This window comes from Candidatus Kinetoplastibacterium blastocrithidii (ex Strigomonas culicis) (assembly GCF_000319245.1).
GTDB classification, from domain to species: domain Bacteria; phylum Pseudomonadota; class Gammaproteobacteria; order Burkholderiales; family Burkholderiaceae_B; genus Kinetoplastidibacterium; species Kinetoplastidibacterium blastocrithidiae.
In genome coordinates, this window is record NC_019814.1 from 749,728 (window position 1) to 807,398 (window position 57,671).

39 protein-coding genes, 2 tRNA genes, 3 rRNA genes, 1 other RNA gene and 1 pseudogene (2 of these 46 only partly in view) are annotated in these 57,671 nt (G+C 33.2%); 16 read left to right on the top strand and 30 right to left on the bottom strand.

All coding sequences use genetic code 11. From position 1 onward, the window contains the following. Nucleotides 1-780, top strand: the 3' portion of a protein-coding gene (gene miaA, locus CKBE_RS03610) for a tRNA (adenosine(37)-N6)-dimethylallyltransferase MiaA (protein WP_015238231.1). 159 nt of this gene lie to the left of the window's left edge; the window shows 780 of its 939 coding nt (coding positions 160-939); its start codon lies off the left edge, out of view; its stop codon occupies nucleotides 778-780. Nucleotides 781-791: 11 nt separating this feature from the next. Here miaA and purM read toward each other — a convergent pair whose 3' ends face one another. Next, nucleotides 792-1,841, bottom strand: coding sequence for a phosphoribosylformylglycinamidine cyclo-ligase (gene purM / locus CKBE_RS03615; RefSeq protein ID WP_015238232.1), 1,050 nt, complete (start codon nucleotides 1,839-1,841; stop codon nucleotides 792-794). Between the two features lie 179 nt (nucleotides 1,842-2,020). Here purM and CKBE_RS03620 point away from each other — a divergent pair, with 179 nt between their 5' ends. From CKBE_RS03620 to CKBE_RS03650, 7 genes are all read left to right on the top strand, one after another. Continuing rightward, nucleotides 2,021-2,713, top strand: a complete 693-nt coding sequence (locus CKBE_RS03620) for an HdaA/DnaA family protein (RefSeq protein WP_015390059.1) — start codon at nucleotides 2,021-2,023, stop codon at nucleotides 2,711-2,713. A 6-nt stretch (nucleotides 2,714-2,719) separates the two neighbouring features. Continuing rightward, nucleotides 2,720-3,421, top strand: a complete 702-nt coding sequence (locus CKBE_RS03625) for an HAD family hydrolase (protein WP_015390060.1) — start codon at nucleotides 2,720-2,722, stop codon at nucleotides 3,419-3,421. Next, entirely contained in the window at nucleotides 3,421-4,713 is a 1,293-nt protein-coding gene (gene pcnB, locus CKBE_RS03630) for a polynucleotide adenylyltransferase PcnB (RefSeq protein ID WP_015390061.1), read from the top strand. Before CKBE_RS03625 ends, pcnB begins: the two co-directional genes overlap by 1 nt. Further along, on the top strand, nucleotides 4,700-5,194 hold the full coding sequence (gene folK, locus CKBE_RS03635) for a 2-amino-4-hydroxy-6-hydroxymethyldihydropteridine diphosphokinase (RefSeq protein WP_015390062.1): 495 nt from the start codon (nucleotides 4,700-4,702) through the stop codon (nucleotides 5,192-5,194). The genes pcnB and folK overlap by 14 nt, the downstream gene beginning before the upstream one ends. A gap of 11 nt (nucleotides 5,195-5,205) precedes the next feature. Beyond that, nucleotides 5,206-6,093: a glycine--tRNA ligase subunit alpha gene (gene glyQ, locus CKBE_RS03640; RefSeq protein ID WP_015238237.1), complete on the top strand. Its 888-nt coding sequence runs from the start codon at nucleotides 5,206-5,208 to the stop codon at nucleotides 6,091-6,093. 18 nt (nucleotides 6,094-6,111) lie between these two features. Continuing rightward, nucleotides 6,112-8,244: a glycine--tRNA ligase subunit beta gene (gene glyS / locus CKBE_RS03645; protein WP_015238238.1), complete on the top strand. Its 2,133-nt coding sequence runs from the start codon at nucleotides 6,112-6,114 to the stop codon at nucleotides 8,242-8,244. A 276-nt stretch (nucleotides 8,245-8,520) separates the two neighbouring features. Next, nucleotides 8,521-9,168, top strand: coding sequence for a lysophospholipid acyltransferase family protein (locus CKBE_RS03650; protein WP_015238239.1), 648 nt, complete (start codon nucleotides 8,521-8,523; stop codon nucleotides 9,166-9,168). Here the strand turns inward: CKBE_RS03650 and CKBE_RS04035 are convergent. After that, the gene (locus tag CKBE_RS04035; protein ID WP_425474710.1) at nucleotides 9,165-9,317 is read right to left on the bottom strand and encodes an SEC-C metal-binding domain-containing protein; all 153 of its coding nucleotides are present in this window, start codon (nucleotides 9,315-9,317) and stop codon (nucleotides 9,165-9,167) included. The genes CKBE_RS03650 and CKBE_RS04035 overlap by 4 nt on opposite strands. Continuing rightward, nucleotides 9,317-11,807, bottom strand: a pseudogene (gene secA / locus CKBE_RS03655) (preprotein translocase subunit SecA); the annotation flags it as partial. The pseudogene secA and the gene CKBE_RS04035, both read right to left, overlap by 1 nt. A gap of 195 nt (nucleotides 11,808-12,002) precedes the next feature. Here secA and CKBE_RS03660 point away from each other — a divergent pair. After that, complete coding sequence (locus CKBE_RS03660) at nucleotides 12,003-12,488, top strand: hypothetical protein (RefSeq protein ID WP_015238241.1); 486 nt, start codon at nucleotides 12,003-12,005, stop codon at nucleotides 12,486-12,488. Between the two features lie 50 nt (nucleotides 12,489-12,538). Here the strand turns inward: CKBE_RS03660 and lpxC are convergent, their stop codons facing one another. The 10 genes from lpxC to rnpB form a co-directional block, all read right to left on the bottom strand. Beyond that, nucleotides 12,539-13,429 carry a UDP-3-O-acyl-N-acetylglucosamine deacetylase gene (lpxC, locus tag CKBE_RS03665; RefSeq protein WP_015390066.1) on the bottom strand — a complete coding sequence of 297 codons (891 nt, stop codon included), beginning with the start codon at nucleotides 13,427-13,429 and terminating at the stop codon, nucleotides 12,539-12,541. 82 nt (nucleotides 13,430-13,511) lie between these two features. Next, nucleotides 13,512-14,684, bottom strand: a complete 1,173-nt coding sequence (gene ftsZ, locus CKBE_RS03670; RefSeq protein WP_015238243.1) for a cell division protein FtsZ — start codon at nucleotides 14,682-14,684, stop codon at nucleotides 13,512-13,514. Nucleotides 14,685-14,981: 297 nt separating this feature from the next. Continuing rightward, complete coding sequence (locus CKBE_RS03675; protein WP_192811413.1) at nucleotides 14,982-15,932, bottom strand: D-alanine--D-alanine ligase; 951 nt, start codon at nucleotides 15,930-15,932, stop codon at nucleotides 14,982-14,984. Next, nucleotides 15,929-17,338: a UDP-N-acetylmuramate--L-alanine ligase gene (gene murC, locus CKBE_RS03680; protein WP_015238245.1), complete on the bottom strand. Its 1,410-nt coding sequence runs from the start codon at nucleotides 17,336-17,338 to the stop codon at nucleotides 15,929-15,931. The genes CKBE_RS03675 and murC overlap by 4 nt, the downstream gene beginning before the upstream one ends. Further along, the gene (gene murG / locus CKBE_RS03685; RefSeq protein WP_015238246.1) at nucleotides 17,328-18,404 is read right to left on the bottom strand and encodes an undecaprenyldiphospho-muramoylpentapeptide beta-N-acetylglucosaminyltransferase; all 1,077 of its coding nucleotides are present in this window, start codon (nucleotides 18,402-18,404) and stop codon (nucleotides 17,328-17,330) included. The genes murC and murG overlap by 11 nt, the downstream gene beginning before the upstream one ends. Before the next feature lie 50 nt (nucleotides 18,405-18,454). Next, nucleotides 18,455-19,933: a UDP-N-acetylmuramoyl-L-alanine--D-glutamate ligase gene (gene murD, locus CKBE_RS03690; protein WP_015238247.1), complete on the bottom strand. Its 1,479-nt coding sequence runs from the start codon at nucleotides 19,931-19,933 to the stop codon at nucleotides 18,455-18,457. After that, nucleotides 19,921-21,078, bottom strand: coding sequence for a phospho-N-acetylmuramoyl-pentapeptide-transferase (gene mraY / locus CKBE_RS03695; RefSeq protein WP_041572278.1), 1,158 nt, complete (start codon nucleotides 21,076-21,078; stop codon nucleotides 19,921-19,923). The genes murD and mraY overlap by 13 nt, the downstream gene beginning before the upstream one ends. Nucleotides 21,079-21,080: 2 nt before the next feature. Beyond that, entirely contained in the window at nucleotides 21,081-23,900 is a 2,820-nt protein-coding gene (locus tag CKBE_RS03700) for a UDP-N-acetylmuramoyl-L-alanyl-D-glutamate--2,6-diaminopimelate ligase (RefSeq protein WP_015238249.1), read from the bottom strand. Nucleotides 23,901-23,980: 80 nt separating this feature from the next. Next, a complete protein-coding gene (gene rsmH, locus CKBE_RS03705; protein ID WP_015238250.1) occupies nucleotides 23,981-24,979 on the bottom strand; it encodes a 16S rRNA (cytosine(1402)-N(4))-methyltransferase RsmH in 999 nt (332 codons plus the stop codon). 69 nt (nucleotides 24,980-25,048) lie between these two features. Beyond that, an RNA gene (gene rnpB / locus CKBE_RS03950) (RNase P RNA component class A) lies at nucleotides 25,049-25,446 on the bottom strand. Between the two features lie 104 nt (nucleotides 25,447-25,550). Between rnpB and CKBE_RS03710 the strand changes: the two genes are divergently transcribed. Then, on the top strand, nucleotides 25,551-27,338 hold the full coding sequence (locus tag CKBE_RS03710) for an ABC-F family ATP-binding cassette domain-containing protein (protein WP_225968678.1): 1,788 nt from the start codon (nucleotides 25,551-25,553) through the stop codon (nucleotides 27,336-27,338). Nucleotides 27,339-27,360: 22 nt separating this feature from the next. Here the strand turns inward: CKBE_RS03710 and pyrC are convergent, their stop codons facing one another. From pyrC to CKBE_RS03745, 7 genes are all read right to left on the bottom strand, one after another. Next, entirely contained in the window at nucleotides 27,361-28,407 is a 1,047-nt protein-coding gene (pyrC, locus tag CKBE_RS03715; RefSeq protein WP_015238252.1) for a dihydroorotase, read from the bottom strand. A 47-nt stretch (nucleotides 28,408-28,454) separates the two neighbouring features. Further along, nucleotides 28,455-28,820, bottom strand: coding sequence for a DUF4870 family protein (locus CKBE_RS03720; RefSeq protein WP_015238253.1), 366 nt, complete (start codon nucleotides 28,818-28,820; stop codon nucleotides 28,455-28,457). A 276-nt stretch (nucleotides 28,821-29,096) separates the two neighbouring features. Further along, nucleotides 29,097-29,210, bottom strand: a 5S ribosomal RNA gene (gene rrf, locus CKBE_RS03725). Between the two features lie 151 nt (nucleotides 29,211-29,361). Continuing rightward, a 23S ribosomal RNA gene (locus tag CKBE_RS03730) occupies nucleotides 29,362-32,245 on the bottom strand. A gap of 224 nt (nucleotides 32,246-32,469) precedes the next feature. Then, nucleotides 32,470-32,545: transfer RNA gene (locus CKBE_RS03735), tRNA-Ala, on the bottom strand. Between the two features lie 31 nt (nucleotides 32,546-32,576). Further along, nucleotides 32,577-32,653, bottom strand: a tRNA-Ile gene (locus CKBE_RS03740). Nucleotides 32,654-32,783: 130 nt separating this feature from the next. Further along, nucleotides 32,784-34,314, bottom strand: a 16S ribosomal RNA gene (locus CKBE_RS03745). The 16S, 23S and 5S rRNA genes sit together here with 2 tRNA genes alongside, the layout of an rRNA operon. 392 nt (nucleotides 34,315-34,706) lie before the next feature. Here CKBE_RS03745 and CKBE_RS03750 point away from each other — a divergent pair. Next, nucleotides 34,707-36,173, top strand: a complete 1,467-nt coding sequence (locus CKBE_RS03750; RefSeq protein ID WP_015238254.1) for an Rne/Rng family ribonuclease — start codon at nucleotides 34,707-34,709, stop codon at nucleotides 36,171-36,173. A gap of 8 nt (nucleotides 36,174-36,181) precedes the next feature. Here the strand turns inward: CKBE_RS03750 and msbA are convergent, their stop codons facing one another. Both msbA and dnaE read right to left on the bottom strand, forming a co-directional pair. Further along, on the bottom strand, nucleotides 36,182-37,930 hold the full coding sequence (gene msbA, locus CKBE_RS03755) for a lipid A export permease/ATP-binding protein MsbA (RefSeq protein WP_015389984.1): 1,749 nt from the start codon (nucleotides 37,928-37,930) through the stop codon (nucleotides 36,182-36,184). Between the two features lie 434 nt (nucleotides 37,931-38,364). Continuing rightward, nucleotides 38,365-41,844, bottom strand: a complete 3,480-nt coding sequence (gene dnaE, locus CKBE_RS03760) for a DNA polymerase III subunit alpha (protein ID WP_015238256.1) — start codon at nucleotides 41,842-41,844, stop codon at nucleotides 38,365-38,367. A 204-nt stretch (nucleotides 41,845-42,048) separates the two neighbouring features. Here dnaE and argA point away from each other — a divergent pair, with 204 nt between their 5' ends. Both argA and CKBE_RS03770 read left to right on the top strand, forming a co-directional pair. After that, nucleotides 42,049-43,401: an amino-acid N-acetyltransferase gene (argA, locus tag CKBE_RS03765; protein ID WP_015389983.1), complete on the top strand. Its 1,353-nt coding sequence runs from the start codon at nucleotides 42,049-42,051 to the stop codon at nucleotides 43,399-43,401. Between the two features lie 51 nt (nucleotides 43,402-43,452). Next, complete coding sequence (locus CKBE_RS03770) at nucleotides 43,453-43,728, top strand: oxidative damage protection protein (protein ID WP_015238258.1); 276 nt, start codon at nucleotides 43,453-43,455, stop codon at nucleotides 43,726-43,728. 23 nt (nucleotides 43,729-43,751) lie between these two features. Here CKBE_RS03770 and rpiA read toward each other — a convergent pair whose 3' ends face one another. Then, nucleotides 43,752-44,444 (bottom strand): ribose-5-phosphate isomerase RpiA, encoded by a 693-nt coding sequence (gene rpiA, locus CKBE_RS03775; protein WP_015238259.1) that lies wholly within the window; start codon nucleotides 44,442-44,444, stop codon nucleotides 43,752-43,754. A 33-nt stretch (nucleotides 44,445-44,477) separates the two neighbouring features. After that, on the bottom strand, nucleotides 44,478-45,815 hold the full coding sequence (locus CKBE_RS03780) for a DNA recombination protein RmuC (RefSeq protein WP_015389982.1): 1,338 nt from the start codon (nucleotides 45,813-45,815) through the stop codon (nucleotides 44,478-44,480). Between the two features lie 663 nt (nucleotides 45,816-46,478). Here CKBE_RS03780 and dctP point away from each other — a divergent pair. Continuing rightward, the gene (gene dctP / locus CKBE_RS03785; RefSeq protein WP_015389981.1) at nucleotides 46,479-47,477 is read left to right on the top strand and encodes a TRAP transporter substrate-binding protein DctP; all 999 of its coding nucleotides are present in this window, start codon (nucleotides 46,479-46,481) and stop codon (nucleotides 47,475-47,477) included. Nucleotides 47,478-47,555: 78 nt separating this feature from the next. Here dctP and radA read toward each other — a convergent pair whose 3' ends face one another. Further along, nucleotides 47,556-48,899, bottom strand: a complete 1,344-nt coding sequence (gene radA, locus CKBE_RS03790; RefSeq protein ID WP_015238262.1) for a DNA repair protein RadA — start codon at nucleotides 48,897-48,899, stop codon at nucleotides 47,556-47,558. Between the two features lie 156 nt (nucleotides 48,900-49,055). Here radA and CKBE_RS03795 point away from each other — a divergent pair, with 156 nt between their 5' ends. Further along, nucleotides 49,056-49,928: a squalene/phytoene synthase family protein gene (locus CKBE_RS03795; protein WP_015238263.1), complete on the top strand. Its 873-nt coding sequence runs from the start codon at nucleotides 49,056-49,058 to the stop codon at nucleotides 49,926-49,928. A gap of 11 nt (nucleotides 49,929-49,939) precedes the next feature. Here CKBE_RS03795 and clpB read toward each other — a convergent pair whose 3' ends face one another. Further along, the gene (gene clpB / locus CKBE_RS03800; RefSeq protein WP_015238264.1) at nucleotides 49,940-52,525 is read right to left on the bottom strand and encodes an ATP-dependent chaperone ClpB; all 2,586 of its coding nucleotides are present in this window, start codon (nucleotides 52,523-52,525) and stop codon (nucleotides 49,940-49,942) included. Between the two features lie 61 nt (nucleotides 52,526-52,586). Continuing rightward, nucleotides 52,587-53,660, bottom strand: a complete 1,074-nt coding sequence (locus CKBE_RS03805) for a lytic murein transglycosylase (RefSeq protein ID WP_015238265.1) — start codon at nucleotides 53,658-53,660, stop codon at nucleotides 52,587-52,589. A gap of 384 nt (nucleotides 53,661-54,044) precedes the next feature. On the opposite strand from CKBE_RS03805, the gene queF reads away from it, so the two are divergent. Then, entirely contained in the window at nucleotides 54,045-54,863 is an 819-nt protein-coding gene (gene queF / locus CKBE_RS03810) for an NADPH-dependent 7-cyano-7-deazaguanine reductase QueF (RefSeq protein ID WP_015238266.1), read from the top strand. A 14-nt stretch (nucleotides 54,864-54,877) separates the two neighbouring features. Here queF and CKBE_RS03815 read toward each other — a convergent pair whose 3' ends face one another. The 3 genes from CKBE_RS03815 to uvrC all read right to left on the bottom strand — a co-directional run. Continuing rightward, nucleotides 54,878-56,122, bottom strand: coding sequence for an MFS transporter (locus tag CKBE_RS03815; RefSeq protein ID WP_015238267.1), 1,245 nt, complete (start codon nucleotides 56,120-56,122; stop codon nucleotides 54,878-54,880). Nucleotides 56,123-56,211: 89 nt separating this feature from the next. Beyond that, on the bottom strand, nucleotides 56,212-56,805 hold the full coding sequence (pgsA, locus tag CKBE_RS03820; protein ID WP_015238268.1) for a CDP-diacylglycerol--glycerol-3-phosphate 3-phosphatidyltransferase: 594 nt from the start codon (nucleotides 56,803-56,805) through the stop codon (nucleotides 56,212-56,214). A 39-nt stretch (nucleotides 56,806-56,844) separates the two neighbouring features. Further along, nucleotides 56,845-57,671, bottom strand: the 3' portion of a protein-coding gene (uvrC, locus tag CKBE_RS03825; protein ID WP_015238269.1) for an excinuclease ABC subunit UvrC. 994 nt of this gene lie beyond the right edge of the window; only the last 827 of its 1,821 coding nucleotides appear in the window; its start codon lies beyond the right edge, outside the window; the stop codon is at nucleotides 56,845-56,847.

The window sequence follows — 57,671 nt, forward strand, 5'->3', positions numbered from 1 at the left end:
AACAGGTCAATTACTACTCAACATCTGATTGACATAAGGGAACCTTATCAAACATATTCTGCTGCTGACTTCTGCCATGATGCGAACTTACTTATAAAAGAAATTATAGATAGGGGCAATATGCCTATGATAGTTGGTGGAACAATGATGTATTATAATTCATTGAGGTTTAACCTAGACTTATTGCCTACCGCTAATAAGGAAATAAGACAAGATATAGAATCAAAAGCAAATATAATCGGATGGTCAGAACTTCATAAATATTTATCACAAATAGACTCGGAAATAGCATCGAAAATTGCGCCTAACGACAAGCAAAGAATACAAAGAGCTATAGAAATATATACAATCACTGGTAAACCCATGTCCAGTTTGCTGAATATTCGAGAGAAAAATAAAAATCAAATAAGCCGATATATCACAATAAGCCTTGAGCCACCAGAAAGAGAATACCTGCATAAAAAAATAATAGAAAGATTCAATTCTATGATTGAAAATGGTCTAATTGAAGAGGTTTATTCTCTTTATTGTCGTAGAGACCTTGGTCCAGAACTACCCTCAATAAAATGTGTTGGTTATAAACAAATATGGGAATTCTTTGAGAAAAAAATATCTTTAAATTCTGCGATAGAGAAAAGTATAATAGCCACCAAAAAACTTGCAAAGAAACAAATGACCTGGCTTAGAGCCCAAAAAGAAAGAACAATCATAGATTGTTCTTCTAACAAAATACTTGGGAATGTATTGGACGGCATAAATACTATATTAAACCGTCCATAACACAATACTTTTTATAACACGTAAGTCTGAGGAAAACCACTTTTAGTTTCCACAACCTCCCCTATTCTACTAACTTTTTCTCCATAAGAGATTAATGTCTTCATGATAGAATCAGCTTCACTATTTGGAACCACGATAACCATTCCTATACCACAATTAAACACTCTATACATTTCTTCGTCAGATATGTTGCCATTTTTTTGTAGCCAATTAAACAAATTAGGCATGGTCCAAGAATCTCGAAATAATTTTGCAGATAATCCTGAATTTAGTACACGAGGGATATTATCCAATAATCCACCACCAGTAATATGTGCCAAGCCTTTTATAGAACTACCATATTCAGATATTAAAGATAAAACCTGTTTAACATAAATATGGGTTGGCGCCATAATAACCTCTGACAATGGTTGCCCATAGAAATCTTGATCCGGACTTGATCCAGTGTGCTCCAACACTTTTCTAATTAAAGAGTATCCGTTAGAGTGAGCTCCGCTAGATGCTAAACCAAGAATAGCATCTCCCTCATTTATAGACTCTCCATTTATTATTTTTGCTTTTTCAACAATGCCAACAGCAAAACCAGCTAGATCATATTCGCCAACAGGATACATGCCAGGCATTTCTGCTGTTTCTCCACCAATAAGAGCACATCCGGCTAACTCGCATCCCCTAGCAACACCATCTATAACTGAAGCTGCTATATCAACTGATAACTTACCACAAGCGAAATAGTCTAAAAAAAATAATGGCTCTGCTCCCTGCACCAATATGTCATTAACGCTCATGGCTACTAAGTCTATACCAACAGTATTATGACGATTCCATTCAAATGCCAAGCGTAACTTTGTTCCTACACCATCTGTACCGGAAACTAATACTGGCTCTTTAAAGTTTTTGGAGATCTCGAACAAAGCTCCGAATCCACCAATACCTTTAAGCACTTCCTTACGCTTGGTTCGCGCAGCTAAAGGTTTTATTCTATTAACTAAGCTTTCCCCTGCATCGATATTTACACCAGAATCCAAATAATTAAGAGATTTAATGTTTGAAGTAATCATATATAATTTAGGTTGAGTTAAATAAAGGTAAAGTTTCTATTTTTAGATTTTACGTTGAATCCACTAAAACTACAAATTTTTCAATCATATTAATTTATTCGTCAACAAATACAAACAAAATTTAAGTTTTTCATTATAATTAATAATAAAACTATCACATTTAATAAATAAAAACCTTCATGAGACGTCATCAACTTCTCCTTAATGTATTGCCAGTATTAGAGCCCACTATTGAAAATTATGTAGTAGGAACAAATAACGAAGCTTTATATTCAGCTATGTATTTGCCTACTGGAAGAGCTATATATTTTTGGGGGCCAGATGGTTGCGGACGTACTCATTTATTACAATCTTTATCTAATAATAAAAAATCTATTTACATAGACAACAATCAATTTGACAATATATTAAATAAACTATATAGAGATGATAAACAAGATTTTCCTAATTTAATAACCATAGATGATGTTCATTTACTAAACACATCACAACAATTGAAAGTATTTAAACTATATAATACATGGCGGGAATTATCATTAACCAAAAAATCATTTTCTATTATGCTGTCCGGAAATCAATCTCCAATATCATTAAAAATTCGAGAAGATTTAAGAACTAGATTGGGATGGGATCTAGTATTTAAACTAGATCCACTATCTGATAATGACAAGACCAATGCATTAAAGAAATTATCTGCTAAACTAGGAATATTTGGTATAGATAATGTTATCACATGGATGATTAATCATCATGAGCGAGATATGCGTAAATTAACAGCAACGCTAATTGCCCTAGATCGTTACTCACTATCTACTAAAAGACCTATCACAATACCATTACTAAAGGAAATGATAGAAGGCTTGGAGTCCTAATATTTTATGAATTATAAAAAACTAGTTCTTTTTGATTTGGATCATACTTTACTACCCATAGACAGTGATTATCAGTGGGCAAACTTTTTAGCCATGGCTGGGCATGCTGGAACAAGTCCGGAAGAAGCCATTAAAATAAACAATGATCTAATGGAGCGGTATAATCTAGAAATACTGACAGCAAATCAATCAGCAGAATTCATGCTTAAATTACTATCTATAAATTCAACATATAACTTAGCGTTATGGCATGAAGAATTTATGAGGGATATAGTAAGACCTAATATTACCGAAGTAGCAATAAAACTAGTACAAAATCATTTAGAATCAAATGCTCTGTGTGCAATAGTCACAGCTACCAATAATTTTGTTACTGAGCCTATAGCAAGAGCTTTTGGCATAAAAAACTTAATTGCAACAGAGGCAGAATATGTCAGGGGACGTTTTACAGGGAAAATTCTTGGCACACCTAGTTTTAGAGAGGGAAAAGTTATTCGTGTAAAAAAATGGTTATCTACCCTAGGTTACAAAATTAATGATTTTAGCAGTTCATTTTTTTATAGTGATTCTGTAAATGACTTACCTTTAATGGAATTAGTGACTAATCCAATAGCAACTAATCCTAACAGTAAATTACGTTCTATAGCAATTGATAGAAAATGGGAAATATTAGATATTTTTAATAATTCTAAAGATTTTAAATCTTGATGTTTAATAAAATAATTAAAAAATTGCGCATCTTTTTCATGAATGGTAAACCATCTTACATATATAATGAAAACCATAATATTAACAAAATTAACATTTCTGAAAATGCTATAAAAGTATGTGATACTTTGCGAAAAAATGGTTTTGAATCATACATAGTAGGTGGGGCCATTAGAGACCTTATATTAGGATTAAGACCAAAGGATTTTGATGTTGCTACTAATGCAACACCAGAACAAATAAAACATATCTTTAAAAGGGCTAGAATTATTGGGAGAAGATTTAGATTAGTACATGTTATTTTCCACAAAGAAATAATTGAAATATCTACTTTCAGAACATCTCACATAGATATAAAACAAGATGAGTTTGGTAGAATATTAACCGATAATTACTTTGGATCGCAATTAGAAGATTCTACAAGAAGAGATTTTACAATAAACTCTTTATACTATGACACTAAAACAGAGACAATAATAGACTATCACAATGGAATACATGACTTAAAGAAAAAAAAGATAAATATAATAGGAGAAGCTAGTATTAGATATAAAGAAGATCCTGTAAGGATTTTAAGGGCAATAAGATTTGCCTCTAAAATTGGTGGATCTATAGGTCATGACACATTAAAACATATAGAAAAACAGAAACAATTACTATCTAACATACCACAAGCGCGACTATTCGATGAATTAATTAAAATCTTAACTTGTGGTAATGCGTTAAAGTGTCTATTAGAAATAAAATCAAATAAACTACATACTTTACTGTTACCAACTTTAGAAGAAACATTACAAAAAACAGAATCCATAAACTTCCTAAAAATATCTCTCGATAACACAGATCAAAGGGTTCTAAATGGTAAATCTGTTAGTTCTAGTTTCTTGCTAGCGACTATTTTATGGCCATCAGTTCAAATAGAATATAAGAAAAATTATAAAAAAAACAAAAATATATATCTTTCCCTAATATCTGCGTCTGAGACTATAATAGAAAAACAATTAAAGGTATTAACTCTACATAAAAAAATAATATCAGACATGAAAACAATTTGGTTTATGCAACCAAAATTTGAAAATAGAAAAAATAAGATATCTTTAAGTTTGTTACAAAACCCAAAATTTAAAGCTGCATATGACTTTATCCTACTCAGAGCGAAATCGAATGATTTTGACAAAGCAATCGCACAATGGTGGACAAAATGGCTAGGATCTGACGATAAAGAAAAAGAAAATATGTTAGAAGTGATTAATAAAATTAAAAACAAGAAACAGAAACATGAATGTGACTGACGTAACTGTAGAATCTTATATAGGACTTGGATCGAATCAAGGTAATAGCATATCAATCATAAAGAGGTCGATATCTGATCTATTTTTGATTTTTGGCAGTCATAGTATAAACTCAAAGATTTATATGAGCGCTCCGATACAAGCAGATGGACCCAATTTCATTAATGCTGTCGTAAAGATATTTACTGAAAAAAGTCCTTTGAATTTGTTAAAAATACTACAAAATTTAGAGAAAAAATATGGCAGACAACGAATGTATAAAAACTCTCCAAGGACATTAGATTTAGATATTTTATTATATGGCAATAAACTAATACATTCTAAAGTGCTCGCAATACCACATCCTAGAATGATAGAACGAGCATTTGTTTTAAAACCAATAACTGATATAGATCCAGACATAGAAATACCATATTATGGTAAGGCACAAGAGTTATTAAATAACATAACAGACCAATATATCAAAGAAATCGATGAGTGATATTTTTTAAAATGCTAACATTTCAACAAATTATTATTAAACTACAAAACTATTGGGATAAACAAGGCTGCGCTATACTACAGCCTTATGATATGGAAATTGGTGCTGGAACTTCTCATACTGCAACATTCCTCAGGTCAATAGGACCTGAGCCATGGAATGCCGCATATGTACAACCGTCCAGAAGACCAAAGGATGGTCGTTATGGAGAAAACCCAAATCGTTTGCAGCACTATTATCAATTTCAAGTGGTTTTGAAACCAGCTCCAATTAATATAATAGATCTATATATTGGATCAATAAAAGAACTAGGGATAAATCCAATTGAGCATGACATAAGATTAATAGAAGACAATTGGGAAAACCCGACTCTTGGAGCATGGGGGCTAGGCTGGGAAATATGGCTAAATGGCATGGAGATAACGCAGTTTACATATTTTCAGCAAATAGGAGGTCTGGATTGTAATCCTACTACTGGAGAAATTACATACGGTCTTGAAAGGCTAGCAATGTATCTGCAAAATGTTGACGTTGTTTACGACATCGTGTGGACAATAGATAGGGATGGTAGAAGTATCCTATATAGAGATATATACCATCAGAATGAAGTTGAGCAATCAGCTTTTAATTTTGAATATGCTGATATTAACCTGCTAACTAGACATTTCGATGAACATGAATTAGAAGCCAAGAAATTGATATCAATACCACTAGCATTGCCAGCATACGAAAAACTTTTAAAAACAGCACATATATTTAATATATTAGATGCTCGTGGAGCAATAAGTGTTGCTGAGAGATCTTCCTATATAGGGAGAATCCGCAATCTATCAAAATCTGTTGCTACTGTGTACTATAGCTCTAGAAAAAAACTAGGGTTTCCTATGTTAATAAAATAAGATTATAGATTTAAATAAATGAATACAATGCTTCCATTAATTATAGAACTACTTACTGAAGAATTGCCTCCTAAGAAATTACAAGAACTGGAAAAAACTTTTACAGAAACTATAAAAAATTCACTTGAAAAACACAAACTAATTAAACCATTGTGTCAAATAAGAAGTTTCTCTACTCCTAGGAGATTGGCTGCTTATTTCTCAGAAGTATCTGGGACATCTTCTGAAGAAAATTTAATAGAAAAAATAATGCCAAAAAGAATAGGTTTATATGAAGATGGAAGACCGACTCCTGCCCTAATTAAGAAACTATCATTAAAAGGAATAGATGCAAATAATTATCAGGAAAAAATAAAAATAGAACATGATGGGCAACAAGATTATCTAATACTTAACTATATTAAAGATGGTAGAGAATTGCATGAAATATTGCAGCAATCGCTACAAGAAGCAATTGATAAGATTTCAAGTAACAATATAACAATGAGATACCAAACAGATGCAAATATTACTGTTAAATTTGTTAGACCTGTTCATAACATACTAGTAGTTTGGGGTAGCAATAAACCTAAAATCAACTTATTGGAAATAAATTCAACATCAAAAACATTTGGACATAGATTTCTATCCAATAATTTTATTAATATAGAACATGCAGATCAGTATGAATCCATTATGGAAAGTAATGGAAGAGTCATACCATCTTTTTATAAACGCAAGGAATATATTAGACAAAAATTACTAAAATTATCTAATGATTTAAAAATGTCATTAGGCGATGAATATAACTTAAACTCTCTATTAGAAGAAGTAACAGCATTAGTTGAATATCCATCAGTTTATATTGGCTCTTTTGATAAAAAATTCCTAGAATTGCCAAAAGAATGTCTTGTATTAACTATGCGCATACATCAAAAATACTTTCCTCTATTTAATATAGAATCAGGCTTTATAACAAATAAATTTTTAATTGTTAGCAATATAAATCCAATAAATCCTAATAATATAATAAGTGGCAATCAAAAAGTTATAAAACCAAGGTTAGAAGATGCCCAATTTTTTTATAATGTCGATAAAAAAAGATCACCTATAGATAATATTAATAGATTAAAAAATATCATTTACTATAATAAACTAGGATCTCAATTTGATAGAGTTGAGAGACTAAGATTTATCTCAAAACATATAGCAAATATTATCAAATCAGATGAATATCTAGCCGATAGAGCCGCTTTATTATCTAAAACAGACCTAGAGTCTTTAATGGTAGGCGAATTTCCAGAATTACAAGGAATTATGGGGTCATATTATGCAAAAAATTTTGAAGAGCCAGAAGAAGTAGTATTAGCACTAAAGAATCAATATGCAAACAAATTCGATATAACGCTAGACCATAGAAGTTTGACTTCTGCTATATTGTTTTTAGCAGAAAGAGTAGAAATGTTAGTTGGCTTTTTTGGTATTGGATTATATCCAAATGGGGAAAGTGATCCATTTGGTTTGCGTAGAGCTGCTATAGGAATAATTAGCATTTTTGAAAAGATGAAACAAAAACCTAAGTTGTTTAATGGATTAAACATACATGACCTAATAAAAATCACGTTATCTGGGTTTGATAATACTATTAATATACAAAAAAACACTGTTAAAAGATCCATAGATTTTATTTATGAAAGATACCGCTATCAGTTATTTAATAAATTTGAAAAAGATATTGTAGAATCTGTAGTGCATATACAGCCTCCATTGCATCAAATTTTATCTAGAATCGAAGCAATTACATTATTTAAATCAAGATCAGATTTGTCATCAAGAATATTTGCTATGAACAAGCGTGTAATTAATATTTTGAAGAAAGATATGATAAAATCAGAGTCAGTTAATGAAAATCTACTAATTGAAAAAAGCGAAAAATTACTTTTTTTATGCATTAAAGACATTGAAAACAAAAACAATAAATTATTAAATGATGAGAATTTTACAGAATGCTTGACTAATTTAACTTGTATTGAAAACCCAATAGAAGCTTTCTTTAAAGATGTGATGATAATGACTGAAGATAAAGAAATCAGAGATAATAGAATGTCATTGTTAAACCTATTAAAAAATATTATAAACTCCGTAGGAGATGTATCTCTTATAAATCTCTGAGAATATTAAATGCGTAGAGAATATTCTATTTTCTATATTGGAAATTATTATGAACAAGTATCAATTAGAACAAACCTTAAAATATTAATTAATATATGTTTTACGATAGCATAAAATATAGAATTTATTATTGTTTATCTTTTTAATTAAAACAAACAAAGGAACTTATAATAAATGGCTAAAATAAGTACAACATATATTCGATCTATAATTTATCGGCTATTTATAACTATTAATATTGTTCTTTGTTCATTTATATATATATTTCTTATTTTTTTGCCAGCAAAATACAAATATAAAGTTCTCTCTTATTGGCCTAAAATAGCTCTATATAGTGCAAAATTCATATGTGGTCTTAATTGGACAATTAAAGGAATTGAACATATACCATCTAATGGTGATTTTATAATATTATCAAATCATCAATCAACCTGGGAAACATTGTTTTTTATTTCTATTTTGCCAAAAAATGTTTGCTACGTTTACAAAAGAGAACTGCATTGGATCCCTTTCTTTGGATGGGGATTAGCATTGCTAAATATGATACCCATAAATAGATCCAAAGGCGCTGCAGCATTAAGGCAAATGATTAAAAAGTGGAAGAATAAGTTAGATGGAACTCACTGCCTTATAATTTTTCCAGAAGGATCTAGAAGCCCTAGCAATAAAATTGGAAAATTCAAGCTAGGTAGTGCTATTCTTGCTCTAGAAACTAAAAGTAATATAGTCCCCGTAGCCCTCAACTCTGGAAAATTTTGGAAAGCGGGCAGCATAGCAATACATCCTGGAGACATAAATGTTTCTATAGGTCCAATGATTCAAATAGAAAAATATACAAAAGCAGAAGAAGTAACTAAATCAGCATATGAATGGATTAAACATGAGCTATTGAAAATAGAAACAGAAGACTCCAAAAATAGTTAACTCAATGCGCCATGACAATGTTTATATTTCTTGCCGCTGCCACAAGGACAAGGCTCATTTCTCCTGGTTTTAGAAAATAACTTTTTTGATTCATCATTATAAAATGCACTATTTTCTAGATTTTTATTTAAATTTATATCTATAATCATCAGATTACGTACAATATCGTGACGAATCTTATCTAACATAACAGAAAAATATTCAAAGGCTTCTCTTCTATATTCTTGTTTAGGATTCATTTGAGCGTAACCTCTCAAATGAATCCCTTGTCTCAAATATTCCAACATTGAGAGGTGCTCTCTCCAATGATAATCTATGGATTGCAGCAAAAATAACCTTTCTATATCTGTATATGATTTTTTTATAAGACTTCTCTTTTGATTATAAATAAATAACACTTTTTTATTCAATAAATCTAACAAATCAAAATCATTACTAGAGATCTCACTTAAGTCTAATATGTTTATATTAGACTGGAACTCTGATTCTAGCCTTTTTTGCAAATCAGTAATATTCCATTGGTCTAGTGTTGAGTTAATTGGAACATAATTACGAAATATATTACAAATAACATCCTTGAATATTTCATCTATAAATTCTATCAGGGAATCACTTTCTAGCACTTCATTACGCTGACTATATATAATATTTCTCTGTTCATTAGCTATGTCATCATACTCTAATAACTGTTTTCTTATATCAAAATTACGACTTTCAACTTTGCGTTGTGCTGACTCTATAGCACGATCCACCATGCTTGATTTTATAGCTTCTCCATATGGCAATTTTAAATGGTTAACTAAGTAGCGCAACTTATCTCCAGCAAAAATACGCATCAATTGATCATCTAGAGAAAGATAAAAACAAGATGAGCCTGGATCCCCCTGTCTTCCTGACCTTCCTCTTAGTTGATTATCAATTCTTCTAGATTCATGTCTTTCTGTTCCAATAATCCTCAAGCCTCCTGCCTGCTTAACTAATTCATTTGCAAGCATCCACTCTGCCATAATATTATCTATAACTTTATTTTTTTCGCTATCTTGTAATTTAGTCTTCTTTATAACATCAGTGATTCTTCTATCTATATTTCCACCAAGAACGATATCTGTACCTCGACCTGCCATATTTGTTGCAATAGTTATAGATCCTGGTTTGCCAGCCTCAGCTACGATAATAGCCTCATTAGCATGATGCTTAGCATTTAAAACATTATGTGGGAAACCTTGTTTTTTCAAGAGCTTGGATAAATACTCAGAACTTTCAATATCTGGAGTCCCAACCAATATAGGTTGACTCCTTTTATAACAATCTGATATGTCACTTATAATAGCTTCATATTTCTCTTTATTAGTTCTGTATATGTGATCATTCTCATCCTTACGAACCATAGGTTTATTAGTAGGAATAACAACAGTCTCAAGATTATATATTTCTTGAAATTCAAAAGCTTCAGTGTCTGCTGTTCCTGTCATTCCAGACAACTTGAAATACATTCTAAAGTAATTCTGAAATGTTATAGAAGCCAAAGTTTGATTTTCACTCTGAACACTGACACCTTCTTTCGCTTCAATAGCTTGATGTAAGCCATCTGACCAACGTCTTCCGGTCATAAGCCTACCAGTGAATTCATCCACTATGATAACTTCATCTCCTTGCACTACGTAATGATGATCACGAAAAAACAGATTCCTAGCTCTCAATGCAGAAAGAATATGATTTATCAGATAAACATTACTGTGATCATATAAAGAAGAACCATCTTTTAATAATCCTTTCTGTTTTAATATAGTCTCAATTCTTTCATGACCATGCTCAGATAAATAAACTTGCTGATTTTTTTCATCTAACCAAAAATCTCCATTAACTTCATTCCCATATTGATCAGGCTCATTTTCCATACGCACTAATAAAGAAGGAATCTCATTTATTTTAATATACAAATCACTACTATCATTTAAAGATCCTGATATTATCAATGGAGTACGAGCTTCATCTATTAATATAGAATCAACCTCATCAATTATTGCATAATGTAACGAACGCTGACGCTTGCTACCTAACTCATACTCCATATTATCTCGTAAATAGTCGAATCCAAATTCATTATTAGTCCCGTAGGTTATGTCTGCTGCATAAGAATCTTTCTTTTCTTTAGAAGTCTGCTGCGGCAAAATAACACCAATTGACAGCCCCAAAAAATTGTATAGTTTACCCATCCATTCAGCATCTCTACGAGCCAAATAATCATTTACAGTGACAACATGTACTCCTTTGCCAGCAATTGCATTAAGATATACTGGTAAGGTGGCCGTAAGAGTTTTACCTTCACCTGTACGCATTTCGGAAATTTTACCATTATGCAAAGCAATACCTCCCAGGATTTGAACATCAAAATGACGCATTCCATAAACCCTCTTGCTTGCTTCTCTGACAACAGCAAAAGCTTCCGGCAATAAATCATCTAGACTCTTGCCTGAAGCATAATCATTACGGAACTCTTCTGTTTTTCTACGTAACTCAATGTCAGATAATTCTGATATTTTGTGCTCTATACTATTAATAGCGTTAACTAAAATATGATATTGCTTTAATAATCTATCATTACGACTACCGAAAATTCTTTTAAATAGATTGAATATATTAGAGAATAAAATGATAAAACCCCGTTTCTATAGAATTTAAAAAATAATTAACATTAAACTTTTAATATTAGCTCAAAAATAATAAAAATTGTTTATTTAACAAATAAAGAATAAATTAGCAAATATAATGAGTTTGTATAAAAATATTATTTCTCCCTAATTTAATCATCTTTTAAATAAAAAACATATTTAATGAAGTATAATTATAATATTATGAACTCATCAAAACAAACCAATAGTCACAATTATAAAGCAATTGATTGGCTAAGATCGAACAGAAAAATTAATGAAACACTAGTCACTGCATATAATTATATAAAAATAAAACAATTAGTCTCGACTGTATTACCAGAATATTTAAAAAATTCATTTCATATAATAAAAACTGAACAAAATAGCATAACGATAGCTGTAGATGGCGCAACTTATGCTACTAGAATACGACAATTATCACCCTCGATACTAAATAAAATAAAAACGACTTATAGCCTAAATCTAGAAATTATAAAGATAAAAATAATTAACAACTGTTTGGCATCAGAAATTAAAATAATAAATAAACAAAAAAACTATATATCTAATAACACTATAAAATACTTTGAGCAACTACGAGAAAAATCTAAACCTGGGCCACTAAAAGATGCAATTGAAAAATTGATTGAACATCACAAATCATAAAACTAACTAGACGGTTAATATAATACAACTTAAAAAATGTCAATTAATAATCATATATTTCCTTTATAATTATTCCGCACTACTTTCCAAGAATCACTCTTACTCAATAGTAAATTAACTAGCCTAGTATTTAAGGAATGTCCTGATTTATGAGCAACAAAACGCCCTAATAATGGTTTTCCTAATAAATATAAATCCCCTATTGCATCTAAAACCTTGTGTTTGACAAACTCATCTTTATACCTCAAACCCTCTTCATTTAAAATTTTAAAATCATCCATCACAATTGCGTTTTCAAAACTCCCACCACAAGCAAGTCCAATTGAATTCAATTCCTTTAACTCTTTAATGAATCCAAAAGTACGTGCTCGTGAAATATTTTTAACATAAGACTCCTTAGATATGTTTATCTCAATAAAATTAGCCGTAGAAGAGATTGCTGGATGTCTAAAATCAATAGAAAAAGCCACGACAAATCCATTGTATGGTTCTAGTCTAGCCCATTTCTTATTATCACCTTCTCCTTCGGATATTTCTACAACATTTATAATCTTGATAAAATCTTTAAAACCCTCTTGTTCTCTAATACGAGCATGTTTCAATAGATCGACAAAGCGATCTGAGCTTCCATCTAAAATAGGAATTTCCTCAGAATTTATATCTATGTGTATATTATCAATACCCAATCCATGTAAAGCTGACATTAAATGCTCTATTGTCGATACTCTAACACTACCTTTCTGTAATACAGTAGCAAGATGAGCATCACTAATATATTCAGCTTTAGCTGGTATATCTACTATATTATGAAGATCAACTCTATGGAAAATAATCCCAGTATTTACATCTGCTGGACGCAATACAATTCTGGATTTCTTGCCAGAATGTAAACATATCCCTGTAGTACTAACTGGCCTACTAATAGTACATTGTTTAAACATAAAATACTCTTTGTTAATATTATGTGATATTAGGCAAGTTATACAGGTTCAGCCTCCAAAACAAACAAAAAATTATCAATAATTAGTCTACCTTTTTCCTTAGGAAAGAAGGTATATCGAAGTTATCAGATTCAATATGACTATCTTCAGAACTGTGATTCCTTGCACGAGGATTATGTATCACAGAAGGAGAACTTATTTTGCTATTATGATATTGCTTATTTACATTATTAGATAGATTAGGACGCTTAACAATATCTCTATTATCAATGACAGCATTTTGTTTGACAAAGTTATTAGATGATGATTTTCCTAACCCAGTTGCAACTACAGTAACTCTTAGCTCATCTCCCATCGAATCATCATATGCATTGCCAAAAATAACTGTTGCATCTTCTGAAGCATAACCTCGAATAGTTTCCATGATTTCACGTGTCTCTCTCATTTTTAAAGATCTACTAGATGTTATATTTACTAATAACCCTCTAGCTCCATGTAAATCTATTCCTTCTAGCAAAGGACATGCAATTGCTTGCTCTGCTGCTAATTTAGCTCTATCTTTACCCTGAGCAACAGAAGTCCCCATCATAGCTTGACCCTGCTCACCCATGATTGTACGCACATCCTCAAAGTCAACATTTACGTTTCCTTCGACATTAATTATCTCTGCTATTCCAGCACAAGCATTATTCAAAACACTATCTGCAGATTTGAAACAATCTTCTTGTGTAGCATCCTCATCCATAAAAGAATATAAATTTTCATTCAATATAACAATTAAAGAATGTACATGTTTAGCAAGCTCAACTATACCTTCTTCTGCGACACGCAAACGCTTACCGCCCTCAAAAGAAAAAGGCTTAGTAACAACTCCTACTGTTAAGATACCTAACTCCTTGGCTATCTCTGCCACTATTGGACTCGCTCCTGTACCAGTACCTCCTCCCATGCCAGCTGTAATAAAAACCATATGAGCACCTGCCAATGCCAACCTAATTTCTTCCCTTGCTGTTTCAGCATAAGATCTACCTTGTTCAGGCTTTGCTCCTGCTCCTAGGCCAGTATGTCCAAGACTAATTTGCACAGGAGAATTTGTAGCTGAAAGCGCTTGAGCATCAGTATTCGCGCATATAAAATCAACACCTTTAACCCCACTACGTATCATATGAGCAACTGCGTTCCCTCCAGCCCCTCCTACCCCTATTACTTTTATTATTGTTCCTCTAGAACTGCTATCTAAAATTTCAAATTTCATATAATCACCTAAGAATTTTTAAACTATAGTATTAATAGACCATTATATAAATATCTATCTAATTTTCTACCACAATAAATAATCTATCTCTATTAATTCACAAGATTACTATATATTAAATGTAGCACTAACTTATACTTGATATATAAATGACTTTTAATTAAATAAAATAAATAACCAGATTTAATTTATTATTCATGTTAGAAAAATCTATTATAAAAAATAATAGTCTGTTGTTATGTCATGTATAAAACAAGCTATGAATACACTCTATTATGGTAAGTTACTATAAGAAATCTAAAATATTCTACTTATTATTTTACATGATGCTTCTGACAATATATATAAGCATAAATCAGTGTAACTTATTCCAGCGACTTTTGCCGCTATTGGAACAAGTGAATGATCAGTCATTCCAGGAGATGTATTAATTTCTAATAACCAAGGATTATTATCATTATCTAATATAAAATCCACACGAGCCCAACTATCACATCCTATTGAATTATATGCCTTAATAGAAATATCAATAATTAAATCTGTTATATGCTTAGGCAGTATTGCTGGACATATATATTTCGTTTCATCTGCAAAATACTTATGATCGTAATCATAATTGCCATTAGGTACAATTATTTCTACAACTGGTAAAACCTTTGTGCTATTTCTAGATCCCAGAATAGATACTGTTAATTCTCTACCACTAATAAATTTTTCTGCAAAGACTTCGTTATCAAAATCTAAAGCATTATAGTAAGCATCCTCAATGCTTTTACTTTCAAAAAAATCTACCTTTCTAATACCAACAGTAGATCCTTCATGAACAGGTTTGATAATTAATGGGAATCCTAGTTTGTTAGCTGCAATAGTCAAACTGTTAATATCTCGAAGATATTCAAATTCTGGTGTTGGTAAATATTCTTGGAGCCAAATTTGCTTAGATAAAACTTTATTCATAGCAATACCAGATGACAATTGACCACTTCCAGTATATGGGATACCTAATAATTCTAGAACGCCCTGAATAGTCCCATCCTCACCAAATCTACCATGAAGAGCAATAAAAACTCTATCAAACTTTGATTCGGAAAGTAGCATGAGAGTATTCCTACCTAAATCAAATAAATGAACATCAATTCCTGCCTCTAAAAGAGCATTATAAATAGTTTTTCCTGATATTAATGAAATTTCTCGTTCCGAAGAAAAACCGCCATATATTACCCCCACTTTACCAAAATTCATCATTATCCTAGCTCTATGAATTGAGATGCTACTTTCCCTATAGAACCGGCTCCCATTAAAATTACTACATCATCATTACATGCCAAATTAATAATTGTCTCCTGTAAGCTTGAAATATCATCTACAAAAATAGGATTAATTTTACCATCTAACTCAATTGCTCTTGATAACGTTCTTCCATCTGCCGCTGCTATATACTCCTCACCTGCACCATAAACTTCCGTTAGTAATAGCAAATCAGTAGAACCTAAAACCTTTACAAAATCATCAAAGCAATCTCTAGTTCTTGTATATCTATGAGGCTGAAAGGCTAACACTATTCTTTTTTTAGGCCATACACCACGAGCAGCTGATAATGTGGCACTTATTTCTCTCGGATGATGACCGTAATCATCTATTAATGTAAATTTACCACCGCCATTCTTATCCAATACATGAAAATAACCAATATATGAAAATCTCCTACCTACTCCATTAAATGAATTAAGAGAACAACAAATATCATCGTCAGAAATACCTAGTTCAGTAGCAATAGCAACTGCAGCTAAAGCATTTCTAACATTATGTATTCCTGGCAAATTTAGCTCTACGCTAATAGGTTTCAAAATATTACCATTTTGATAATGTCTATTGATATCAAACAACATTTTCATGCCATTAACTCTTACGTTATATGCTTGAATATTAGCATCGACATTCACTCCATATGTTGTTATAGGTCTTGATATGTATGGCATTATTTCACAAATGTTAGTATCATCTGCACATAAAAAAGCACTACCATAGAAAGGTAATTTCTGAGCGAATTCTAAAAATGCATCTCTAAGCTTACTAACATCATGTCCATATGTATCCATATGATCTGAATCAATATTGGTTATAACAGCCATTACTGGTGATAAATTCAAAAAAGAGCCGTCTGATTCATCTGCTTCAACTACAATATAATCACCTTTTCCTAGAGCAGCGCTAGATCCTGTTGAGTTTAAAACCCCTCCTATCACGAATGTAGGATCAAGACCACCTAGACCAAGAACACTAGCTATCAAACTGGTAGTGGTAGTTTTTCCATGAGTTCCTGCTACAGCAATACCTTTTTTTAAGCGCATTAATTCTGTTAGCATTATTGATCTAGAAACTATAGGTATACTAAAAGCTCGTGCAGCAATAATCTCAGGATTATTACTACTGATAGCGGTAGATACTACAACAACCTCAGCTGAAGAAACATTAGAAGCATTGTGCCCTATATTAATCATAGCTCCCATTGAGCGCAGCTGCATAGTAACTTCAGATTCTTTTATGTCCGAACCACTTACATAGCACCCTAGATTCATAAGAACTGTAGCTATACCACTCATGCCAGAACCGCCAATTCCAACAAAATGTATATTTTTTATTCTATGTCTCATAACTGTTTTTTTTGAATGATTCACAAGTATCTACAATACGATCCAATACAAATGGCTTAACAAACTTATTAGCTTTCATAGCAATTTTACATAATTCACTACGTGTGCGTTTTTTTATCCAAGATGCTAACCATTCTGGACTGACATCATCCTGGTGAATCACCCAAGCTGCATTAGAATCAACAAGAAACTTTATATTTTCCATCTGATGGTTATCAGTCGCATAAGGGAAAGGTATGAAGAGAGCAGCAACTCCTATGGCAACTATCTCTGATACTGTAATTGCACCAGCTCTACATATAACAAGATCAACATTAGATAAAAATTCTGCTACATCCTCTATATAATCTATACAATTTGCCGAAACCTTTAGATTATCATAATTCTTACACAACTGTTTTATATGTTTTTCTCCTGATTGATGTGTCACATAAGGTCTTTCTTCCATAGATAATAGTGATAAAGCAGCTGGTACTAAAAAATTTAACCTTTGCGCTCCTAAACTACCACCTAAAACAAGCAATCTTAATTTACTATCATTACGAAAACTATACCTAATGTCTGGAGATTGAAACGAATACATAGAAGAACGTATAGGATTACCAACATGTTCTGATTTTGGTAAAATATTGGGATATCCACCAAATATAATTTTGGCGAAATTAGATAATAACTTATTAGCTCTACCTGCTATAGCATTTTGCTCGTGTATAACTATAGGAATACCTCTTAATGCAGCAATCAAACATACTGGCACTGTTATATATCCACCCATGCCTAATATAAAATTAGGCTTCACATTTGCCAATATTTTCCAAGAGGCAACTAATGCCTTCAATAACTGAAAAGGGAAAACAATGAATGATTTAATAGTGCTTTTTGGCAATCCACAAAAATCCAGAGGGATCATCTCTATGTTAGAACGAGATACTAAAACTCTTTCCATTCTTCTAGGGTTGCCAACCCATATAACATTCCAACCCTTTTTAATTAACATTTCCCCAACTATTAGGCCAGGAATGATATGTCCAGCTGTGCCTCCAGCTACAATAATAACTAAATTCATTATTAAAAAAGACCTCTTCAGAGCATCTAAAATATATTCTTGCTTACCCTTTAAAGCAGAGACTTTACACAGTCCACAAAAATTTTACCACGGTGAGCATATCCATTAAACATATCAAAACTAGAGCAAGCTGGAGATAGTAATACAGTATCACCAGAATTTGCTAGTTCCGAAGAAATTTCTACTGCCTCCTTCATATCATGTGCAAATCTATATGGCAAGGAAGTCTTATCAAGAATACTAGCAATCTCTGAAGATGTAGTTCCTATTAATACAACAGCACGAGTATACCTAATTAAATCAGGTATTAATGGCAAAAAATCCTGATTCTTGCCCATACCCCCTAATATCAATATGGATTTAGAATCCATGCTCTGCAGTGCTGCTAATGTGGAAGCAACATTAGTACTCTTGCTATCATCTATATAATTAACATCATTAACCATACATATCCACTGTATTCTATGAGGCTCACCCTCATAATTAAATAAAGCAGGTAATATTTCAGCTGTTTTCAATCCCACATATTTACAAAGCTTTATAGATGCTAGAACATTTAAGATATTATGCATGCCTTTTATCTTTAAAGAACTAGTTGGGAGCAAATACTCAAAGTTGTTTTGATTTAATCTATCTGTATCATTTAAAAAAAGATCATTCCTATAGCTATATACTAACCATTTTTGGTCGCCCTTTAATGATACACCAACATCACCAATTTTAGTAGGCTCATCAATTCCAAAGCTATTTATAATTTTATTTTTCAATTCAAAAGACATTCTTAAAACTAAATGATCACTACGATTTATCAATGCCGTTTTAGATAATCTTAATAATTTATTCTTGGATTCCCAATAATTTTCCTTGCTACCATGCCAATCTATATGATCTTCAGTTAAATTAAGAAGCACAGATATTTCAGGATGCAAAGAATACATAGAATTAATCTGAAAACTTGATAACTCAAGCACCCATACTTTAGGTAAAGATGCGCTATCAATAACATCCATTAGAACCCTAATCGATGCCGGACCGATATTACCTGCGATCTGAACTGAAATACCACAATCATTCAATATCTTATAGGTTAAACAAGTAACAGTTGTTTTCCCATTAGTACCTGTTATTGCAATAATCTTAGGATTATAGCCTATAGAATATCTCATGTATTCTATAGCTCTAGCAAATACCTCTATCTCCCCTATAATTTCTATATTAATAGATTTGGCTTTATCTATAATATCCTTAACAACTATACTATTAGGTGATAATCCTGGACTTAAAATTACTAAAGAAACACCTTCCAACAAATCTACCTTAAAATTGCCAGCATATCCTAAATTGTATTCTATAAGACTATCATTAACTAAGTGTTTAAGCTTACATAAACCAACAGGATTAATTTTTGTATCAACAATTCTTAGCCTTGCTCCATGCCTGTGATACCATATTGCTGAATAACAACCAGACTCACCTAAGCCTATTACTAAGACTATAGATCCTTTAATATCATTATCTAATTTACACATAATGTTGCTAAACTTATCACTGCTAATATTATATTTACAATCCAAAAACGAATAACTACCTGAACTTCACTCCATCCACTAATTTCAAAATGATGATGCAAAGGAGTCATTCGGAATATCCTACGTCCTACTCCATACTTTCTCTTTGTATATTTAAACCAAAAAACTTGCAAAATAACAGATATGGTCTCGGCCACAAAAATACCACCAATAATTATTAGATTAACTTCTTGTCTAGTAATAACAGCAATAGAACCTAGTGCACCACCTAGCGCCAATGAACCAACATCTCCCATAAAAATACTAGCAGGGTGCATATTAAACCATAAAAAAGATAATCCAGAACCAGCCATGGCAGCACAAAAAATCAATAAATCCCTTGCCCCTGGAATATATGGTAATGATGAATAATTAATGCGATGAATGTCTCCTACAACATAGGCAAACAAACCCAATGATGATGCAACTACAATAATCGGAAAGATTGCTAAACCATCAAGTCCATCTGTTAGATTAACAGCATTACTGGTTCCAACAATAACAAAACAAGATAAAAAAACAAACCCAAATATACCAAAAACATAACTGAAATCACCGATTAAAGGAACAAATAAAAATAAATTTATTGAAAGCAATTCAGAAAATAATTCTGTAATTTCTATTTGCCTTAAAGATAATAAACTATCATTATATAAATCAAAACTTACAAATATACACAGCGATGCTATCACGCTAAAAAATAGTAACCATAGAAATTTTACTCTTGCCCTTAATCCTTCTGATGTTCTATATTTTACCTTATAGTAATCATCTATCCATCCTATAAATCCAAATGAATAGGTTACAAAACATACAATCCATATAAAAACATTACACAAATTTGCCCACAAAAAAACGCTAATTGCTATAGAAAACAATACAATAAGACCACCCATAGTAGGAGTGCCATTTTTTATATGATGCGACTGAGGACCACATGATCTGATAGACTGACTAATACTCATTAAAGATAAACGTTTTATAGCAAAAGGTAAAATTATAGAACATAGAAGGAAAGATGTGATGAATGCAAAAAAAGCTCTAATATTCGTTTCATAAAACAAATGATGCTGAATATTGAAAAGACATAGAAACTTTAGAAGCATGTCTATTCCTCAAGTATTGTTTTTGAAAAAGATCTAACAATACGCTCCATAGACATGGAACGTGACCCCTTAACTAAAATACTGGCTTTTTTGTATTTACATAATAATGAAACAATATCATCTATATCTATAGAACTAAAGGCTATAGCATTACTTCCAAAAGCAACTGCAGCATGCATACTATTTTCTCCAATTGTAATTAATATATCAATACCTTGGCTCATTGCATAAAAACCTACTTCCTTATGTAAATCAATAGCTCTTGATCCAGTTTCACTCATATCTCCGAATACAAGGATTCTAACTCCTTTCTGAATTTTTAAAACATCTATAGCAGCCAAAGCAGAATCAGGATTTGAATTGTACGTATCATCTATTAGCAGAACATTATCATTTAATGCATAAAACTTCATTCTGCCGCAAACAGACTCGAAGTATTTTAAAGATTTTATAACATCAGATAATTTTAATCCCATTGCTACGGAAACAGAAATGGAAGCTAATGCATTACGCAAATTATGCTTTCCTGTAATAGGAAGATAAAACTGATAACTTTGATTATCAAATACTAGATTGCAATTTATATGGTTATATTCACAATTTATATCTCTTGCATAAATATCACACTCTTTAGAAAAACCAAAAGTTATACTATCACGGCCTCCTGTAAGGCTAGACCAAAGTGCAGAATATTTATCATCACCTGGATATATAGCTATACCATCACTAGGCAAGAACTTTATTGCACTACCATTTTCTATAGCCACATTATCTACATTATAAAGAAATTCCTGATGTTCACGTTGAGCATTTGTTATAACGACTATAGTTGGCTCAACAATACTAGATAAATCAGCTATTTCCCCATTATGATTCATGCCTAATTCTAATACTGCTACTTTATGATTCTCACGCAATCTAGACAATGTTAGGGGGACTCCTATTGAGTTATTTAAGTTTCCATCTGTTATTAGGCAATTTTTTTTCTCATATGAATCTATAAATATTTTTGCAATCATTTCTTTGGTAGTTGTTTTACCATTACTTCCAACTACAGCTATAACTGGTAACTTATACTTCTTCCTGTAAGCAGATCCAATATGCGTTAAAGCATCTTTAGTATTATCAACAAGAATCTGTGGAAGATCTATTCCTTCAATTCTTCTAGAAACAACAGCTGCACATGAACCAGAATTCTTAGCCTCCTTTAAGTAATTATGAGCATCAAATTTATTACCTACTATTGCAATAAATAATTCGCCTTCTTTTAAACTCCTCGTATTAATAGAAATTCCTTTGATAAAAGGTAGCAACATAGCTAGCCTAGCCCATTGATAATCATCGAAAAATACCTTTTTATTTGAATATTCTTGATAACATTCATGTCCTTTCCCAGCTAGTAACACTATGTCATTATCTCTAGCTGAATAAATTGAAAGCAAAATAGCCAAAGCTCTATTAGATTCTACATATAGTGATGACTTATCATGAATACCCACAAGCATACTCTGTATAATATCTTCAGGGTTTTCTCTGCGAGGATTATCACTGGTAATAAATACGGCGTCAGAATACCTTATGGCAATTTTTGTCATTTCAGATCGTTTACTAATATCACGATTTCCTCCACAACCTAACAAACTAATTAAATTGCCGTTTGAATTTCTAGCAATATTGTTCAATGTATTCAAAACATTATATAAAGCATCAGCTGTATGAGCAAAATCTACTAATACTGTAGGATTAGGATAACCACATTCTCCTATGCTTATTGGAATAACTCGTTGCAACCTTCCTGGAACAACAGAAAGTGATTCTACTATACTTGGTATTATATGAATTGGTACCTTAAAGGCGATCATAACGCTGGCAACAAGTAATATGTTGGAAATATTATATAGACCTAAAACATTAACATTAATATTTATAGAGTAATCATAAAATTTAAATAAAAAACTCTGTCCGCTTGCATTTGACCTAATATCAATTGCACGAACATTAGCAAATTGATTACTGGGGTTCGCAGAAAACAATAAACTTTTAGCTACAGGCAACTTCCTAGATAATCTTTTTCCAAAACTATCATCTAGATTTATCACAAATTTTTCCACCCCTAAGAAATCGAACAAGAGTTCTTTTGCTCGCTCGTATCTATAAATATCTTTATGATAATCAAGATGATCACTAGTAAGATTTGTAAGAGCTACTATTTTTATGTTTAGGCCATGCAATCTTCCTTCTTCCAGGCCAATTGAAGATGCCTCCATAGCTATTGCCTCAACACCTAAGCTATACATCCTAAATATTATCCAGTGCAAAGACAAAAGATCTGGAGTTGTTAAACCTTTGTATAGCAACTGATTACCATGAACTAAAGCTCCTAATGTGCCTATTGTGCCACACAAAATACCATAATTATTTAAAGATTGCGATATCCATTGAACACAAGATGTTTTACCATTTGTGCCTGTTACAGCTATTATAGTAATCTTGTCAGAAGGACTCTCATACCACTGTTTAGCTAATGCACCTAACATCTTTGATAAATTTGAAACAGCTAAAATATTAAGCTCATCTAGCCTTGATAATTCCATCTCTCTTGTAAAGTCAATTAGAACTGCTGAGGCACCATTTGCTATAGCCTCATCAATGTAAAAATAACCACTAGTGTTATAACCGCTATAAGCTATAAACACATCTCCAGGAGAAATACATCGTGAGTCTGAACATAGTCGTGAATTCTCAGATACTCTTTCCTTTAACCAAGATACTAAAAAACTAATATCATAAGTATGATCTGACCTATAACTAAATTCACTCATAATACTTGTCGCTTATATGTTCTTTATTGGCTATTTATCATAACGGCTATAATGTTTTAATAATTAAATTATTCAACTATTTAACTATATGGATTATAAGATTTTAAAAAATCGGAAAATGGAGCAGCAGTTCGTTCAGCAATGCGTAAAACAGCAGATCGGGATCTCTTGTTTTCTAAAATTTCATGATCCCCAGGAAAAATCCTGCCTAAAGAACGCAAAATTGGCTTAGGCAACTCACTTTCCGTTAATGGCAATTTAGAATAAAAATCAGATGGCAATTCAAAATTTCTTATCATTCTCTTAACTATGCGATCCTCTAGAGAATGAAAACTAATAGCTACTAATCGTCCATAAGGCTTTAATAATTTTATAAATGAAGGAAAAGCTAAAGACAACTCTTCTAGCTCATTATTAATATGGATTCTCAAAGCTTGAAATGTGCGTGTAGCTGGATGTTTTCCAGTCTCAGTTTTATGCACAACACTAAGAACACATTTTACTAACTCAGTGGTTGTGCGTATCGGTCTTATTTTCCTTCGAGAAACAATCTCCCTTGCTATCTTGGTAGCAAATCGCTCATCACCGTAGTCAAATATTACTTTTCTTATCTCCTCAATATCAGCTTTTTCTAACCATTTTGCTACAGTGACCCCTTTTGTTGTATCCATTCTCATATCAAGTGGGCCTTCATGTAAAAAAGAAAACCCTCTAGCAGAATCATCAAGCTGAGGTGAGGAAACACCAAGATCCAACATGATCCCATCTACTTTATTTATATTTCTTGATAATAGCTCCTCTTCCATTCTGACAAAACTATTATGTATAACATGTACTCTAGGGTCTCTTAATGACAGCAAACTAGCTGCTGTAATAGCATCGGGATCTTTGTCAAAAACAAACAGCTTAGATCTTTCATCTAAATTATTTAATAATTCAATACTGTGACCACCTCTTCCATATGTTCCATCTACAAAAATACCACTATTCAAATATTGTTTGCCATCACATGAATTTCTAATTAATAGAGCCTCTATACTTTCTCTCAATAATACTGGATTATGTTTAAAATCACTCATTAGATAAAAGGTTTCATAATATTAAATATTAAAAATTTCACAAATATAAGATAATTATATCAAAGTAAGATGCAGAGAAAATCTATAGGCCGGATTCTGTATCACACTTGTGATTAGCGATCATTCATCTGCACAAACTTTTACAAGTTTGTTGTAGCCATCTACCCGCATACTTGAACGGACCATTCTATATAGATAAACTAAACGCATGCCTATTTGATGTTGCTCCGGATAAAGGTTACCGCGTTTCACCATACAAGATCTATTGCCTATACTATAAATATGAAGAAACATATCTACATAAAAGCCATATATACATGCTTACTCGTCTCTGTGGCCCTATTTCTTATTCACATTAGATTGTAAACCTTATGTGAATAGACGGCCGTTAGCCGCTATCCTGTCCTGAGGAGTCCGGACCTTCCTCGATAATTGTAATAAACTACCGCGATCGCCCAATTTACTCTGCATGTGTTATTGTATTAGAGTTTACGATATTTTATAAGATAATTTTATTTAAAAATCGAAATCTTAATTAATTTATGACTTTATGGCACACTCTCCTATAATTATGCTATCCAAATGTTATTTATCACATGGAAGCCACTCTATCCTTAAAAATGTAAACTTAGTTATAAATAAAAAAGATCGTATAGGTCTTGTTGGCAGAAACGGATCTGGAAAATCTTCTTTACTTAAATTATTACGAGGAGAAATTACTTTAGACTCAGGAAATATTAATAAACTATCTGAGATAAGCATAGGTATGCTAGACCAAGAGCCTAACATAGACAATCAACTTACTGTACTAGAAGCTATATATGGTTGTGAAGTAGGTAACAACAAATATGATGCAAATAAAATATCTCGTGCAAAAATAATTATAAAAGATCTAAATCTTATTGAAAATGTAAAGATTGCAGATCTTTCAGGAGGATCATATAAAAAAACAGCTCTAGCTAAAGCGATAATAGAAGAACCAGATTTATTGATATTAGATGAACCGACAAATCATATTGACATAAATACGATCAAGTATCTAGAAACAATATTAAAGCATTGGAAAAAAACGCTCATTATTGTTACACACGATAGACATTTTTTAGATTCTGTAACAAATAAAATTATAGAACTAGACAGGGGCCGTATAACTAGTTTTCCAGGCAATTGGTCAAAATGGATAGAATACAAAAACAAGCTTATAGAGACTGAGAAAAAGCAATATGAAAAACTTAACAAATTTCTATCTAATGAAGAGAAATGGGCACGCAAAGGCATAGAGGCAAGAAGAACTCGAAATGAAGGAAGATTAAGAAGACTTGATAAATTAAGAGAATATAAAGAAGACATAATAATAAAACATACAAATGTCAATCTTCTTATAAATGAAAGAAATCATAAAGGAAAAATCATTTCTGAAACAAAGTCAGTAAGTAAGTTTTTTGGATCTAATAATGTAGTATCCTTGTATTCAGGAATAATACTAAAGAAAGATAGAGTTGGAATAATTGGCCCAAATGGATCTGGTAAGACTACTCTAATAAAAATAATCTTAGGGAAATTAGACATAGACTCAGGTAGTGTATCAATCAGTGAAGATGCTTCTATAGCATATTTTGATCAAATGCGTATGCAATTAGATGCCAATAAATCAATAGAAGATAATATAAATCATTCTGGCGAATGGGTTAGTTTCGGGAAGATTAAAAAACATATCAATAATTATCTAGAAGACTTTTTATTTGATGCAGGAATGTCAAAAACACCAATAAAACTTCTATCTGGCGGAGAAAAATCTAGAGTTGTTTTAGCTAAACTTTTTGTACAACCTGCTAATGTCTTAGTGCTAGATGAACCAACAAATGACTTAGATATCGAAACTATAGAAATACTAGAGAAAGCAATAAATAATTACTCAGGCACAATAATATTGGCTAGCCATGATAGGTCTTTCCTAGAAAACACAATAAATAAATCTATAATTTATACTGGGCAAGGTAAATGGATAAATGATGTAGGAAAATTTGAGTATCCAGAGCTAGAAGATTCAATAATAAATCATGAAAAAATTAGTGATTATCATAAAGAAAACAAGAAATACAAAAATATAAAATTAGACAAAACAAAAAAACAAAAGATTCAACCATGGGAGTTAGAAGAACTTAGAAATATTCCTTACATACTAGAGAAACTAGAAGAGGAACAATATGAGCTAGCTAAAAAGCTAGAACAAAAAGAACTATATACTGAAGAAAAAGCAGAACTCATTCCTTCTATAACAAGCAAGCTCAAAAAAATAAATGAAGAAATAACATTTACTTTTGAAAGATGGGAATTATTAGAATCAAAAAATAAATAATAGTTTTATGAATATCTATAACTCATATATGCCACTGTACAGTCTCTCCTGATGCAAGTGGCACTATGTTCAAATCCTTAAATGAAATCTTATCAGGAACTATATTCTCGTTACGATGAATAGTTAAAGTTTGCTTATTTATAGGCAGGTCATAGAAATATGCTCCGTTTAAACTAGCAAATTTTTCTAAATTAGAGATACAGCCAGCCTTGTCAAATATTTCTGCATATAGACAAATTGCATTGTAAGAACTATAACAGCCAGCACAACCACAACTATTTTCTTTAGCCTTGGTATCATGAGGAGCGCTATCAGTTCCCAAGAAGAATCTTTTATCTCCGCTTGTCGCTGCTTTAACTAAATACTCTCGATGCAATTCACTTTTTAATATAGGCAAACAATAATAATGCGGCCTTAATCCCCCAGAAAAAATTATATTTCTATTGTACAACATATGCTGTGGAGTTATTGTTGCAGCGGTAAAATTTGGAGATGAATATACATAGTCAACACCTTCTTTTGTTGAAACATGTTCTATAACTATTTTTAATTCTGGATATTTTTTTCGTAAAGGAATTATAACTTTATCGATATAAACAGATTCCCTATCGAAAATATCAACTCTACTGTCAGATACTTCAGCATGAATTAATAACGGCATTTTAATCATTTGAAGCATATCTAAAACTTTATAGCAATTTTTAAATATATCAACCACACCTACATGAGAATTAGTAGTTACAGAATTCGGATATAATTTAACCGCAAAAACTATACCAGATTCTTTTGCCTTTAAAATCTCATCAGTAGTTGTCAAATCCGTCAAATATAAAGTCATCAATGGTTCAAAACATTTAAGCCCATCTTTAACTTTGCCTAAGGAATTCAAAATCATGTTTCTATATTCTATTGCAAGTTTAGTACTTATAATTGGAGTATTCAAATTAGGCATGACAATAGCTCTAGCAAATTGCTTAACCGTATCAGCAAGCACTAAATCCAACATATCAGATTGACGTAAATGCACATGCATATCATCTGGCATGACCATAGTTAGGGAAGCATTCATTTAACTTTCTTTATTTTATAGTTATTACATTCAGGATATTATAAAACTTATACATCAATATACGGAGATTTGTTCTCTCTAAGACATAACATTCCTCTTATTAACCTATAAATAACCCAGCTGAATGTTAATAATATGCCGATATAACCTATATAAATAAATGTTAGAACAATGCTGATAGTTAATAAAAGTAAAGCTAACCAAAAAGTATTTAATAACCAATCAAAGTGAGATGAATATATAGTTCCATCAAAATCATTTTTTTTCTGATATATTATAATCACTGATGCCAATGACATTGGCCAAAAAACTCCAGATGATAGAAATCCTATAGAAAATAATATATAAACAATATAAGTTAGTGTAAGATCATCAAAATTAAATTTAGGCGAAGGAAGCTTGGAATCAATCATAATATTGGCTCTCTGTGAAATTATCATTCAAATTTTAAAAATACACCGCATAGCAATATATTACAAGAAAATAATTGCATATATAGAACAAATATATAGGGCATTAAGTATTTTAAATAATCACCCTTATCATAGGGAATAGGAATAGAAGTATTAAGACGGAATAATGAGATTTGGAGAGAGATACATAGTCTAGCAACTAACTTTGCCAAATTATATAATTGAGTATTGATATTCCCCTACATAAGATATGTAGGGGAATTCAATTTTCTAGAAGCCTGACGATAACCTACTTTCACAGACGAGATGTCTACTATCATCGGCGCAAAGGCGTTTAACTGTCCTGTTCGAGATGGGAAGGAGTGGGGCCACCTTGCTATGGTCGTCAGGCAAAACCTGCACATAGTGATTTTATCACAAATAATCCAAGAAGAAGCTTTTCAACAAACAGATGATGGTTGCATATTTTATTGCAAAACATTAATCATTATAATCCAATAAAAAGAATTTCAATTTCAACTCTAATAACCTGTAGAGTTATAGGATCAAGCCTCACGGGCAATTAGTATCGGTTAGCTTAATACATTACTGTACTTACACACCCGACCTATCAACGTCCTGGTCTTGAACGACCCTTTAGGGGGATCTAAGTCCCCGGGATACCTAATCTTCAGACGAGTTTCCCGCTTAGATGCCTTCAGCGGTTATCTCTTCCGTACTTAGCTACCCGGCAATGCCATTGGCATGACAACCGGTACACCAGAGGTACGTCCACTCCGGTCCTCTCGTACTAGGAGCAGGCTCTGTCAAGTATCCAACGCCCACGGCAGATAGGGACCAAACTGTCTCACGACGTTTTAAACCCAGCTCACGTACCTCTTTAAATGGCGAACAGCCATACCCTTGGGACCTACTACAGCCCCAGGATGAGATGAGCCGACATCGAGGTGCCAAACACCGCCGTCGATATGAACTCTTGGGCGGTATCAGCCTGTTATCCCCAGAGTACCTTTTATCCGTTGAGCGATGGCCCTTCCATTCAGAACCACCGGATCACTATGTCCTGCTTTCGCATCTGTTCGACGTGTCAGTCTCACAGTTAAGCACGCTTATGCCATTGCACTAACAGCACGATTTCCGACCGTGCCTAGCGTACCTTAGAACTCCTCCGTTACTCTTTAGGAGGAGACCGCCCCAGTCAAACTGCCCACCATGCACTGTTCCAAATCCGGATAACGGATCAAGGTTAGAATCGCAAACAATCCAGGGTGGTATTTCAAGGATGGCTCCACACAACCTAACGGTCATGCTTCAAAGCCTCCCACCTATCCTACACAAGATTATTCACAATTCAATGCAAAGCTACAGTAAAGGTTCATGGGGTCTTTCCGTCTAGCCGCGGGTAGATTGCATCATCACAAACATTTCAACTTCGCTGAGTCTCAGGAGGAGACAGTGTGGCCATCGTTACGCCATTCGTGCAGGTCGGAACTTACCCGACAAGGAATTTCGCTACCTTAGGACCGTTATAGTTACGGCCGCCGTTTACCGGGGCTTCGATCAAGAGCTTGCACCCCATCAATTAACCTTCCGGCACCGGGCAGGCGTCACACCCTATACGTCGACTTTCGTCTTTGCAGAGTGCTATGTTTTTAATAAACAGTCGCAGCCACCGATTATCTGCGACCTCTTCATGCTTTGAACGCAAGTTCATCACAATAATGAGGCATACCTTCTCCCGAAGTTACGGTATCAATTTGCCGAGTTCCTTCTCCTGAGTTCTCTCAAGCGCCTAAGAATATTCATCCCGTCCACCTGTGTCGGTTTGCGGTACGGTCTTGTACAGCTGAAGCTTAGAGGCTTTTCTTGGAACTGCTTCCAATCACTTCGCAAAACATGTTTGCTCGTGCCACACCCTTGAATTACGTAACCGGATTTTCCTAATTACCTTCTATAGTGTAGCAACAGGGATATCCAACACCCTGATGATCTTCTGCAATCCGTCCCCCCATCGCACTGTACAATGGTACTGGAATATTAACCAGTTTCCCATCAGTTACGCATCTCTGCCTCACCTTAGGGGCCGACTCACCCTGCGCCGATGAACGTTGCGCAGGAAACCTTGGACTTACGGCGAGGAGGCTTTTCACCTCCTTTATCGCTACTCATGTCAGCATTCGCACTTCTGATACCTCCAGCATCCTTTACAAGACACCTTCACAGGCTTACAGAACGCTCTCCTACCGCGTATGTTAAACATACGCCCGCAGCTTCGGTTTATCGCTTAGCCCCGTTACATCTTCCGCGCAGGACGACTCGATCAGTGAGCTATTACGCTTTCTTTAAAGGATGGCTGCTTCTAAGCCAACCTCCTGACTGTCTATGCCTTCCCACTTCGTTTCCCACTTAGCGATAATTCGGGACCTTAGCTGGCGGTCTGGGTTGTTTCCCTTTCGAGTCCGGACGTTAGCACCCGGTGCTCTGTCTCCCACGCTGTACTTGTACGTATTCGGAGTTTGCCATAGTTTGGTAAGTCGCCATGACCCCCTAGCTATAACAGTGCTCTACCCCATACAGTAATACGTGAGGCACTACCTAAATAGTTTTCGGAGAGAACCAGCTATTTCCAGATTTGTTTAGCCTTTCACCCCTATCCACAGCTCATCCCCTAATTTTTCAACATTAGTGGGTTCGGTCCTCCAGCACGTGTTACCGTGCCTTCAACCTGGCCATGGATAGATCATCTGGTTTCGGGTCTACACCCAGCGACTATATCGCCCTATTCGGACTCGCTTTCGCTACGCCTCCCTTATTTAGTTAAGCTTGCCACTGAATGTAAGTCGCTGACCCATTATACAAAAGGTACGCAGTCACGGAACAAGTCCGCTCCTACTGTTTGTATGCATACGGTTTCAGGATCTATTTCACTCCCCTCCCGGGGTTCTTTTCGCCTTTCCCTCACGGTACTGGTTCACTATCGGTCGATCACGAGTATTTAGCCTTGGAGGATGGTCCCCCCATATTCAGACAGGATTTCACGTGTCCCGCCCTACTTCTCTTACGCTTAGTTCTACATCAAAGATTTCGTTTACAGGGCTATCACCTACTATGGCAGAGATTTCCATCTCTTTCAACTATCAATAATGCTAAAACGTAAAGGCTGATCCAATTTCGCTCGCCACTACTTTCGGAATCTCGGTTGATTTCTTTTCCTCGAGTTACTGAGATGTTTCAGTTCACCCGGTTCGCTTCTACTGACCTATGTATTCAGTCAGTGATACTCCTTAAAAGGAGTGGGTTTCCCCATTCGGACATCTGCGGATTACAGCTTGTTTTCCAGCTCCCCGCAGCTTTTCGCAGGATACTACGTCCTTCTTCGCCTGTGATCGCCAAGGCATCCACCATATGCACTTAGTAACTTGATCCTATAACACTAAAGGCTATATAAGATAAATTGACTATATTTTACTGTTTATGAATATTCCAATTATACTTGGAACTTTTTTGCAATCACAACCCTATGTCTATTAATAATAAATAGAACATCTTTCGTTGTGCTTCTTCTAGATTTTTAAAGAACAAATAGCTTATTTGATAAAGCTCAATTCTCATGCATAAAACATTATGTATGAGAATTAAACTCTATATGTGGTGGAGGTGAACGGGATCGAACCGATGACCTCCTGCTTGCAAAGCAGGCGCTCTCCCAACTGAGCTACACCCCCAAAGTATCGAAAGGTTTCGCCCAAACATTAATGGTGGGTCTAGTTGGACTTGAACCAACGACCCCCGCCTTATCAAGACGGTGCTCTAACCAGCTGAGCTACAGACCCATACCTATACCGACTGCACTATACAATGCAAAACCAATATAAAATCTGTCATAACCAGCGCTTACTAACAATCACAGCTATTTTAACAACCGATAATTGCGGATACTTAATGCATAGTTTCAATGCTCTTAAAGGAGGTGATCCAGCCGCACCTTCCGATACGGCTACCTTGTTACGACTTCACCCCAGTCATGAATCCTACCGTGGTAATCGCCCTCCTTTCGGTTAGGCTAACTACTTCTGGTAAAACCCACTCCCATGGTGTGACGGGCGGTGTGTACAAGACCCGAGAACGTATTCACCGCAGCATGCTGATCTGCGATTACTAGCGATTCCGACTTCACGTAGTCGAGTTGCAGACTACGATCCGGACTACGATCGGGTTTCTGGGATTAGCTCCCCCTCGCGGGTTGGCGACCCTCTGTCCCGACCATTGTATGACGTGTGAAGCCCTACCCATAAGGGCCATGAGGACTTGACATCATCCCCACCTTCCTCCGGTTTGTCACCGGCAGTTTCATTAGAGTGCCCTTTCGTAGCAACTAATGACAAGGGTTGCGCTCGTTGCGGGACTTAACCCAACATCTCACGACACGAGCTGACGACAGCCATGCAGCACCTGTGTTCTAGTTCTTTTTCAAGCACTCCCAAATCTCTTCGGGATTCTAGACATGTCAAGGGTAGGTAAGGTTTTTCGCGTTGCATCGAATTAATCCACATCATCCACCGCTTGTGCGGGTCCCCGTCAATTCCTTTGAGTTTTAATCTTGCGACCGTACTCCCCAGGCGGTCAACTTCACGCGTTAGCTGCGCCACTAAGACCCGAAGGTCCCAACAGCTAGTTGACATCGTTTAGGGCGTGGACTACCAGGGTATCTAATCCTGTTTGCTCCCCACGCTTTCGTGCATGAGCGTCAGTGTTATCCCAGGAGGCTGCCTTCGCCATCGGTGTTCCTCCGCATATCTACGCATTTCACTGCTACATGCGGAATTCCACCTCCCTCTGACACACTCTAGTTCGGTAGTTAAAAATGCAGTTCCAAGGTTAAGCCCTGGGATTTCACATCCTTCTTTCCGAACCGCCTGCGCACTCTTTACGCCCAGTAATTCCGATTAACGCTTGCACCCTACGTATTACCGCGGCTGCTGGCACGTAGTTAGCCGGTGCTTATTCTGCAGGTACCGTCATTCATGCTGGGTATTATCCAACACTGTTTCTTCCCTGCCAAAAGTGCTTTACAACCCTAAGGCCTTCATCGCACACGCGGAATGGCTGGATCAGGGTTCCCCCCATTGTCCAAAATTCCCCACTGCTGCCTCCCGTAGGAGTCTGGGCCGTGTCTCAGTCCCAGTGTGGCTGGTCGTCCTCTCAGACCAGCTACGGATCGTTGCCTTGGTGAGCTATTACCTCACCAACTAGCTAATCCGGTATCGGCCGATCCAATAGCGCGAGGTCCGAAGATCCCCCGCTTTCCCCCTTAGGGAATATGCGGTATTAGCTACGCTTTCGCGTAGTTATCCCCCACTACTGGGCACGTTCCGATATATTACTCACCCGTCCGCCACTCGCCACCAAACCGAAGTCCGTGCTGCCGTTCGACTTGCATGTGTAAAGCATTCCGCTAGCGTTCAATCTGAGCCAGGATCAAACTCTTCAGTTTAATCTCTGTATTTTTACACGTAATTTAAGTCTGATTTAGACCTAGAATACGTCGCTACCCAAAAAATGAACGGGTTCTTAGAGTATTACTCTAAGACCATGTACATTATTGAGTACTTTTATCTAATTAGCTAAATGTAAAATATTACATACTAAAACTAGCATCAAGTACCCACAATTATCGATTGTTTATTGTTAAAGAGCTCAGCTCTGACAATTTGTTTGTCAGTTGCAGAAGAAGAATTCTCGCGCTTAATGAGAAAAATGTCAATATATTTTTTGATTAGATAAAATTTAAAAACAACATAAGTATTTAATTAATGTTCCCAATGTGTCATTTTATAAAGATTAATATAGATTATATAAATGACCTTTAATACATTATAATTTACCATGAACGATGATATTCTTATTAACGTCACCTCTTTTGAGACCCGCATTGCCATAATAGAATCCGGAATAATTCAGGAATTACATATAGAACGTAATTCTCAAAAAGGGAAAGTTGGAAATATATATATTGGAAAGGTTATTAGAGTATTACCTGGACTACAAAGTGCTTTTATAGATATAGGTCTAGAACGATCTGCATTCATACACATAATGGACTTGCAAGAAAATCGCAGAGAACGATTAAATTCTACAAATATAACCCCAATAGAAAAATTAATTTTTCCAGGGCAGACAATAATAACACAAATTATAAAAGATCAAATTGGCTCAAAAGGAGCCCGTTTAACTACACAAATTAGCCTTGCTGGACGAATATTAGTATATCTGCCTTATGAAGACCATTTAGGAGTTTCACAAAAAATAAACTCAGAAGAAGGAAGGATGAATCTAAAAGATCGATTGAAATCGATAATAGATGCAGTAATGGGAATGGGAGGTTATATAATAAGAACTAATGCGGAAGATGCATCAGATGAGGAAATCCAATTAGATATAAAATATTTAAATAAATTATGGAGCAGCATTCTATCTTGTTCTAAAAACAAATCAGCGCCCTATATTCTGTATGAAGACTTAGATATATCCCAAAGAATCATAAGAGACATAGCAACACCATTAACCAAAACGATACGTATAGATTCTCTAGAAGTAACGGATAAACTAGTGGAATGGTCAAAGATATATGCCCCTTTTATAGTAAATAAAATTCAATACTACAGCGAGGATCCGCCATTGTTTGATCTTGCCAATATAGATCAAGAAATCAAAAAAGCCTTATCTAGAAAAATAGAGCTGAGATCAGGAGGATATATAATAATTGATCAAACAGAAGCAATGACAACTATAGATGTAAATACTGGCAAATTTGTAGGAGGAAAAAATCTTAAAGAAACAATTTTCCGTACTAACCTAGAAGCAGCACAAGCAATATCTAGACAATTACGCTTACGAAACTTAGGAGGAATTATAATTCTAGACTTTATTGACATGGAAGACAATAATCATCAGGACGTTGTACTACAAGAACTGCAAAAATACTTATCTAAAGATAAAACAAAAATTACTATCAATGGCTTTACTAAACTAGGTCTTGTAGAAATAACTAGAAAAAGAACTAGGGACTCATTAAAAAATCAAATGTGTGAAACTTGCCTGGTATGCAATTCTCAGGGATACATAAAAACAGCAAAAACTATATGTTACGAAATATTGAGAGAAATATTACAAGAATCCAGGCAATTCAATCCAAAAGAATTTCGTATTTTAGCCTCACAAAAAATAATAGATCTGTTCCTAGAGGAAGAAAATCCACACTTAACAAAATTAAGCGATATTATACAAAAAACTATATCATTAGCTGTTGAAAATAGTTATTCTTCAGAAGAATACGATATTATACTAATATAAATTAGACATTATTTATCATAAAATTGCATATTGTATAATGAAGAATAAATACCGCTGCTATTGCTTAAAAGATCTTCATGAGATCCTGACTCCTCAATAACTCCAGAGTTTATTACCAAAATATGATCTGCATTGCTTACAGTAGACAAACGATGAGCTACTATTAAAGCTGCGCATCCATTGTCAAGTAGTTTGTCCATCGCTTTTTGAACCTGTCGTTCAGATTCATTATCCAACGAAGAAGTTGCTTCATCCAATATCATAACCTGAGAATTTTTTGCAATAGCCCTTGCTATTGCGAGTCTTTGACGTTGCCCGCCCGATAATCTAACTGCCCCATCACCAATCCTAGTATAAATACCATCTGGCAATTTATTAATAAAGCCTAATAAATCAACAGCATATAAAGCATTATAAACCCGATCAATATTAATATTAGATAAAAAACCATAGCCTACATTTGCAGCAATGGTATCATTAAATAAAAAAATATCTTGTGATACAAAAGCAATACTAGACCTAAGACTGCGCAAATCATAGTCTTTTATATCAACATTATCTATCAGAATACTACCAGAATTTGGATAAATAAAGCGCGGCAACATATTAATTAATGTAGTTTTGCCACTGCCTGATTTTCCAACCAATGCAATTTTTCTTCCTGGCTCTAATACAAAAGAAACACCCTTTATAACATATTCAAGGTTATCACAGTATCTAAAATATACATTATTGAATTCTATCCTACAACGTACCTTATACTTATTGCATAGAAACAGTTTGCCATTATCTGTTTCTTTTTCCATATCTATTAGAGAGAATACACTTTCTGCTGCAACAATCATTTTAGGCAATTTGCCAATAACATGTGTCAATCTACGCACTGGATCAGGTATCTGAGCCAAGGCCACCATGAAAGAAATAAAACTACCTGCAGTCAACATAGCATATCGCGCTTGACTTAATGCAACAATTATTATTATTGATACTGTTATAGCAATACACATATGAACTAATGGAGCTAGAGCAGCATCTGCAATTGCAGTCCTTAGAGCAAACTTCCTTAATTTATCTACCACTGTATTGAATCTATCTATTTCCTGAATATATCCATCAAATAACTTAATAACACGTTGACCATCAATAGAGCTAACAATTAAACTAGTAAAATATGCATTCATGTCTAAGGCTGATTTACTTATTCTGCGCACCTTTTTAGTAAAAATTTTTATAATTAGAACCATTACAGGCAACATAAGCAATACAATTATAGTGAGAATCCAGGAAATATATAATAAAAAGACCAAAAGAGCGGCGATTACTAACGACTCTCTAATTATAACTGCAGTAACTTTGATAATCATATCAGCAACACTATTTGCATCTAAAGTAAAATGATTCAGTAGCTTACCCTTATCTAAATATGCATAATTTATATCGGATAGATATAGCATCTTGGAAAACATTTTGGTACGCATATCCTGTAATACTTGATTTGCTACATATGCTAGCAAATAATCACTAAGGAAATTGCAAATTCCCCTAAAGAATATAAGACCTATGAAAGCCACAGGAACATACCATAGAAAAAATTTTTCTGATGATGAAAAACCACTGTCCAAAAGTGGTTTCATTATGTAAGACAGAAGTGCTTGTGTAATGGCAGCGCAAGACATCAAAATAACAGTTGTCAGCAATTTGTGCCAATGATTTCTAGTAAGATTATGAAGTCTCTTAATCAAAGGGAAATTAGTCATCACATAAAAAATATTAGACAAATAAAATTTATAGTTTAACTGTATTAACGTTACAATTAACCACTTATATAAATTTAAATAATTAGTTGACATGAATTTTAATAATTGCACATGCAACACAATTCACCTAGAAAATAAATCCTTATGTTCTCTATATTTTTATAATAAACAAATTAATAAAAAAATATAGAAATTATTGATAAAGTAACTTCGTTTATTCAGAAAAATTAATGAAATGAAAAATCTGATAAACAAAGTGCCAAATCTATTGGATTCAAAAACAATAATTTAGATAAGATAGTATATTTGAATAAAACATCAAGTCATAGTATCATCATTAGTATTGATTAACATTCCAAATACATTATAACTTTTATAGTATAATTAAATTAATAATTTGATGCCATGGCAGAAGATGTTTTATAAAAACTGTATCAGTATAAGATCTCAACAGATCCTTTACCACCTAAAAAAGATCGTAATTTTAACAAAAACTCATTATTAACAATAACTCTCCAATTATCACCTAATTTTACAGTACATGAAAATTTGCCATCTAGGTTTGTATAAGCCACGTAAACTGGTACACGACATTTATCTTGTTCTTTTTTTGAGCATATGCTCTTTAATAAGCTCTGCAAAGATTCCAAATTAATATCACTATCTATAGATATTTTTACGGCTTTAGCCATGTAAGACCTAATATCATCAATGCTATATATTTGCTCCACAACAATTCGAAAACTATTAGAATACGAATCGTCACTAACAATGACTTTAGCAGCTATTAAGTTATCCTCGCGCAAATCATTCTTGTTTTTTTCATAAAAGTCTTGGTGTGTAACTATTTCAACTTGATTTGTATCATCATCAATCAAGGCTAAAACCATTTTCCCGCGACGAGTTGTTATGGTTTTTATTGACACAAGTATGCCACATACTAACTGTGATTGCTTGCTGGATCGTATTTTTGATAAAGTGGTCGGTATAATCTGTCTTATTTCATCACGCCAATATTCAAATAAATGCCCACTGAAATGATATCCCATCGCAGTTTTCTCTTCAGTAAGCTTATTTAGTAAATCCCACTCAGCTATATTATCTATACTCTTTCGCAATCTAGGTATTTCTTGTTCATAATCATCTTCGAATAAAGATGATTGATTAACATTAGTATTCCTATGCTCTGCTATTTCTAATGCTATATTTAATGAAGCCAAGACTTCAGCCCTGTTAGAATTAGAAAAATCAAAAGCTCCTGACTTAATCAAAGATTCTATTGCACGACGATTTAGAATTTTAAACATTCTGTAACAGAAATCAAATATGTCACTAAATGGCCCATTGTTTTTTCTAGATCTTACAACATCATCAATAGCAGATTTACCTGCTCCTTTTATCGCTCCTAAACCATATCGTATAGCAATTTCTTTATTTTCATCTGTAAAATTAACAACTGGCTCAAACCTAAAACTAGATAAATTTATATCTGGCGGAAGAATTTTTATATTGTTCTTTTTTGCATCGCGAAATATTACTTGTATTTTATCCGTGTCATCCATATCAGATGAAAGGGTAGCAGAAAAGAATTCCGCTGGATGATGAGTTTTCAGCCAAGCTGTTTGATATGCGATCAAAGCATAGGCAGCTGAATGAGATTTGTTAAATCCATACCCTGCAAATTTCTCCATTAAGTCAAATAATTTTACGGCAAGATCTGAGCGGTAACCATTATTAACAGCTCCTTTTTCAAAAATAATACGATGCTTAGCCATTTCTTCTGGATCTTTTTTACCCATTGCCCTACGCAACAAGTCAGCACTACCGAGAGAATAACCACCTATTATCTGCGAAATAAGCATAACTTGCTCTTGATAAACGATAACTCCATAAGTGCTTTTAAGAACATTCTCCAAATCACTATGAAAATAATTTATGCTTGAGACCCCATGCTTACGACTAACGAAATCATTTACCATTCCTGACTCCAGTGGACCAGGCCGATATAAGGCGAGCACGGCTATAATATCTTCAAAATTACTAGGCTTTAATCTTTTTAGCAACTCCCTCATTCCTTTTGATTCTAACTGAAATACAGCAACCGTATTACCACTAGATAATAGATCATAAGTTTCCTTATCATCTAATGGTAGTGAAATAACAGAGAAATCATCCATTCCTTTATTACACTGCCTAACATAACTTGCTGACCAATCAAGAACAGTTAAATTTCTCAGCCCTAAAAAGTCAAATTTAACTAGACCAGAAGATTCAACATCATCTTTATCAAACTGAGAAACAAGACTATTCTCTTGCCCTGGCTGACAATATAACGGACAAAAATCAGTTAACTTGCCTGGAGCAATTAAAACACCTCCCGCATGCATACCAACGTTGCGAGCTAATCCCTCTAAAGGCTTAGCAATATCTATCAATGTCTTAACTTCCTCTTCTTTTTCATATCTGTTTTTAAATATAGCATCAGACGATAAGACTTTATCTAATGTCCATTGCTCTGATACACTGAAAGGAATCAATTTTGACAAGCCATCACATAACGAGTAAGGAATTCCTAAAACTCTTCCAACATCTCTAATAACTGCCTTAGCCCCAAAAGTACCAAACGTGGCTATTTGACTAACAGCATCGTGGCCATATTTTGATTTTACATAATCTATCACACGATCACGATTGTCTTGGCAAAAATCAATATCAAAATCAGGCATTGATACTCGCTCAGGATTTAGAAAACGCTCAAAAAGCAAATCATAATCCATAGGATTGATGTCAGTAATACCCAAAGCATAAGCTACTAAAGATCCTGCGCCTGATCCACGACCTGGACCTACTGGAACCCCGTTATTTTTACCCCAATTAATAAAATCCTGTACTATTAGGAAGTAGCCAGCAAATCCCATCTGATTTATAGTGCCGCATTCTTCGCGCAATCTTTCATGATATATCTTCTTATTGATTTTATTGTTTCCTAAAAAATCAAATCTTCTCTTTAAACCCATTTCAGCCATTAGTATCAAATAATCATCCAGGGAATATTTGGCATCTATTTCAAATTTTGGTAAGTTAGGAATCCCTAAGCGCAGTGTTAAACTGCAACGTTTAGCTATTTCAACTGTATTAAGTATCGCCGAAGGTATATCAGAAAACATATTAAACATCTTCTCTGAATTAAGGAAATATTGCTCCTCTCTGAAACGACTTACTCTTTTGGGGTCTGAAAGATGAGAGCCTTCAGCGATACAAACCCTAACTTCATGAGACTGAAATTCGCTAGGCCTTAGAAATTGAATAGGATGAGTAGCAACAACAGGCAAATTTAATTTTGAGGCCAATTCTAATACCATATGGTTATAATTGTCTTCTCCAGGAAAACCAGCCCTCTGTAATTCTATGTAAAAAGAATTAGGAAACATTAGTTTCCATTGTTTTGCTAAATCTAAAGCTAAAACTTGATTATTAATCTCTAGAGCATATGCAATATCACCAAGAATACCACCTGAAAGAACTATTAAGCCATTCTGTCCTGATAACCACTCCTTACGCAATTCAACTCTACCATTATACTGATTGCATAAAAAAGACTTTGTAAGTAAAGAACACAGGTTGAGGTACCCCTCATGATTACAAACAAGCAATAAGACACGGAAAGGCCTATCCCTATTTTTATCATTAGTTAACCAAACATCACAACCAATTATAGGTTTTATACCCGAAGCACGAGCTGCTTTATAAAACTTTATGATACCAAAAACATTAGATAAGTCTGTTAAGGCTACAGCTGGCTGATCAGAATCTTTTACTAAGTTAATCAATTCTTCTATTCGAACTATACCATCTACAATAGAGAATTCTGAATGTACACGCAGATGCACAAAAGATTTAAAATCATAAGACATAAAAATATCAGCTCCTTTCCAAATTATCGAATATTATATATCGACTAAATATCATAAGAGTTTATATCTATTAGTCTTTAAATCAAAATAACATACAATCCAATAGCAGAAAATAAATTGTTTACACAACCTAAAAATAACTATTATTATCATATTTTATATTAATAATTTGTTATTACATGATATTAATTGGATATTGTATATATGGAATTAGACAGATATAACACATGCGAGAATTCGCAAACACAATTTGTAAGATGGTTTAGAGAAGTAGCGCCGTATGTGCATGCATTTAGGGGCAAAACCTTTGTTATCGCTTTTGATGGGGATCTAATTCAGTATGGAGCACTTAATGCACTTGTCCAAGATTTATCTCTATTATCAGCTTTAGGAATTAAACTAGTACTAATACATGGATCACGGCCTCAAGTAAACGATCAATTAAAACTAAAGGGCATATATAAAATATTCGACAGAGGACTTATGGCCCCAACAGATGCTGCTGCGTTAGAGTGCGCAAAAGAAGCAGCTGGAGAGATAAGATTAGACATTGAAGCATCTTTTAGTCAAGGATTGCCTAATACTCCTATGTCTCACTCAAAAATTAAAGTTATATCAGGAAATTTTGTTACAGCAAGACCTGTTGGCGTATTAAATGGAGTAGATTTTCAAAACACAGGCAAAGTAAGAAAAATTGATGTAGAAGCTATAAATTTTGCCATAGAGAAAGGCTCTTCTGTTGTCTTATTATCCCCACTAGGTTTTTCTCCTACAGGAGATGCATTTCATTTAGCTCTTGAGGAATTAGCAACAAGCACAGCTGTAGCACTAAGAGCAGAAAAACTTATATTTTTATCAAGCTCTAAAGGAGTATATAATGACGATGGATCAATAGACACAGAATTAGCAAGAGCAGATGCTGATATACTAACTGCATCTAATAAGCTAGATGAAGAAACATGTGAGTTTCTAAAATATGCATCATTAGCAGTAAAAAGAGGAGTAGCTCGAGCTCACATACTATCTTACTCATTAGATGGAAGCGTATTATTAGAAATATTTACGCATGATGGGGTAGGAACGATGGTTGTAGAAGATAATCTAGATGATCTAAGATCTGCTACAATCGACGATGTTGGGGCAATAATTAGTCTTATAGAGCCTCTGGAAACAGATGGAACATTAGTCCCTAGACCAAAAAGATTAATAGAACGCGATCTGGAAAAATTTACTGTTCTTGAACATGATGGGATAATATATGGTTGTGCCGCATTATATATGTTTCCTAATGAACAAATGGCGGAACTAGCATGTTTAATAGTTCACCCAGAGTGGCAAAGTACAGGAGAAGGAGAGCTCTTATTAAGACATATTGAATCTAGAGCAAAAAATCTTGGTGCAAGACGTATATTCGCTCTTACAACAAAAACGTCTCATTGGTTTTTAAAAAGAGGATTTGTTCAATGCGGAATACAAGACTTACCAAAAGAAAAACAAACTAGTTATAACAGGTCACGTAATAGTCTAATTTTTATAAAAAATATTAAACATGATTAAAATCATATAACATAAAATATATTTTTATTACTTTATTTTTCAGGAGGGTTTATGAGCAGAACCGTAAATTGTGTTAAACTAAAAAAAGAACTAGTAGGCTTGGATGAGCTAACTTACCCAGGAAATATTGGGAAAAATATATTCAATAATATATCTAAGGAAGCATGGCAAGAATGGATAAAGATTCAAACACGTTTAATAAATGAGAATCGCCTAAACTTAGCTGATCAAAAGTCTCGAGAGTTTCTCAGAAACAAGATGGAAGAATTTTTATTTGAGGATAAAAACATAGAGATTGATGGATATGTCCCAGTATCTAATTACTGATACTATTTTTAAAATATAAAACATCAATATCTGTGTATTAGTTGCACTCCCTCATCTGCTGCAAGTATTAATATATCAGCCCTATTTATTGCAAACAAACCATTTGTGACGACTCCTGGAAAATTATTTATCTCTTTTTCTAAAGATAGTTGGTCTTGTATATACAAATTATGCACGTCAATTATGACATTTCCATTATCAGTTATAAATCCATCCCTAAGCACTACCTTGCCTCCTAGTAAAGTTAATCTCCTTGAAATAGAATTAACCGCCATGGGAATAACTTCTATAGGCAAAGGAAAGCTTCCTAAACGATTAACTAATTTGCTTTCATCTACTATACAAATAAACTTATCTGCCACAGAAGAAACTATTTTCTCTCTAGTTAACGCTCCACCTCCCCCTTTTATCATGCAAAACGATTCGTCTATTTCATCTGCCCCATCTACATAAAAAGGTAGATGATCAATACTATTAAGCTCTATAACTTTTATACCACACGATGATAATTTAGATTTTGTTCTATCAGAACTAGCTACAGCACCAGCAATACTGCAACTAAAGCATGATAGTTCATCTATAAAAAAATCAACGGTAGATCCAGTTCCAACTCCAATAAGAAAATTATTATTTTCTAAGATATAGGGAGTTATAAAATTCATTGCAGCTCTAGATGCTTCTTGTTTTAAATTAATTTGCCGTGTATCAATATTCATTTAGAAATATCACCAAAAATTTATATTTTATAATTAACCTATGTGTAAATCTTCAGATAATTCAGCTGTATCATCATTATCAGAAAGAACCTCTAAAGACTTTAAATTGTTAAGCATGGCACGAGATCTTACCTCTGTTTGCCCTATTTTATTACTAGCCGTATCTAAAGTTTTCTTAACGCTAGCTAGAGACTCACCAAACTTACTAAATTCTGTCTTAACCGCTCTCAGTATATTCCATACCTCTGATGACCTTTTTTCGATAGCAAGAGTCTTGAATCCTATTTGTAAACTATTAAGAAGAGCTGCTAAGTTGCTCGGACCAACCACATTTATATGAAGATTGAACAACCTGTCAAATAAACCCGGGTACCGCAAAACTTCTGCATAAAGACCTTCTGTTGGGAGGAACATTATAGCAAATTCAGTTGTATAAGGAGGCTCTATATATTTTAATGCAATAGCACGAGCCTGCAACTCTATTGCTTTTGCTAAAGCATTAGAAGCTGCTTTAGCAATATCTAGATTAGAGCTATCATTTGCATCTATTAATCTTTCATACTCTTCTTTTGGAAATTTCGAATCTATGGGAAGCCATATAGGAGATGAATCCTTGCTAGAACCTGGTAACTTTATAGCAAACTCAACAAAGGAATCCTTATTTGGGATAATCTTAACATTGCGTCCGTATTGATCAGGCGTCATAATATCTTCAATTAATCGTGAAAGCTGTATCTCTCCCCATGTACCACGAGTTTTTACATTATTTAAAACCCTCTTTAAATCACCAACTCCTACAGCCAAATTCTGCATCTCACCTAATCCTTGATGGACAGCCTCCAATCTTTCAGAAACCTGCTTAAAAGATTCACCAAGCCTCTTTTCCAATGTTGAATGAAGTTTTTCATCAACTGTATATCTTATCTCATCAAGTTTTTCCGAGTTGCTATTTTGTAAAATTTGCAACCTATACTCTAGAGTCTGTCTAATTTCTTTAGTCCGTCTATCATTAATCTCTATCAATCCCTGTAACTTTTCTGTAAAATTGTCAGAAAATTTCATAAAAGATGATGTTGTTTCCAAACGATTTGATCTGGCATCACTACTTAAAACATCTCTCATCGAATCCTGAAGAGACTTAAAATCAACTTGAAAAATTCTTACGAGTTCCAATATATCGTTACGATATAACCTATGAGATTCTATGATGTCATCATGCAAGCGACGTTCAAAATTTGAAAGCTCATAAATAATATCTGTAACTTTCTCAAAGCTAGAATGCTTCAGTTTAACCCAAATCCTTATAATTACAAGACAGTTAAATAATATAAGCAAAAACAGCAGGTATAATAAAATGCAATTAATTGTCATCATTTATCAAATTAAATATTATGAATAAAATCTATATCGTACTATCTAATAATTAAAAAGAAAACCATATAACTATTTTCTTATAGATAGAACAATACAAATAAGGTATTTATGTATTCATATATTAAAATTGATAACTATTAAAAAATGAAAAAACAGTTGGTTACTGAAAAGTATCATTTAATAAATTGTAACGTATGAATAATATATTAATAATATATACTATTTTAAATAATTAGATAATTTCAACGTTTAATTAAACCCTGATATTATTGAGGGGAATAATACTAGCACAAACTATTATTAGTTATTGTATAATCTTCATGAATTCTAGTGCCATTTTGAGAAAAAAATGAAAGCAAAGAACGTATAAAGATAATAAATACTTTACAATCAGCATAATTTTAATCGGGTATTTTTATATATTAGATGCTATAGTAGTTGCTTTTGTTTAAATTGAGAACAATATGACAATTTAGATGAAAATAAAAGATTCTTTTAAGAATTAGTATATTTGAAGGTTTTAGAAAACAAGTGAAATATGAGGACAACTTTTTATCATATTTTATAGAGTGCTTTAGAACAATATGAAGACATTCATTTTTTTAGAATATCTCTATTTGATTTTTTAAAAACTTCTTTTGATTTTTCAGGAGTAGATGAATGCGAAATATTTGGCTTAATTGGGTTGCGTTATCCATATTAGCGTTAATAACTGTTATGCCTGCATCTGCGGCTGATACTAAAGATGAGACTAAGTTAAAGTTAGCCCATGCTCTATCTAGCACTTCTCATTATGGCGCAGGAGCTAGTGCTTTTGCTAATTCTCTAGAGACTATAAGCAAAGGCAAATTTATAGTAGAAAAATTTCCTAACAATAAATTAGGTTCTGAGCATGAAGTAATAGAAGGATTACAATCTGGCAAAATTGATTTAGCTGTGATATCAACTAGTGCTGTTATGGATTTAATACCGGAAATTGGTATGTTTGATATCCCATTTTTAATGCATGATCTACAACATGCTAGGAATGTACTCGATGGATCAATAGGTAAAAACATTCTTTCAAAATTCCCAGAAAAAGGCATTGTTGCTTTGGCATGGGGAGAACAAGGATTTAGGCATCTAACAAACAATGTTAGACCGGTTTTAACACCAGAAGATGCTAGAGGATTAAAGATACGTACACCTCAAAATTCTATACATGTAGCTGGATTTAATTATATAGGAATACTACCAGTACCAATGACTTTAACTGATGCTGTTAAATCTCTCAAAGATGGAAGCATTGATGGACAAGAAAACCCTCTATCTGTAATAATTGCAACGCAAATGTATAACATGCAAAAATATTTATCCCTTACAGGGCATGTATACGCACCTGCATTGATACTAGTATCATCAAAACTTTATAAACAATTATCATCGACTGATAAGAAACTTTTTCAGAAATCTGGACGTGCTGCCTGCTTAAAAATGCGTGATTTTGTAGATGACATAGAGAAGAGAAGCCTTGAAAGACTGAGAAAAGAAGGAATGCAGGTTACAGAAGTCGAGAGAGCAAGTTTTGCAATGGCAATGGAACCTGTTTATACTGAATTTTACAAAAAATTTGATAAAAGAATAATAGACGCAATACCATTTCAAAGAAAATTTCAGTAATCAACTTCGAATAGTTTACTAACACCATAAAAAAACAGAAAAAATATCTATAGGTGTTAGTAAAATTCTCTATTAATATTAGATTGACTTTATAATCCTAAAAGAATCTTCTAGTCTACTAGCAGTTAATATTTCTATACCATCTATTATCTTGCTAGGCTTATTTGATGTCGGGATTAAAGCAATATTAAATCCTAGTTTAACCGCCTCTTTTAAACGATCATTACTATTCGATGATGCTCTAATTTCACCTGCTAGACCAACTTCCCCAAATGAAATCATCTTTAAAGGCAACGGCTTATTAACCAATGATGAATATATGGCTAATAATACTGGCAAATCAGCAGCTGGTTCTATAATTCTCACCCCACCTACAATATTTATGAATACATCTTTGTCAATAGTTGACAATTTTGCATGTCTATTCATGACGGCCAGCAACATTGATAAACGATTAGAATCAAAACCAACTGTAAGCAGTCTTCTATTAGATGCTGAGGTATTTACTAGTGCCTGTATCTCTATTAATAATGGCCTAGATCCTTCTTGTGTAACCATAATGCAGGAGCCAGTAACCTTATCTCTATGTTTAGATAGAAACAAAGCGGATGGATTTATGACACCTAGAAGACCTTTATCAGTCATCATAAAAGCACCAATTTCATTAACAGGCCCGAATCTATTCTTAAAAGATCTTATTATACGAAAGGATGAATGATTATCCCCCTCAAAATATAACACTGTATCTACTATGTGCTCTAGTATTCTTGGCCCTGCTAATGATCCATCCTTGGTCACATGACCTATTATTAATACTGTAATACCAAATTTCTTGGCCATTCTGGTGATCTGTATAGCACATTCCCTAACTTGAGAAACAGATCCAGGAGCTGAACTAGATGAATGACTGAATACCGTCTGTATTGAATCAATTACGATAATTTTAGATCTTGCCACTATAGCAGAAGAAATAATCTTATCCAAATCAATTTCAGACAGAACGTTTATTTTTTTTGTTGATAAGCCCAGTCTAAAAGCATGCAACGCTAGCTGCTCTATAGACTCTTCACCAGTAACATATAAAACATTATTATCTTGTGATAATAATGATAAAGACTGTAATATTAGAGTTGACTTACCTATACCAGGGTCTCCTCCTATTAGGACTATAGAACCTAATACCAGGCCACCACCCAATACTCTATCAAACTCATTAATTCCGATAGGAATACGATTAGATCTACTTACTTCTATTTCTGATAGAATTTTTATTTCATCTATGTTAGTACTTGCTTTCTTATATAAACTATCATTAGCATAAGAAGTGGAAAATGAGTTCCAAGAGTCACAACCAGGACATTTACCAAGCCATTTATGTGCGATATATTCACATTTTAAACATCTATAATTAGATTTAGACATATTATTAATAAGTTAACTAGTAACTTGTAATTTTAGATAAATAAAGATATAGAGGGAGCCACTTAATTCATAAGGAAATACTTTGCTAATGAACTGGGATAGATTTAAAATAAAAAATAAATTTATAATTGATCCTATAACTATTAAATAAACAAAATGACACCCTATGAATATTGCAAAAAAGAATTTGCTCCTGCCGGATCAAATATGTATTATTCTACTATTTTATTGCCAAAAAAACAGGAAAGAACTCTGATTTCAATATATGCTATACATAAAACAATTGAGAACATATTGTCAGATTGCCATACAACGACAGTAGCTTATTCAAAGATTGCATGGTGGAAAAATCAAATTCATAGCATGCTAAAAGAATCATCTGATCATCCAATAATTAAAGAATTATCTATGCATATCAAGGAATATCCATTTATTTGCGATGAATTAAGTGATTTTATACATAAAATAGAAAGTATTCTAGAAAAAAAAATTTTTTATAAATGGGAGGATTTATATAATAACTACTGGACAACTAATAGGATAATATGCAAATTTTTTAACAAAGTATTCTTGAATGATGATGATAATACTACTATTTATAATGAGAAGATAGGAGTAGCTATGCAACTTACAAATTCAATACAAAACATATATATAAATGCAAAAAATGGGATTATATTCTTGCCATATGAAGAGTTAAATCAATTTGGATTGAGGACAAAAGACGTAAATGATAGCAAAAATTCAGAAAACCTAAAACAATTAATAGAGCTTCAAATAAATAGAGCAAAGAATCTATATCGAGAAGCTATCTCTAATATTAATTCATCCAATTATAAGAAATATAGAGAAAGTTTCACAATGGCTGCCATAAATTACGCTATACTAGAAAAAATAGAATCAAGCAAAATAAACATTTCCAAGGAAAAAATATCCATAACCCCAATAAAAAAATTATGGATATCATGGAGAACACTAAAAAGCAATGGCAATAACTTTATAAAAAAATTATTGCCATATAATATGTAAATATTCCCATACTAACTATTAATTTTAAATCTAAATTTACTATCGGAATAATCTATATTAATAATATCATTATCAGAAACTTTGCCCTCTAAAATTAATCTAGACAAAGGATTTTCAATATAATTTTGAATTGTTCGTCTAAGAGGTCTAGCTCCAAATACAACATCAAAACCGTTCTTTGCCAACATTAAAATAGCATCTTCTGCTATATCTATGTATATGTTCTTTTGCTTCAAACGATCTTTCAATTGATCTATTTGTATCCTTACGATAGAATTCATTTGCTCTAGCTTTAAACTATGAAAGAAAACAATCTCATCTATACGATTAAGAAATTCAGGCCTTAATGTTGCTTTTAACTCTTCCATTATAACATCACGAATCTCATTATATGTACTATCCATCATGTTCTGAATATGATTAGAACCTAGATTCGATGTCATTATAATAATTGTATTTCTAAAATCAACAGTCCTGCCGTGACTATCCGTTAAACGACCATCATCTAAAACTTGTAATAAAACATTAAAAACGTCTAAATGAGCTTTTTCAACTTCATCCAACAATACAACACTATAAGGTTTTCTCCTAACAGCCTCTGTTAAATAACCACCTTCTTCATAACCAACATAACCAGGAGGAGCTCCTATAAGTCTCGCAACTGAATGTTTTTCCATAAATTCACTCATATCGATTCTTATCATGTGATCTCTAGAATCAAACATAAAATCAGCAAGAGCCTTCGCTAACTCTGTTTTCCCTACCCCTGTAGGACCTAAAAAGAGAAATGATCCAGAAGGTCTGGATTGGTCTGATAATCCAGCTCTAGCACGAAGAATAGAATCAGAAACAGCATTAACTGCCTCAGATTGCCCTATGATTCTAGAGCTTAAAAAATTGCTCATGTGTAGTAATTTTTCTCTTTCTCCTTGCATCATTTTTGATACTGGAATACCTGTAGCTCTAGAAACCACTTCTGCTATTTCTTCAGCGCCAACCTGAGTACGAAGTAATTTAAATTTCTTATCCTCTGATTGATTAATGGAATAGCTTTCTGCTGATTTTAATCTTTCTTCTAACTCTGGCAATTTTGAATACTGAAGCTCTGCTAATCGGTCGTACTGGCCATTTCTCTGTAATTCTGCCATCTTAGCTCTTAGACTATCTATCTCTTCTTTTATGTTTTTGGTGCCCTCTACAATATTTTTCTCTGATTTCCATATTTTTTCATAATCATCATATTCTTTCTGTATCTTGTTTAATTCATCTTCTATGGAATACAGTCTTTTCTTAGACACCTCATCAGATTCTTTTTTTACTGCCTCTCGCTCTATCTTTAATTGAATAATTCTACGCTCTAACTTATCCATAGCTTCTGGCTTAGAATCAATTTCCATTCTAATGCGAGCTCCCGCTTCATCTATTAAGTCAATAGCCTTATCTGGCAAAAATCTATCAGTAATATAACGATTAGATAACTCTGCTGCTGCAACTATAGCGGGATCAGTAATTTCCACACCATGATGAATTTCATAACGCTCCTGCAAACCACGAAGAATAGCTATAGTAGATTCGACATTTGGCTCATCTACAATAACCTTCTGAAATCTTCTTTCTAAAGCAGCATCCTTCTCTATATATCTGCGATATTCATCAAGAGTAGTAGCTCCTATACAGTGCAGCTCTCCTCTTGCTAGTGCTGGCTTTAGCATGTTTCCAGCATCAATAGATCCCTCTGCCTTACCTGCTCCCATAATTGTATGTAATTCATCTATGAACAGTATACTATTACTTTCTGCTGAAATATCCTTTAATACTGCCTTTAAACGCTCCTCAAACTCTCCTCTAAATTTTGCTCCTGCTATTAAAGATGCTAAATCTAGTGATAGTACTCTCTTATCACGCAAATTATCAGGCACTTCTCCATTTATTATCCTCTGAGCTAAACCTTCCACTATCGCTGTCTTACCAACACCTGGCTCACCAATTAATACCGGATTATTTTTTGTTCGACGCTGTAATATTTGAATAGTACGCCTTATTTCATCATCACGACCTATAACTGGATCAAGTTTGCCCTGACGTGCTAAAGAAGTAACATCAGTAGTATACTTAGACAATGCATTGCGATTGGATTCATCATTCACATCAGATATTTTATCAGAACCACGAATATTATTAATAGATTCTTTTAATAAGTTAACTTTTAGACCAGATTCCTTTAGCAAGCTAGATACATCGCTTTTATCATCAGTTAATACTATTAACAATATTTCACTAGATATATAGTCGTCACCTTTCTTACTAGCTTCCTTTTCTGCTCTAATAAATAATCCTTGAAGTTCTTTACCTATTTGAACATCATCTATATTATGAACCTGAGGCAATTTCTTTAAAGAAGAATCTAACAAACTATTTAATTTGTTAAGAGCCACCCCAGAGCTAACCAGTATATTAGAAATAAATGCATCATCATCATCCAACATTGCTTTTAAGACATGTATGGATGTAATATATTGATTGTCATTAACTACAGCCAAACTCTGCGCATCTAATAAATTCTTCTGAAGCTTTACAGTCAATTTATCAGTTCTCATATTAATCACCAAAAGTAACCAAATAAAGAATTATATACATGCATGCATAAAAAAACTATCTTTATTGCTTGCTTACCTCACTAAAAGGCCAAGAGACACGCAGATAATCATCTGTATTTTTAAAGTAATTAAACAATAAAGAAACTGCCAATGCATACTTCCTAGACCTATTATAACTCAGTATAGCTTTAAAATTATCACTAACTAAAAATATAGGACCATTAGCTCCTGCTGGAGCGAATATAACAGCTTCTACATTTGGATCTTTACACCATACATCTTTATTATCACTCCTTGTTACACCAGATCTAGACCATTCTAGAAAAGAGCGTCTATCATTTTCTCCTAAGAATTCTATTCCTATAGGGATTTTTGTTAGAAGATCTTCAGAAAGAGATACTTCAACTACAGCAGGAATGCTATATTCCCAATTAAAATTTTTCTTCTTTAAATGATTAGCTGTTGATGCTAAAGCATCAATTATAGATCCATACAAATCTATTATGCCGTCACCATCAGCATCAACAGCAAAGTCATAAAAAGATGTCGGAATAAATTGTGTCATGCCAAAAGCACCACTCCATGATCCAATAAACTTTTCTTTTTCCACTAAACCGTCTCGTAACATCATAATAGAAGCATAAAAATTTTTCTTCCATAATGGATTGGATTCCGTACACGCTCTAGTAAACCATGCATCTAAAACATTAGTATTACCAAAGTTCTTTCCATAATTGGTTTCTATACCAAAAACAGCTACTAACAATTCATAGTCAACATTATAAATATTAGATAATTCTTCGAGTTGCTCTTTAAATTTTTTTAAAATTAAAATTCCTTCTTCCTTGCGTTGTGGAGTAATTACATTAGAAATGTAATTACTCCACCTATAATTAACTTCTGGCTGCGCCTTTCTCAATTTTATTGTAGTCTCTAGTATTTTCACATCTTTTGTAAAAAAATCAAAATCTATGTAAGATATATTGTTGCCAGGGGCATCTTTCCTTAATTGCTCTAAACAATCATTCCTATATTCCCTATTGAAAAATACAGGACATTGACTACTGAAAGCTAAAAAACAACATGCAGTAGGAACTACTAATAAAAATAACTGTACTAAATATCTAATGATCATATTGTGGAACCTAACTATGCAACCAAAATCTTATTACAACATTACTAATATAATTCATTTTTAATTATTTAATATAAATCTATATATTAATAGGGTTAGCACCTTAATAAATAAATATCTGCAAAATTTCTTATAAATAAGAAATACTAGAACCCATAGACATAGATCAATGTATAATGCTATTAATATTACAGGCAAAAAGAAAAACATTACCGGTTAATCATAACATGGAACAATTATAACTATAATTTTTTGGGTAAATAATATTTAAGAAACCTTATAGAAATCAAAAAAACGTCACTGCAACTATAAAATTGCAATTTAAATAATAAATGTGTTAATTTGTTTAAACATTAAACTATCTAATTTAGTCTTAATAAAAATATGGGCAACGTAAATCCGTTAGGCAATAATGTAAAATATTCGTTCAAATATGATCCGAACTATCTATATGCAATACCAAGGCAGATTGTTACTAGAATACCTATGTATGGTTTGGATATATGGAATATCTATGAGCTTTCTTGGTTAAATAACAAAGGAAAACCAAAAATTGCCATAGCAAGAATCGAAATACCAGCTGATAGTATCAATATAATTGAATCTAAGTCAATAAAGCTATATTTAAACTCTCTTAATAACAGTAGATTCGAGAGCGTTGCTGAAGTAAAAAGCATTTTAAATAAAGATATATCTAATGCATTACAATGCCCTATTTTTATAAAAATCATTACTCCTAAAAACTTTCACAGACTCTACATAGAAAACATAAGTAAGGATGCAATATGTATAGATGACATAGATGTAAAAATTGATACATACGAACCTTCTCCAGAATTATTAAAGCTTTCTTACAACACTGAAGAAAAAATAGTATCTGAAACTATTATCTCTAGAATGTTTAGATCAAGATGTCCTGTTACAGGACAACCGGATTGGGCCAATATTAAAATCAAATATACAGGAATGAAAATAAGTCATTCTTCTATACTGAAATACATAATATCTTATAGAAATCATCTTGGATTCCATGAGCATTGCATAGATAAGATATTTATAGATATATCAAAATCTTGCAAGCCAAATTACTTAAGCATATATGGAAATTTTACCAGAAGAGGAGGCATAGACATCAACCCTTGGAGGACAAGCATAATTAAAGAAGCCCTGCCACCAGGGAATTGTAGAGCTGAACGACAATAGGAACTAGTTATCTACTATTGTTTTGACCTCTTGTCTAGCCATCCTGCTATATACACAGAAACCAATAACATTAATCCTGCAACAATCCAAGGTAACCTATATAATCCAGTGTCCATCATAAACCCAAACAATATGGGTCCACAAGCAGAGCCGATGTCCATTCCAGAATAAACCACACCATAGACTAAACTCGTAGAATGTTTTGATGCTATTTTTCTAACAAGCATGTCACGCGAAGGAATGGCTATACCAAAACAAAAACCAGCTATAATAAAAGCAAGAGTTATATATGTTACAGGGACTAGTCCAATAGATATAACAAATAGTGTAACCCCAGAAATAATAAGAGATATTAAAATATTACCCTCTTTAAATCTCATAGCAGAAATTAATAATCCTCCTATAAAGATTCCCATAGCAGACGATACCATGTACGTTGACAACATGGAACCCGCAAATATTTCACTAGATCCGTATAATTTAACTAAAATAGGTATAGTGTATTGCTGTATTGAAGATGTGGCAAATGAAGTTGATATAAAAAATATAAAAGCACCCCACATTGCAAAATGAGAGAACATATTTATTATCGAACCCATGTAATCTTTATTCTTTAGTTCCCCATCATTGCTGTTATTTTTATAGGAGAATGCATCTATGTGCAAATAATCTTTAGATCTAATAACAAATAACAAAGACATTAAAAATAATATGGCCACGCTAAGTGCAGCGATACGCCAATTAGTCACGAATATAACGGTAGTTATAAAAATAGGAGCACACGCCCATCCAATACTACCTGATAAACCATGCAAACTAAAAGCATATCCTAATCTATCAGTGCTTACCAATTTATTAATAACCAAATAACCGGCTGGATGAAATACAGAATTGCCAATCCCACCCAATATAGCAGAACACAATAATGAAAAATATCCAAAAGAATATGATATCGTTACGCTAGAAATAAAAAAAGCTATTATCCCAAATAATAGAACTTTAAATGGTCCATATTTATCTACTGCTATCCCAGATATAACCTGACCAACACCAGAAATCACATAAAAAATCGATGCTAAAAGACCAAGCTTAGCGAAATCTAAAGAAAATTCCAATCCAAGAGCTATATATAACGAAGGTAGAACCAACTGAAAAAAATGAGACAAAGCGTGTATGAACGATATTAGAAAAATAATTTTCCAATCGCGAGAACGGACACTGTTATTGCATAACGTTCCATTTGGAGGAGAAAAATTCATATATATAAAACCGAATTAGTAAAAAATATAGCATGACCCGTTTACATTCTATAACAAAAATAGGGGTTATGTTAGAACATTAATAAAAATTAATTAGCAATGTCTCTGTTAGGAGAAAATTCTCTATGTAACATGGGCAATGAGCATTTTATATAAAACAGCATTGATAATACAGCAAATATAGACGACACTGCAATTAACAAAGAACCAATTTTTAAAAAAGAAATATATAAAAATGAATCGCCATAAAATAAACAAGGTATCGCCGCCATTTGGAACATTGTTTTTAACTTTCCTAGTGCGTGAACAGAAACAATATACTCCGATCCAATCCTTGCCATCCATTCGCGCAAAGAAGATATAAATATTTCTCTACCTATTATTATTAGAGCCACCAACATACTAACCCTACCTAGATCTAACAAAACTATCAAAGAGGTACAAACTATAATTTTATCAGCAACAGGATCCAAAAAAGCACCGAATGATGTACTCTGATTTAAGTAACGAGCTAACCAGCCATCAAGCCAATCTGTAAAAGCAGCTAGAATAAAAAGCAGGGCTGCAAGATTATTAATAAAGGCACTACAAATATATTTATTAGGGATATAAAACAATAATAGAATCAAAGGCGATATTGCAATACGAATAAAAGTCAAGACAATTGGAATATTTATAATCATAAAGCATAACCATAAGTAAACTTAAAAAATTTGATAAGCTCAATGTAGTGACTCATATATAGCCTTAGCTAAATGATTAGGAATGCCTTCTACAGAGCTAATTTCTTCCATTGTAGCTGAAGAAATACCAGACATGCTACCAAAATATTTCAATAGAGCTGCACAACGTTTCTCACCAATTCCTTTTATATCAATAATTTTGGAATAAAATCTAGATTTATGTATGACATTTCTCATACTACTAATAGCAAACCTATGAGCTTCATCTCTTATATGCGCCAACAACATTAATGCCTCAGACTCAATACCAAGAATAAGGTCATTCCTATCATCTGCAAAAACAAGCGTCTCTAAACCAGCTTTACGATTATCACCCTTAGATATGCCAATTAATAACCTAACATCTAAATTTAAATTCTCAAATACCTTTTTTGAAACTTCTATTTGCCCCCTTCCTCCGTCAATCAAAACTATGTGGGGCATTTTTATATTCTTTTGTGAGAATCTCTTATATAAGACTTGTTCTATAGCAGCACAATCATCACCAGGTATTATTTTATCTATGATAAAATGACGATATAAAGAGGGGCTCATTCCACAATTTTCAAATACAACACAAGATGCCCTAGTCGCCTCACCTTTAAAATGACTTATATCAAAACACTCAACCCTAAAAGAAGATAAATTTTTCAGTTTTATTTTCAAGATATCCGTCAGTTTATTTATTCGATTAATATATAAATTAATATTATCAAATTTTTTTTGTAATGCTAATTTAGCATTGTAAGTTGCTTGCTTTAACCATGAATATCTTATGCCTCTAACAGGGGAAACAAATACTTTTATCTTTTTCGCCTCTCCATAAG

Coding starts and splice junctions, on each gene's coding strand:
- purM (WP_015238232.1), bottom strand. CDS start 1,841: ATGATTACTTCAAACATTAAATCTCTTAATTATTTGGATTCTGGTGTA.
- CKBE_RS03620 (WP_015390059.1), top strand. CDS start 2,021: ATGAGACGTCATCAACTTCTCCTTAATGTATTGCCAGTATTAGAGCCC.
- CKBE_RS03625 (WP_015390060.1), top strand. CDS start 2,720: ATGAATTATAAAAAACTAGTTCTTTTTGATTTGGATCATACTTTACTA.
- pcnB (WP_015390061.1), top strand. CDS start 3,421: ATGTTTAATAAAATAATTAAAAAATTGCGCATCTTTTTCATGAATGGT.
- folK (WP_015390062.1), top strand. CDS start 4,700: ATGAATGTGACTGACGTAACTGTAGAATCTTATATAGGACTTGGATCG.
- glyQ (WP_015238237.1), top strand. CDS start 5,206: ATGCTAACATTTCAACAAATTATTATTAAACTACAAAACTATTGGGAT.
- glyS (WP_015238238.1), top strand. CDS start 6,112: ATGAATACAATGCTTCCATTAATTATAGAACTACTTACTGAAGAATTG.
- CKBE_RS04035 (WP_425474710.1), bottom strand. CDS start 9,317: ATGATTATAGATATAAATTTAAATAAAAATCTAGAAAATAGTGCATTT.
- CKBE_RS03660 (WP_015238241.1), top strand. CDS start 12,003: ATGAAGTATAATTATAATATTATGAACTCATCAAAACAAACCAATAGT.
- lpxC (WP_015390066.1), bottom strand. CDS start 13,429: ATGTTTAAACAATGTACTATTAGTAGGCCAGTTAGTACTACAGGGATA.
- ftsZ (WP_015238243.1), bottom strand. CDS start 14,684: ATGAAATTTGAAATTTTAGATAGCAGTTCTAGAGGAACAATAATAAAA.
- murC (WP_015238245.1), bottom strand. CDS start 17,338: ATGAGACATAGAATAAAAAATATACATTTTGTTGGAATTGGCGGTTCT.
- murG (WP_015238246.1), bottom strand. CDS start 18,404: ATGAATTTAGTTATTATTGTAGCTGGAGGCACAGCTGGACATATCATT.
- murD (WP_015238247.1), bottom strand. CDS start 19,933: ATGTGTAAATTAGATAATGATATTAAAGGATCTATAGTCTTAGTAATA.
- mraY (WP_041572278.1), bottom strand. CDS start 21,078: ATGCTTCTAAAGTTTCTATGTCTTTTCAATATTCAGCATCATTTGTTT.
- CKBE_RS03700 (WP_015238249.1), bottom strand. CDS start 23,900: ATGAGTGAATTTAGTTATAGGTCAGATCATACTTATGATATTAGTTTT.
- rsmH (WP_015238250.1), bottom strand. CDS start 24,979: ATGAGTGATTTTAAACATAATCCAGTATTATTGAGAGAAAGTATAGAG.
- CKBE_RS03710 (WP_225968678.1), top strand. CDS start 25,551: ATGCTATCCAAATGTTATTTATCACATGGAAGCCACTCTATCCTTAAA.
- pyrC (WP_015238252.1), bottom strand. CDS start 28,407: ATGAATGCTTCCCTAACTATGGTCATGCCAGATGATATGCATGTGCAT.
- CKBE_RS03720 (WP_015238253.1), bottom strand. CDS start 28,820: ATGATTGATTCCAAGCTTCCTTCGCCTAAATTTAATTTTGATGATCTT.
- CKBE_RS03750 (WP_015238254.1), top strand. CDS start 34,707: ATGAACGATGATATTCTTATTAACGTCACCTCTTTTGAGACCCGCATT.
- msbA (WP_015389984.1), bottom strand. CDS start 37,930: ATGACTAATTTCCCTTTGATTAAGAGACTTCATAATCTTACTAGAAAT.
- dnaE (WP_015238256.1), bottom strand. CDS start 41,844: ATGTCTTATGATTTTAAATCTTTTGTGCATCTGCGTGTACATTCAGAA.
- argA (WP_015389983.1), top strand. CDS start 42,049: ATGGAATTAGACAGATATAACACATGCGAGAATTCGCAAACACAATTT.
- CKBE_RS03770 (WP_015238258.1), top strand. CDS start 43,453: ATGAGCAGAACCGTAAATTGTGTTAAACTAAAAAAAGAACTAGTAGGC.
- rpiA (WP_015238259.1), bottom strand. CDS start 44,444: ATGAATATTGATACACGGCAAATTAATTTAAAACAAGAAGCATCTAGA.
- CKBE_RS03780 (WP_015389982.1), bottom strand. CDS start 45,815: ATGACAATTAATTGCATTTTATTATACCTGCTGTTTTTGCTTATATTA.
- dctP (WP_015389981.1), top strand. CDS start 46,479: ATGCGAAATATTTGGCTTAATTGGGTTGCGTTATCCATATTAGCGTTA.
- radA (WP_015238262.1), bottom strand. CDS start 48,899: ATGTCTAAATCTAATTATAGATGTTTAAAATGTGAATATATCGCACAT.
- CKBE_RS03795 (WP_015238263.1), top strand. CDS start 49,056: ATGACACCCTATGAATATTGCAAAAAAGAATTTGCTCCTGCCGGATCA.
- clpB (WP_015238264.1), bottom strand. CDS start 52,525: ATGAGAACTGATAAATTGACTGTAAAGCTTCAGAAGAATTTATTAGAT.
- CKBE_RS03805 (WP_015238265.1), bottom strand. CDS start 53,660: ATGATCATTAGATATTTAGTACAGTTATTTTTATTAGTAGTTCCTACT.
- queF (WP_015238266.1), top strand. CDS start 54,045: ATGGGCAACGTAAATCCGTTAGGCAATAATGTAAAATATTCGTTCAAA.
- CKBE_RS03815 (WP_015238267.1), bottom strand. CDS start 56,122: ATGAATTTTTCTCCTCCAAATGGAACGTTATGCAATAACAGTGTCCGT.
- pgsA (WP_015238268.1), bottom strand. CDS start 56,805: ATGATTATAAATATTCCAATTGTCTTGACTTTTATTCGTATTGCAATA.